Source organism: Rossellomorea yichunensis (assembly GCF_032337515.1).
In the GTDB taxonomy this organism is placed as follows: Bacteria; Bacillota; Bacilli; order Bacillales; family Bacillaceae_B; genus Rossellomorea; species Rossellomorea yichunensis.
Genome location: NZ_JAVYAD010000001.1, coordinates 1 through 46619, shown reverse-complemented (window position 1 = coordinate 46619; position 46619 = coordinate 1). Strand labels below are relative to the sequence as shown.

The following is a 46619-nucleotide window of genomic DNA, read 5'->3' as shown; positions in this document are numbered from 1 at the left end:
TGTCCTTGACTTATGACCTCGAGGGACTAGCCGCCGGAGCTGGACATACCGAAAAGCGGAATCGTTTGGCGTCAGTAAAATTTAAATAACCCTCCACCTATAAAGATGAAGGGTCTTTCATACGATCCAAAGGAAACACAATCTGAAAACTCGTCCCCTTGCCAACTCTACTTTCAACTGTAATGACGCCTCTCATCGCTTCAATGATGCGATAGGATACCATAAGCCCAAGACCAGTCCCTTTTTCCTTCGTAGAAAAATAAGGTTCTCCGAGTCTTGCCTGTTGTTCAGAGGTCATCCCGATTCCAGTATCAGTGATGGTTATGCTTACGTCCCCTTTCTGAACCTTCGAAAGTATCGAAAGGGTACCTCCTTTTGGCATGGATTCGATCGCATTTTTCATGATGTTGAGAAATGCTTGCTGAAAACTCCTTGTATTGCCGACAATGGTGGCGTCCATGATACTTTTATGTACGTCAACCGATTGCTGGTTGCTCAGGGGCTCTACCATATCAACAAGCTTATTGAGTTGTTCGGAAATTGAGATGTCCTCTACTTGATCAGGGTCCGGCTTGGCAAATGTGAGATAGTCATTGATGATATCTTCTGCCCGGTTCAATTCTGATGATGCGATGGCTAAGTACTGCTCTTTTTTTCCGACTGGAAGATTTTCTTGATTGAGCAATCTTAGAAATCCTTTTATAACCGTTAACGGATTCTTCACTTCGTGTGAAATGCTGGCTGCCAGTTGAGCGAGTACTTCCATTTTCTCTATTTTTACGAGTGCGTGTTTGATTTGAATCTGTTTAAGCAATGTTTCACATATATATGTCAAAATGAGCATTCCCACTGATGGGAGTAAGATGAAATTAATGAGATAGCTTTCATCAATTACAAACACTGTCATGGCATTCGCAATAAGTGCCGCTACGATGGAATGAATGGTAAAGAGAATCACTGAAAATATAATCTTCTTACGGCTCGTTAACCGGTCAAAATGGAACCACTTCATCCCGACCACCGTCAAGAGATAGATCACCACATAAATAACAAATGCTACTAAACTCCAACTATATATCATAGTCCTGGATACCAATAAAACAACTAAAAGTGCGAGCCCTGTGTATGGTCCTCCATACATGATCCCGAGTACAAAAGGAATCATCCGTAAATCATGTACACAGTATGGATTATGATAGATCGGGGAAAGCATGCACAGGATAATGGCAAAACTTAAAGAAACAAGGGTTGCTAACCTTGTATACCAACCATGTATCATCTTCTTTTCAATAAGGAAAAAAATTAAAAAAATACTCAAAATGATATAAAAGAAATTGTTAATAACATCCTGATTAAAGATAATCATACTTACCCTTTGACCTTTCACAGATATTGTCTACTTTATAGAAATTCTACCATACTACTGCAAAAATCGTCACAAATATATTTGTAATCGTGCATTTACATACGAAACCCCTCCTGTACATGTACAGGAGGGTCATCAATTTACAAAGTTTTCAATTGTTCTCCAAGGTATTTTGCCAACTCAAGCATCCCGTATTGTCCGTACTTCGCCTCGGCATCCTTGTTGTAATTTGTATTGGTGTTCACATCATACGTGTAGATGGTGCCTTCTTTGTCTTGAATAAATTCAATCCCGGCTACATCAATCCGGTTTTCTTTTAAAAATGCTTCGTAAGACGAAAGGATGCCATGGGAAAAGTTTTCCCTGATTTGGAATTTAGGCTTTTCCTCCTGCTCCCCCACTGGGCAGAATAAATCATCGACCTGGCAGACATCGGCGGGACATAATTCAAATCCTTTTGACGTATCCACCTTCACAGCATACATGAATGTGCCGCCGATGAATTCACAGCGTGTGATCGAAGCGTCCGGTGCTTCAATGTATTCCTGGATTAGCGTCGTGCCATCCAGCGGTTCTTCAAATGCATCACTGTAGACATAGTTTTTCAGTGCGTCCAGTGAATGAAACAACTGAACACCCAATCCTTTTCCTGCTCGGTTATGCTTGGTGATGAATGATGGTTTGTTGAGCTTTTGTGCGGCTTCTATGATCTGCTCTTTTCCAACAGCTGCAATGGTTTTCGGTGTCTTGATGCCGGCAGCGTTCAAGGCCATATACTGATTCACTTTACTCACTTCCAACCGGAGGGCACGACTCCCGTTCAGTACCTTTCTTTCATATCTCTCCAACCATGAAAGAACGCTTTCCATTAACTCAGGTGCAAAACGATGGTTTCTGGTATGGGAAGATGCACTGATCCGATTATAGAAAACTCCTTCAGGCGGCTCATATGATAACTCGATGAGTCCTTGATCGAGGAACCATTCCTCATAAGGTAAGTGAAGCTCGTCGAGACGAGCCGTTAAATGATTGGTCCATTCACTATTTTCATGAATAATATGAATTTTTTTCAAGATCATTACCCCATTTGTTCGTAGGATTTTTCAAAAATGGTCGTACAACACAAAGTAATCCTACTATAAAAGTAGGATTTAGGTCAATGATCATGAATTTATCTTGGCTTTCTGTCGGTTCTCATCTGAATTTTCATACCACTTTTGGTGAGCTGATCGATTGTTTTCGGGAAATCATCGCTAGGGGAAGGGCTATGATCGTCCTTCAAGATATCCCTGATTTCCTGTAATACTTCAAGGTTAGTCGTTTGCTTCACCTTATATTGCTGCTCTCCGCCTTTCAAGCGGTTGACCACCTTTATCATCAAAAAAATGCTCATGGCCACAAGAAGAAAGTCTACAAGTGCTTGTAGGAACTTTCCCAATTCAATCACCTCTGCTCTAATTCGAAGGTGCAGGCCTTCTAAGTTAATGCCGCCAAATAACATTCCGATTGCCGGCATCATCATGTCTTGAACGAGAGACTCCACAATCTTGCCAAACGCTGAACCAATGATGACTGCAATCGCTAAATCAATTACATTCCCCCTTGAAATGAATTGTTTAAATTCAGACCACATGATGAACTCACCTACCGCTTCATTACTCTTAACATATGGCAGAAACGAGTGAGTTATGAAGACAAGGGCAAAAAAGCTACATAAGATATTTCCCTACAATGGCAAGCAACACAATAATAGCGACTACCCCCATTAGGATGATCAACATTTTTTCATCTTTATTCCCTAACATTCTTTTCGCCTCCTCTATCTCATAAGGAACTTACACGGTACCTCTTTCAAATAATTTTGTTTCCAATATCACGGGACGAGGGTCCGTATTTTCAAGAAATAGTTTAAACGATTCTTCTCCCACTTTTCGTATCGGAACTTCAAAGGATGTAATGTTCAGGGCATCGGCAATAGGATGATTATCAAAGCTTAAGATAGCCAAATCACCGGGTATCCTGATCCCTCTTTTCCCAGCCTCTGTCACCATGCCGGCTGAAACCTGATCACTCGTTACGATAAGGGCTGAAGGTTTTTCTTTCAGCTGTTCCCATGCCTTCACCACGTCTCTTCCATCTTCCAGGTGATAGCAGTCATTGAAGATCCACTCTTCACGCACAGGATTGCCCGCAGCTTCTGAGCTATCGTAATACCCCCGGATTCTCTCTTCACTATTCGTCCCAAACATTCGATGCAGGCATAGACCTATCCGGGAGTGACCTTTTGAATAAAGATGCTCGAGACCATTCCTGATTCCTTGATAGTGATCGATATATATTTTCTTACACGAGTGACCGTACACATTCTCACAGAAAACAACATTGGCATTTTCCATGAACGGAGTGAGAACATCGAGGGAATTTGACCGTGAAGTTAAGATCAATCCGTCCACTTCCTTCATTTGCAGACGATGAAAGGCATCAAGTTCGGCTCCCTTGTCATAATTCGTTTGAAAAAGTTGAAGATGATATCCATGCTTTAACGCTTCCCCTGCAATACCTTGAAGAATTTCTCCGAAGTAAGGAAGATTCAAATACGGCAAAACAACTCCTATGCTATAGGTCTTGCCTTTTGATAAATGGACAGCATTTGCGTTTTTTATATAATTTAATTGCTCGACGGCCTCGAGAACTTTCCGACGTTTTTCTTCTTTCACATAAGGGTGTTGATTTAATACCCTTGAGACTGTTGAAACGGATACTCCCGCAAGCTTGGCGATACTGCGAATATTTGTCATCCCCATACCCCTCATCAAATATTATGAATGGCACACTTGTCCATTTTGAGCAAAACTATTAATAAACGCTTGCTATGAAACGCGTTTCACACTTTAGAGTTAATCATGCAAGGGGTCTACCCCTAAAACATGATAAGGAGGCTATTCTATGCTCGGTATTTTATTCTTACCCGTTCTGTGTATCATCATCATCGGAGGAAGCTACGCCGCATTAAAGCCCATCCATTTCTATACTCCCCACGATCCACAGGATCCATTTGAGCACATATACAACCATGACCTCAACTAATTCAAGTGCCTGCCTTCATTGAAGCAGGCTTTTACTTTACCCATTTCACTGCCCAACCCTGGACGGCCTCCATCACGGGCTCCAATTCTCTTCCCTTTTTCGTCAGGCTATAAAGGACTTTGACCGGCTTTTCGTCGAGAACTTCCCGGTACACGATGCCGTTTTCCTCCAGTTCCTTTAATCTGTCAGTTAACACCTTTTGACTGATATTCGGTATTTCTGAATTTATATCTTTAAAACGGCACGTTCCTTCAAATAATACCTTTATGATCATCCCGATCCAGCGCTTGCCTAATAGTTCGAAGGCAGCGGCATATTTCGGGCAGAGTTTTGTTTCCATATAAGTTTTCACATCCTAAATCGTTATCACTTGACGCATACTAAAACGTCGGTTATATTGTTCATATTGCTTATACACTTACAAAAAGTAAGTAACATACAATTATATACCATATTATAACACCTATTTAAACATCAAGGAGGCTTTATCATGGATAATTTCTTTCAAGTCGTCGATGAACGGCGCTCAACGAAAGTATATGATCCTCAAGTGGAGATCCCTCGTGAGGAATTAGTCAGCCTGCTCGAAACAGCGGGAAAAGCACCATCTGCCTGGAATCTTCAACAGTGGAAATTCCTGGTATTCGATCATAAAGAAGTTCAAGAACGTTTACTTCCGATTGCATATCATCAACAACAGGTACATGATGCTTCTGCAGTCGTGGCTATACTTGGTGACCTGGAAGCAAATAAAAATGTCGACCCTGTCTTTGATCCTGCCATTGAAAAAGGTGAAATGACGGCGGAAATCAAAGAGGTATTGAAGAAACAAATTGACGGTGCATACAGCCGTGATGAATATCCAAGAGACGCCGCTTTCAGTAACGCTTCCTTAGCCGCTATGCAATTCATGCTTGCTGCAAAAGCGAAAGGCTGGGATACTTGCCCAATCGGCGGTTTCAATCCGGCAGCTCTCGTTTCCGACTTCAATGTGTCGGACCGTTATATCCCGATTATGTTGATTACAATCGGAAAACCACTTCAAGAAGCACGAAAATCAGATCGTTTAGATATCCGCAACTTAATTGATTGGGCGGAATAAACCTATGAAAAAGCCGCATCCTTAGAGGATGCGGCTTTTTCGTCTGCTAAAAGAGTACGCTCTTTTCAATCTGTTTCATTTCAAAGAAGTAGCCTTTTTTATCCATGAGCTCATCAAAACTTCCTGCTTCTATAACCTTCCCTTGATCCATGACGACGATTTGATCCATGTTTTCAAGACCAATTAAACGATGACAGATCAGAATCAACGTGTCCCCACCGGCCACTTTATAAAGATGGTCAAAGATCTCTTTCTCCGTCAACGCATCAACCGAAGACGTCGGTTCATCCAGCATCCATAAGGGTGAGCCCTTCAATAGTGTCCTTGCAATGGCCAATCGCTGCTTTTCTCCTCCAGAAAGATTCTCTCCTTTTTCCAGTACAGTGTCTTCCAACGAAAAGTGGTTCAGCTTCACTTTATCTAATGCCGATTCCATTTCCCCGTCTGTCAATCCGTCACGCACCAGCATAAGATTATCCCTTAAAGTGCCGTAGAAGAAATGATTTTCTTGAAGAACCACATTGGCATGCTCCCACAACGACTCTTTATCGAAATCTTTAATTGAAGCATCATTGACGAAAATCGATCCTTGATCCGTTGAGTAAAAGTTTAATAACAATTGAAGCAATGTTGATTTCCCTGATCCCGACGGGCCTACAATCGCTGTTTTCGAACCTGCAGGCAGCTCAAGATCCACACCATCCAATGCTTTTCTTTCCTCTCCCCCGAAGGAAAAGCTTACATCCTTCAGGTGAAAGGACGGAGCTTCCCCGCCAAGTTTCCCGCCAAATGAAGGTCCGTCCCTCTCGATGCTCTCTTCTGGAATGACTGAAGAAAGCCTGGCTGCCGCTCTGCGGGAATCTTCATAGTGTGTAGGGAGAATTGCCATGGGTGTGGCGTTTTCGAATACGGTTAATGAGATCATGACAAGCATAGCAAGGTATATTCCGTCCAGTTGACCTGATCCCACCGAATAGGCCCCTACAGCTAAAACGATCCATGAAATAAGAAGCGAAACCAGGATATTGGTTGAATGACTAAAGAGGGAATGGATACCCTCACGTTCCTCTTCACTCACATAGCCTGTTGATGCATGAACAAGACTTCTCTCTTTATCCTCCAGTCTCTGATAGATCTTCAGGTCTCTGAATCCATATAGAAATTCCGTTACTTCAGTAGACAACTCCCCCCGTCTTTCTCTTAAAGTCACTTCAATCTTCCTCTGTTTAAGAGCAAAATAGGCAGGGACGACGAATCCCGTCAGCAGAAGGCCCACGAGAAGAATCAATGCAACGGATACAGAATAAAACATCGTAAACAAAATCGTACTTAAGAACACCATCACCAGAATGACAGGGGGATAAAAGACCCTAAGAAAGAAATTCTGGAGGCTCTCTACGTCCCCGACAATTCTTGAGAGAAGATCACCGCTTCTGTATCGACCGAAAATTCCCGGCGCTAACGGTTCGATTGCTTCATAAATCGAGACTCGTAAATTAGCCAGAATCGTGAATGTTGCTCGATGGGAAAAATAACGTTCCGCGTAGCGGCTAAGCGCCTTTGTAAAACCGAATAGCTTCAAGAGTGCAATCATCACCGTCAGTGCGTATAGAGGTACTTCCAAAGCTGCTTTAGAAATTAAATAACCACTGGAAGCAAATAAACCGACAGAGGTCATTCCAGCCAGGAAGCCAAAAAGAATAGAATACACTATATCCTTCTTTTCCTTCATCATCAGCTTTACGACAAATCCTAACTCTTTCATCATGTATTCACCCCTTGCTGTGCTGTCACCATCTCATGATAGCGTGAAGAGGACTTCATTAACTCCTCATGATTTCCTATACCCGATAATTTCCCATTTTCCAAAAACAGAATTTGATCTGCTTCACGAATTGTATGCAAGCGGTGAGCCACTGTAATCACCGTTGAATCTTTGGATAATTCCTGAATGGAGGCTTGAAGGATTCCCTCGGTTTTAAGATCCAATCCTGTTGTCGGTTCGTCGAAGAGAATAATAGAAGGTTTTTTGAGAAAAGCCCTGGCTATGGCAATACGCTGCTTTTCTCCTCCTGAAAGCCCTCTCCCCGCTTCACCGATCGGTGTGTCAAACCCTTTATCGAGACCTGCAATCATTTGTGAGATTCCTGCTTTTTCAGCAGCGTATTCAATCTCTTCCCGGGTCACGCCTTCTCTTCCTCCAACTGCAATATTCTCTGAGATTGTGCCTGAGAATAAATACGGATTCTGTGAAATATAACTCAGTTGATCAAACCAGTCGCTTTCCCTATATTCACTTCTTGAATATCCATCGATCACGATGTCTCCTTCAGAGGGATCAAGAAGTCCTGCTAAAAGATGAAGAAGAGTTGTTTTGCCTGCTCCGCTGTGACCGACGATCGCCACTTGGCTGCCGGGAGGAAAGACCGCCGAAATGGATTGAAGAACAAATCCCTTATCCCCGTAGGAAAAACCGACAGTACGTAATTCCATTGTGGCAGGAGTTCCAAACGATTCGAGTTCCTTCTCTCCCCAATGCACAGGTCGATCTTTTTCTTCAAGCTCCTCCATGACTTTTTTCGCGGCCCCCATACTTCCTCGGCCAGTATGAAAGGCCTGCCCAAGCTCTTTTAGTGATAGATAGAATTCCGGGGCAAGCACAAGAACGAAGAAAGCGGTAAAGAATGAAATGCTTTCAAAGACGACTAATCTGAGCCCTACTTCAAGAGCAATCAGTCCAATACTTAACATGGAAATAAACTCTAGCATCAAGGAAGATAAGAATGCGGTCTTGAGCACTTCCATCGTGGCTTCACGAAAGTCAAGACTGGCAGAACGGATCCCTTCTTTCTGTTGTTTCCCTCTTCCAAGAAGCTTCAAGGTAGTCAATCCTTGCAGTGTGTCAAGAAATCGTCCGGAAAAAGCCGTCAGCTTATCCATTTGCTTCTCGGATTTATTTTTTGTCATCACTCCGATAATCGCCATAAACAGAGGAATGAACGGGGCCGTTATGACCATGATCAGTCCCGTATAAATATGCTCAGTAAAAATGGTGATTAACAGTATTAACGGAACGATGGTCGTTTGAATTCTTTGGTGAACGTACTGACTGTAATACCCATCCAGCCCATCGACAGCATCCATCATCGTACTGACTTTTTGTCCAGACTGCCCTTGTATGGACGCTTGCAGTGGATTTTTTGCCCACTTATTCAAGAGCCGCTTTCTCAAGTCGCTCTTTACCTTCGAAGCCATCCTGATTCCTGTTCGTCCATTCACATACGTGAGGGCTGCTCTCCCCACTAAAATAAGCAGCAATGCACCCAGCATTGGAAAAATGTCTTGAAATCCCGCTCCCTCTATAAACATTTTATTTACAATGCTAACCAGCAAGTAAGCTTGTCCAATCACTACTCCCCCCATCAATAGGGATGTTCCGTAAAGAGTCATCATGGATGATTTCTGCTGCTTAGCCAATTTATTTAGTTCTTTCATACCTCTTCTCAACTCCAAGGTTAAAAGTTAGTGAAACATTTCACAAATTGATAACTCTATTATAGTAGACTTGTTCTCTTTATGCATCTTTTAGGATTGACCTTTTTGTGACAATTCCAGAACCCAGTTAGTTTTGAATACGGCGTGGATGGTATAGTTTTTTATTTATCTCCTAACGAATCCAGCCGAAATCACCAGTAATCCGACCATTTTACAATAATTGCAAAACCTGCACAAACTATATTCCAATCAATAAAAATAGAGAGGCACATCGCTAAGCGAATGTCCTCTCTATTTTTATGGGTCCTGTTATATTTTCAATAAATCCTTCGTCACACGCTGGATAATCTCCGGCAATACTGAGAAGGTGTAAGGTTTATACACTCTCTCTGTCCACTGATGGCCATCCTTTCCGTACACACCGATATTAATAGAAGGGATGTTCAGCTTTCTGATCATATCGATGGGAACTGGATACAACTGATTGATCAGCGGCATGTTCTTTTTGAATACGTCAATATCCTCGTCTTCTTCATGAAGAGAGAGAAAACTTCCATCTGCCAGATACGGGAAAAACCGTTTAATGACAAATTCTTCGCCGGTTTCTTTGGCTATATCGTTTAAGCATTTCCCTAACGCCTCTCTCACCCTCTTGCCATACTCATTTTCTTCATTCACAAAGTTATGAGGTAAAAATGGCGGTGCGAAGAAAATGATCACTCTTGGCGTTCGATCGGGATCCAGATGCTGCAGTGCTTCCACCATGGCATACGCAATCGTCCTTCTGTCATCTCCCTCCATATCATAAAAGACCTTTTTCATGACAGGATCCGGATCAATGCCTCTTTCCTTCAGCCAGAAGATATACTCCCGTAACGTCAGAACTTCCACTTCCCATGAAAACTCCCTTTCCGGGAAACCATGATAGCTCCGGTATTGCTCAAACTGTCTTTTACTGCGTTCTTCCAAATCACTTACTGCCTTTAATGCTGTCTTCTTCATATCGTAGAGGACTTCCCGGGCAGTTCTCTCATATACAAAATAGTTAAAGTATAGAGAAGCGCTCAAAGGGGTTTGAACATTATACGTATGTTTGTCATCTTTGAAATACAGGCAAGATGGAGGCAGGGTGAATTCACCTGGTATATCCTCCAGGTAATCTAAGTTCTGATTGATTTCAAGATTGATCTTGGAAGCAATCACAGTAGGATCGATGGATGTCAGCACATCCCCTACATGCGCTTCTCTTCCATATATATAAAAGCTTGGCAGGAGTTTTCCTGCAGCACCCGTGTAAATATATCGTTTACAGTCTCCATCATAGATAGGAGAAATGAAATCGGTATTGATAGCTGCCAAATAGTCAAAGCCCTCTTTTTTCAAACGATAGAGTTCGCTTAAAGCTGCAATCATTCCGGCATGTTCACTTTCTTCATCACCATTAAATAGGAAGAGTAAATGTCCATCTGGTGTTCCCTGTCCCGTATAGTACAAGAGATTCGCCATGTGTACGGCAATTCCGCTCTGCATATCCAATGCCCCTCTTCCAAACAGCCAGTTTCCAGAGAGGGCATCTTCTCTCACCTTTTCCTCTCCTTCATAGTCCATAAAGAACTTCTGAAGAAAGTCGGGATCATGAGCCATATCCTGCAGTGCACCATAATCATCGGTTCCTACCGTATCATAGTGGGCATGGAATAATACAGTTTTCGAAGACGCTCCTTTCACGAGGGCAAACACGTTTTTCCTTCCTGTCGGATCGTTCGGGACTTCTTGGAGCCAGACTCGATCAGGATGCTTTTGAAAATAAGGAAATGAAGAAATCATTTTATATATATACTGGGCTTTTTCACTTTCGCCAATTGTCCCATTATAGCTTTTCAGAGCGACTAAAGATCGTGTGATGAATTCAATCTGCTCGGAGATTGATTTGTTTTTTAATTGTGTATACACGTTAGTACCGCTCCTTTCCTTGAGAAATGTCAGCTTATGCGTGGTTAATCGTTTACTTACTGGGCATTATAGAGACTGATTCTTCTATAATTGATAACATCTTATCGAAAATGAAAGGGGTTTGGAAGGGGTTTCAGGATTATTTCTTAAAAAAATTTCATATCTTTCTATTGAAATTCGATCTATTACCGAATATTATAGAAGTTGCGCGTTTTTAATGTTCGTTTTTATTGGAGGTATTACGATGTTTAAATTAAAGGAACATGGCACTAATCCCAAAACTGAAATACTGGCAGGTATTACAACATTTCTAACAATGGTTTACATTGTCGTTGTCAATCCCATTATTTTAGCCGACGCAGGTGTGCCATTTGATCAAGTCTTCTTAGCAACCATTATTTCAGCCGTAGCCGGCACGTTATGGATGGCCTTGTTCGCAAATTATCCAATTGCCATCGCACCAGGGATGGGATTGAATGCTTACTTTACTTACTCTGTAGTAGGGGCGAATGATGACATTTCTTATATCGTTGCATTCTCTGCCGTTTTTGTAGCAGGTATCATCTTTATCATTCTTTCATTAACACCATTCAGAAAAAAATTGATCGAAGCCATTCCCCAAAATCTAAAGCACGGCATCACCGCAGGAATCGGTTTGTTCATTGCCTTTATTGGATTACGACTGACAGGACTTATCCAAGCTCATCCAACGAATTTAGTACAGCTGGGGGATCTTCATTCATCTTCAGCGATCCTAGCGTTAATCGGATTGGCTGTTACCCTTATCCTCATGGTCTTACGTGTCCATGGAGCGTTATTTATCGGAATGATAGTCACTGGACTCGTCGCATTCTTCACAGGAGAATTATCATTTAAAGAAGGGTTTGTGGCCCTTCCACATCTTCCAGAAGGACTTATCGTAGCAAATCCTCTTACAGCATTTGCCGATGTCTTTCAATACGGGTTATATGCCGTTGTGTTCTCATTCTTACTTGTAACTATCTTTGACACAACAGGAACGATGATCGGGGTGGCCCAACAAGCAGGGCTTATGAAAGGCAACACGATGCCAAGAGCACGTGAAGCCTTACTTGCGGATTCCATTGCAACAACTGTAGGGGCGATGTTTGGGACAAGTCCTACGTCCGCTTATATTGAATCTTCAGCCGGTGTTTCCGCTGGAGGAAGAACAGGATTAACAACATTAACGGTTTCTATCCTGTTCATTGCCGCTGCATTCTTCGGTCCACTTGTAAGTGCCGTATCAGGAATTTCAGCCATTACAGCTCCTGCCCTAATCATCGTAGGAAGCTTAATGATGGGGAGCATTTCTCATATTAAATGGGATCAATTAGATGAAGCCTTCCCTGCTTTTTTAATCATTCTTAGCATGCCGTTAACATCAAGCATCGCAACAGGGATAGCACTGGGATTCATTTCTTACCCATTATTAAAAGTCGTAAAAGGGCAATGGAAGCAGGTACATCCACTCGTCTATATCTTTGCCGTCCTGTTCTTCTATCAGCTGGCATTCCTGCCTCATTGACCCGATATAGATACTTGAAAGACCGTTCATAATGAACGGTCTTTTTGTGGTGCAAATTCAGCTGGTTGTGTCCATATTCTCTTGACGCTTATTAGAACTTTGTCATCAAAAGTTAAACAATATATATCTGGCATTTCAAGCTTTCTCCAAAACCTGATATCATATTGAGGATCAAAGTAACTCATGATCAAAACCATAATATTACCGTGTGTTCCAATCACGACGTTTTTCCCATTATATTCTTCAATGATCTTAAATATCCCTTGTACGCCTCTTTTTTGAGCGGTGAGATTCGACTCTCCGCCTTCCAAGGAAAAAGCAGGATCCTCCCACACCAATGAGATTGCCTCTTCAAAGTTTTGAACAGGTTTTCCAGAGAGAGTTCGTTCTCTCAATTCTTCATATAAATTGATTCCCTGCCCAATATGGCGGGCTGTCCCTTCAACGGTTTCCACCGCCCTTTTATATGGACTGGAACATACTGCATCAATCTTTTCCTTCTTTAATAATTCCGTTACATGCTCAGCATCCACCTTACCTTTGTCTGATAAGGGTCTGGTTAATTCCTCGGGGGTGTATTTCGAGTGAGCATGCCTCACCAGATACAGTTGAGTTATTGCCAACTTCATTCACTCCTTCTTACTTTCCAACCACAAAAAAAAGAGCTGTCATGCAGAACAGCTACTCTTATTTCCACACGACGTCCAATTGACTAGCATAAAATGTTATCGCCTTTTTATAAGGTTCGATGGTGGATTCTTGTGACGATTCTCCAATACACGTCAGCAGCAGCTCCATTGCTTTACTATGTTCGTTCAAATTATAGAGGGTCATGGAATAAAAGACCGTCAACGCTTTATTTTCAGGAAATCGTCCTATTCCTTTCTCGAACACGGATTTGCTTTTTTCATACTCTCCCAATGTCCGATATGTACTCCCTAATCCAAGGTAGGCGCCCTGTAATTCTTTATCATCCAGTCCCAATTGAATCGAACTTTCGTAATAAGGAACAGCTTCGCTTTCGAGTCCCATTGCGTCATGGCTCCATGCACATTGGTAATGCAGAAAACCATTATCTGGTTCTTCCCCAATCAATCGCTTCCACCTTTCAATGGAAGCTGCGTATTCTCCCGATTCTCTCAATTCAATGGCTTCTTCTATTTTTCTACTCATTTTAAAGTCTCCCATTTACTCGGGAATGAACTCCATCAACCAGGAATCATGATGTTCGCCTTCATGAAGCTCATGCTCCCGCAGTATTCTTGATTTACTATATCCACATTTCTCATAGCAACGGATCGCTCTGGTGTTCCAAGTCATGGGATCCACCACGAGTCGGTGGACACCCTCCTTCTTGAGCAAGTACTCTACTACAGCTCGAATGAGTTTCGTCCCTATTCCCCTGTTCCAATATGTCGCTTCTCCGATGAATTGATCCGTACCGTAAATCACTTCATCTAAATTCGTGTAACCATATCGTATCATTGTTTCTTCATCTAGCTGATAATACTGAAGATAACCGATTTCAATTCCCTCGTACTCAACCAGACAACCTAAGACGTCCCTCTCTGCCAGGAACTTCTCCTCCACCATCTGAAGAGTGAATGGGCAGTCCCTCCCTTCATAAAACTCCAGCACCACGGGATCCTGCAACCACCTTGCCAACGTGTATTTATCCCCCTCCTCTAACCGACGGATATATAAATCCCCACTCCTGACATTCATACAGACACCTCCCATACCTCTCCTCTTCCTTTATACATTCATCACACATCAGAAAAAACCCTTTTTTTATTTGTGGGAAGGAACTGGGACCATTTCTCTGTATGACAATTTTGTGAATTTATTCACAAATATGTATGTTATGCTATATTTCAGAGTAGAATATCAATGTGTTTCATGTTATCATTTCATTGTGAACCATTTCACAATATCTCAATTCATATACTTAAGGCTTTATTACTTTCTTTTTATCTGGCCATTGTTAGATTCATGTGACCAATTTTTTCACAAATATTTAGTGGATAGGTGATGACGTATGACAATCAAATGCACAAACAAAGTAGCTTTAATCGGTACAGGATTTGTAGGCTCAAGTTATGCCTTTGCTCTTCTGAATCAAGGAATCGCACATGAGCTCGTGATGATTGATTTGAATAAGGAGAAAGCTGATGGAGATGCACGTGATTTAAACCATGGTCTTGCATTCGCTTCCCCTATGAAAATATCTGCAGGAGATTACAGTGATTGTAGGGACGCTGACTTGGTCGTGATTACGGCAGGAGCGAACCAGCAGCCGGGTGAAACCCGTCTGGACCTGGTGGAAAAGAATGTGAAGATCTTTAAATCCATTGTAGACTCTGTCATGAATAGTGGATTCAACGGCATTTTCCTTGTGGCGACGAACCCTGTCGACATCTTAACGTATGCAACTTGGAAGTTTTCCGGTCTTCCGAAAGAAAGAGTCATCGGATCAGGAACGATCCTCGATACAGCAAGACTTCGCTACTTAGTCGGAGAGCATTTTGATATTGATACACGTAATATTCACGCCTATATTATGGGAGAACACGGTGACACGGAGTTTCCCGTTTGGAGCCACACGACTGTAGGTGCAAGTCATTTAAGTGAGTTGATTGATCTCCACCAGGATGACGTGCAGAAACAGCTCGATGATATATTCGTCAATGTAAGAGATGCAGCCTATCACATCATTGAACGGAAAGGCGCAACCTATTACGGCATTGCCATGGGTCTTGCCAGGATTACCAAAGCTATCTTTAACAATGAAAATAGCATTTTAACCGTTTCTGCCCTCCTTGAAGGTGAATATGATCAGGAAGACATATACATCGGTGTCCCTGCCATCATTAATGGTGAAGGTATCAGAAAAGTCGTCGAGCTTCCGTTAAATGACAAAGAAAGAACTCAGTTCGCTCACTCAGCAGAGACGCTAAAAAATGTGATGAAAAAAGCGATGGATTCTTGATTTACTCCCTTCGTTAAAATGAATAGACACGCACGCCCATTGGACCTCCTCATATGATAAAGAGAATTCTTTATGAGGAGGTTCTTCTATGTATGATCACAGACAACTATTCCCTGGTTTTCCTGGGGGAGGCAGCGGGTTCCCCGGCTTTCCTGGTGGAGGTCAAGGATCTGGTGGTGGCTTTCCAGGTTTTCCTGGGGGAGGACAAGGCGCACCAAGCTCACCACCACCTGCAGGAGGGCAAGGCGGACAAAATCAACCACCACCCGGACCACCACCGAACTTCCAACCACAAAAAACGGTGATGCAAGGAACACAAGGTGGACCAAGTGTCTTTGCAGTAGACCCGGGTGCCATCAGAAGATGTTTATTCCGTTACACGTATATTTGGTTACGAAGAGATGCTTTCTGGTTTTATCCTGTCTTTGTTGGGCGCCGTTCCATTGCCGGGTGGAGATGGATCGGATTCACATGGGTATACTTCGGCATCGATTTAGATAAAATTGAATCCTTTACTTGCGTGTAGGTTTGCTCATGTATTCATATCCTTACTATAGAACCGGCAACACCAATGGCACGATTACTGTAACTGGTGAGCATACACTTTATGTGGATCCCGATCAAGCCATTGTCTCTATCGGTGTTGTCACTAAAGATGAAGAACTTGAAGCGGCACAAAACCAGAACCAACAACAATCCACTCAAGTCTTACAATCACTATTAAATAACGGTGTGTCAAAAAAAGATATCCAAACCTCCACCTATCAAGTATTCCCACAATACAATTATGAGGACGGGAAACAAATTTTTACAGGATATGAGGTTCGCCAAGTATTTCGCGTAACTATAAATGATATTGAAAAAGTGGGTACGATTATGGATGATGCCATAAAAAGCGGAGCGAATCGGGTAGAAAACATTCAATTTGTCAATTCAAATCCTATTGAATCCTATCAGTTAGCCCTTACTTCCGCATATCAAAAGGCATACCAAAAAGCACTCACATTATCGAACCAATCGGGGCAGCAGCTCAACCCCCAGCCAAAGTCCATCACAGAGCAATCAAGCCCAATGGTCACCCCTTTTGTAACAACTGGATTTGTGAAAGCCGCTGAAGAAAGTACAACCGTGCAACCAGGACAAATCGGCGTCACAGCCATCTTGACAGTAGAATACCAAACCCGATAAATAACAAACTGCCAAAGTAAACAAATACTTTGGCAGTTTGAATAAAGTAGAGAGGGACGGACCTTCAGAATAACGTAAAATAAATGCTTTCCAATTTACTCTCCCAGAGACTTCGATTTACGACCGCATGCTTCCATAGCCGTTAAAACGGCTCCTTTAAAATTATTCTTCTCCAGAGCTGATACCGCTTCAATCGTTGCTCCTCCTGGTGAGCAAACGGCATCCTTCAGTTCTCCTGGGTGAGTGCCCGTTTCGAGAACCATTTTTGCTGCTCCAAGTACAGCCTGGGATGCGAGCTGGTAAGCCTGCTTTCGTGGAATACCTTGCAGAACCGCTCCATCAGCCAGTGCTTCTATGAACATAAACACATACGCGGGAGAAGATCCGCTTACTGCTGGAATGGCATCCATCAGGCTTTCCTCTACCATTTCAGCCTTTCCGAAGCTTTCTAAAATCGCTTGTACATCTGCAAGGTCTTCTTCCGTTACTTCATTATTTACACAATAGGCCGTCATACCTTCTCCTACAAGAGACGGGGTATTTGGCATAGTCCGGACAATTTTCATTGATTCAGAAAGCTGACTCTCCATCCAATCAATGGTGATACCCGCTGCAATGGTAATGATGATGGCATCCTCTTTCAGGGAATCCTTTATCGATTCGATAATGCTCCGATATTGGTCTGGTTTCACTGATAAAAACACAATATCCGAAAAGGCTGCTACACTTATATTATCACTGGTAACCCCCACTCCAAATTCCCCTGCTACTTTATCCAGCGTCTCCTGAGTTCTGGCGCTCGCTTTAACCGAATGTTCATCCACCAAACCGGATTTCAATATACCGCCCATAATCGCTTGTGCCATATTTCCGCATCCTATAAATCCAATGGTTTTATCCATTTCTTCACCTCATCAGTTTGTTTGTAAACAGTCTTTAGCATCATACCAAATTTATCTCCTCATATAAAATAAACGTCATTAAAAAAGGCCCGAAGGAGAAATCCTTCAAACCTTTCCATCATTCCACCAGCTTCCCGCAATGGGGACAAAGAGATTTTTGATAATCCTTTGGAATCTTCCTGTGACAATGATTGCAAGTTTTCATATACTGAGGCTGATCAAATAAATCCTCAGACATCCCATATCCACTCTTAAAGGTCGTCCTCATAAGACGGACTAACAATCCGATGATCACACCTGCAATAAGCAGTGCCCAAATCATTTTACCCTCGCTTTTTCAAAAATTTCACCGTAGTCCAGGTCGACGATTGGTTCATCATGGAGCAATCTGTCCCTGATCTGTGAAAGAAGCGACTCCTCGACCTCGGATAAATTCTCAAGGTCCCATTTTTTATGGAAAACAGAATACAGTGTTAAATCTCTGAGCAAAAGGAAATGGGGGATTCGTTCTACCCACTCTTCTTCTAATTCACACTCCGTCAAATATCCTTTTAAAAATGAAACGAGAAACTTACCGCCAAATTGGTTGCGGATATCCAAGTTCTCATTCCTAAACTTCCACCACACGGAATAGTAAAGAGGGATGGCAACGTCACTTATAAAAAAGAACTGTGTACTATCGTCAAAGTCAAACACATGAAGATCACCCTCATGGTAAAAAAAATTCCCTGGATGGATGTCTGAGTGAATGAGCCCAAAAGTGTCTTTGGTTTCCACAAAGCTTCTAATTTCCTCCATGTTTCTTTGACCAGCATCAAGGATGTACCTGTCTTCCTCAGATAAATATTTCTTATAGTCCAGCACATCGTCCTGATCCCAGCGAAGACGGTGGATGCCATCCTCCCCATATGCCTTTGTTACCCTGTGCATATGTCCTGTCATTTTCCCCCATTTATAAAATAGTTCTTCATTGAATAACGGATCATTCACTTTCACAGGACTTCCTGGAGCTTTATCAAACAAACACACATAGAAATACGATTTTCTTGCCTGGATGACTTCTACGAGCTTTCCTTTATCAGAATGATTGACTAATGATACATTAACTCCGTGCTTATGTAAGTAGTTAATCCATTTCAGTTCAGCTTCCACTTCTCTTTCTGACCGATGAGAACTGTGAGTGAGGCGGAGGATATAGGGAATGTTTTCCTTATGCACCTCATACACATAGTTTTCAAAGTCTCCTAGTTTCTTAGCTTGAGCAGTATTACAGCCAAATCGTAAGGCAGCTTCAGCCAATAGTTCCTCTGTAAAAAGTTCTTCTATCCACTCTTCCATCGTACCTTCTCCTACTCTATTTCAGAATTGATTTCCTATCTCGAAAGGGCCACTCTGTAAGGGAACAGCTCTGCTGTCATGATTCCTTCTTTTACCGCAGGATCTTCCTTCATGAACGCTTTAGCCTTTTCTGCATCTTCCGCTTCAAAAATCACGATTCCAAAAGCATTTTCTTCTTCATTCAATGTTCTGCCGGCAAGGATTACCACTCCTGCTTCAGTGAATTCTTTTAGCCTCTGGAAGTGATATTGAACAATGTCTTCATCCGCTGTCATCCAGTTTTCTTCTTTATGTAAACGCGGGATAAGCTTTAATACATAGATAAATTCCATCTGAATCGAACCTCCTTCTATATTTATATATACTACCTTGTACGTCAGGATTCCTTTATCTTGACATACAAAAATAGCTGCTGAGTCTGCTCAACAGCTTTCATAATAATGAAATCAATTCTTCATTAACCATGCATTCATCGTCCGTATGATTTCATCTTGCTGGTCCCTTGGGGAAATATTTGCTTCAAGATCTCCTTTTTGCTTCCCGTACATTCCGAAGCCTGCATGGTTTCCCCCTTCGATTTGGTGGAAAACCGTTGCATGCGGCAATATTTTTTTACTTTCTTCAATATCATCCTTTGTAGTAAGCCCATCGTTCTCTGCAAAAATACTTAGAAAAGGAACATCGCTTTCAGAAAAATCAGTTGAGTTTGTTGGATAAGAGGCGAGGAAAATCACCCCTTTTATCTCATCTTGGTGATCATAGGCGTATTTAGCAGCCGCTACTCCACCCAATGAGTGACCTGACACATACCAATCAAGCTCCTCATCAAAACTGTTTATGATTTTTTCAGATTCACCTATACCAAAAAAAGCGATATGAAAGGGCATCCTTGGAATGACGACTGTGTACCCCTTCTCAGAAAGTGACTTCCCTAAATACCCATAAGCCTCGACTTCCACCTTTGCTCCTGGATATAGAATAAGTCCCTTGCTGTTAGATTTCTCGGGGTTAAAAATAAGCCAGTCTTTTTTTTCTTCAATTAATGGATCCTCTTCGATTTTGATTGTTTTTATTAATTCTTCTGTAGCTGAATACGTTTGTTCTGACCAGAAGTAAAATCCAATGCCACCTATTAGGACAACTGCAAGAAGAACAATGGCAGTCCATTTGAGTATCTTTTTCACAGGGATCACCTTTTTTACTTTTAGTATACTCTACCCTACAGCTCTTTTCTTTTATGAATGCTCAGTTAAAAAAATGAGGATACGCGTGAATATCAGATGTTTTCACGATATGGATTTCTTTTCTTACATTGATAGAGGCATAGAATACCTCATGGATTGCCGTGAATCCTTCTCTTCTCAATTCATCCCGAACCCATTTTTCCTCCACGTTTAATTTATCTAAAACGCCCGTATGCAATACACCATCTACTATAAGAGGAAATGCAAGGCTCGTCCGCTTCATCACTCCTGCATCCTCCACTGTAACCGTTTGTCTTGGGGGAATCTTATGAATCGATAAACTCCCATTCGATTCAATGATTCCAATTTCCACATCTTGCAATGAGAATACTTCTTTCTCCCGGAGAAGCATCAGGATATTATCAATCGTATAACCGGTTTTTTTTAAGTCTTCTTTTAGAACCTGACCATTTTCAATGACCACCGTAGGTTCAAATGAAAGCAGTTTACCCACTTTTCGTGAAGAGGTTTTCATTTTGGTCAAGATCTTTTGTAGTATACCGATTAAAATCATTGCGACGATGGTATGGATATGTTTGATGTCAGGATCTGCAATATCCGCTCCTACAACAGAGCCAAACACGAGGACCACTAAAAAATCAAATACCGGCAACTCCCCGATGGAACGTTTCCCCATATATAATGTGACAAAAATCATAAATGGAAGTATTGTAAAAATTCTTAATGCAACGATACCCAAGTCTTTAAAATCAACCATGAACTATTCAAATCCTTTTTGAGTCTGATAGGGATAGTTTCCCCTATCCCAGAACAAACATGAAGGTTGTTTGCTTATAAATAAAAAGAACCAACCGAATAGGCTGGTTCTTTTACTCATTTATCTTCTGAAATGTAATTTCCTTTTCGCTCATCAAATATTGCAAAGCTGTCCGGAATGTGAGGAAGCTTTTAATCCCTTTAAGCTCTCTCACTCCTGAATTGATCATCACTTGAGTAAGGGCAGGTGTAAATCCGACAAATAGGGTTTCGATTCCCATTAATCCAATTGCCTTCGCCATGTTATGGATATAAGTGCCGAAAATGTCCATTTCACCGATTTCTTTCTCTGATATGGCTGAGAAATCTACAATGATTGTGTTGATATCTCCACCGTACGAGACGTCTAATATCTTGGAAATGATCCTTTCAAAACGTTCCGGGCTAAGTCTGCCGGTTATGGGGATCAAGATGGTTTCAGGGACGATGGAGGGGATAATAGGTGCTGAAATATCCATAATCAGCTGTTCTGATTGACTCAGGTGTTCTTTTAATTCTTTAATTTCATTCTTTAGTTGTTGAATTTGTTGCTTTTCATCTGTCATGATAAACCTCACCGCTTATAGAATGTTTTTTAAAGTACCTCTCTATATTCTAGCACTATGCAAACAGAATAACCTAATATTTTCATATGTAAGTAGATAAGTAGTTGACAGTGAAAAACCAGCCTCATCGGCTGGTTTTTCTCAAGCGAAAGCTTTTTCCTGCTCATTGTGGAAGAAACTTTTCATGGCATGGAATACATCGGCTTTTTGTTTGAGAATGTAATAACGGAAATCGTCGTTTTTAATATTTTTGTAGGCTGACATCAAGGTGGAGTGGCGGTTATATTGGTTCACTTCCCCGTAACCGAACATGCTGGATACTTTCATTAATTCTTCTACAAGCTTCACGCATCGTACGTTATCAGACGTCAGGTTATCCCCATCAGAGAAATGGAACGGATAAATATTATAGCGGGTCGGAGCGTACTTTCCATCGATTAATTCCAGCGCTTTGCGATAAGCAGATGAACAGATGGTACCTCCGCTTTCTCCTTTCGAGAAGAAGTGTTCTTCTGATACCACTTTGGCTTCAGTATGATGTGCGATGAATTCAATTTCTACGGTTTCATATTTTGTTCTCAAAAAACGTGTCATCCAGAAGAAAAAGCTTCTTGCCATATATTTCTCCCATACCCCCATGGATCCACTCGTATCCATCATAGCCAATACGACCGCTTTGGATTCAGGCTTTAATACTTCATTCCACGTTCTGAACTTCAAGTCTTCGGTATATATCGGATGAAAGCTTGGTGCTCCTTTCATGGCATTCCTCTTAAAGGCAGACATCATCGTCTTCTTTTTATCTATATTCCCCATTAGGCCTGTTTTACGGATATCGTTGAATTCAATGTGCTCGACGGTTTGAACATCTTGCTCCTTCTTCTTCAGGTTCGGAAGTTCCAATTGGCTAAATAAGGCTTCTTCAATCTCAAGCATCGACACTTCTGCTTCATAGTAATCTTCACCGGCTTTATCTCCGGCCCCTTGACCTTTTCCAGGACCCTGTTGCTGCGGTGAGCCGTCTCTTGCAATGACGTCTCCTACCTGACTTTCACCGTCACCTTGCCCGACGTGCTTATTCTTATCATAGTTATAACGAATTTTATATTCATCTAAAGAACGAATCGGGATCTTGACGACGTCTCGACCATTTGACATGACAATGTTTTCTTCTGTAATCAAATCAGGTAAGTTGTTTCGAATCGCATCCTGTACTTTCTCTTGATGTCTTTGTTGATCATCGTGACCTTTGCGGTGGAGGGCCCAATCTTCCTTGGAAATGACAAACTGATGATTATCCATTTGACTCAAATTATTCCCCTCCTTAAAGTTTTTTCACATTTCTTCATTCTCCTGCATACACTATGTTGACTGTCTAAACTGCATATATCCCATGAAGTGAAACGGGGATTACTCTATCCTATGCAGAAGTATTGATAAATTTACAAATAATTTCGACAATTAAACGTTCTTTTAAGGTTGGACGAGCCTATTTTTCTGACATGTTATATAATGTCCGTGAATGTCCGATTTCCTCAAAAAAAATAACCAGGCAGAATCACCTGATTAAGCTTCTTCTTCATATTGAGCCGGGTCTGATACTCGATTGTGTATCTTTAATTCGCCACTGGAACGTAATTTTTCCATCTGCTTCCCTAGCTTAATGACTTCCTCCATATTGGAGGCCATACTTCCGTTAAGAGGTTCTGCTTCTTCTCGACGATGAGGTTTAGAAGGCATCCTCTCCACCCACTTTCATTTAAGATAATGGGCCCAGCTCTCTATCTATAGACTATTATATTCTGAGTTTTCTGTCAACTATCCCTTGTCTTTTTCTTTATATTGAACAGGATCCGGCTGCTTTTTGTCCTCTTTCAGCTCTTCATTCGTTCTTAGCTTGTCCATTTGCTTTCCCAGCTGCTCCATTTCTTCCATATCAGATGCCATGGACCCATTTTCAGGTTCATAGTTTTTATCCAGTTCATGTTTGTTTTTGCTCATAACTTTCACCTCTTGGCTACTACTTTTCCCCTTACAAGAAAAAATAAACCACATAGAAAATCGGGAGGTGTATTTAGCATCTCCCGATTTCATTTCTATTAACGATTCAACAGGCTGCCCACATAGCGGAGTAATTCATTTGCGGATGTTGAGTTGTAGCCATGTTCATCGATGAGGCGGGCAACCACTTCGTTGACTTTCTTCAGCTGCTGTTCGTCTGGCGTTTTCGATGATGTCGTGATTTTCACGACGTCCTTCAAGTCAGCGAATAGCTTCTTCTGAATGGCTTCTCTCAAGCGATCATGTGAATTGTAGTCAAATCGCTTTCCTTTACGGGCATATGCAGAGATACGGATAAGGATTTCTTCACGGAATGCTTTCTTCGCATTTTCTGAAATACCGATTTGTTCTTCAATGGAACGCATCAGCTTTTCATCCGGATTGATTTCTTCACCGGTTAATGGGTCATGAAGCTTCGCCTTATTGCAGTAAGCTTCAACGTTATCAAGATAGTTATCCATAAGCGTTTTCGCAGACTCTTCATATGAATACACGAATGCTTTCTGAACTTCTTTCTTAGCGATGTCATCATATTCCTTACGGGCGAGGGAAATAAAGTTCAAATACTTATCACGAAGTTCATTCGTAATTGATGGATGTTGATCCAGTCCTTCTTTCAAAGCCCGAAGAACGTCTAAAGCGTTAATGGTTGGGATTTCTTTTCGAATGATCGTAGACGAGATCCGGTTAATGACATAACGCGGATCGATTCCGCTCATTCCTTCATCCTGATATTCCTTCTTCATTTCATCCACATCTGCGGAGTTAAATCCTTCAACATTTTCTCCGTCGTACAAGCGCATTTTCTTGATTAAATCAATATCACCGCGCTTTGGTTCTTTCATTCGGGTCAAAATGGTGAACATCGCCGCAACCCGTAACGTATGAGGTGCCACGTGGACGTTAGACACATCACTTTCGTTGATCATTTTCTCATATATTTTCTCTTCCTGGGTGACCTTCAGGTTATAAGGAACAGGCATGACGATAATACGTGAGTGTAAGGCTTCATTCTTTTTATTTGCAATGAAGGATCGATACTCAGTTTCATTCGTATGGGCGACAATTAGCTCATCAGCCGAAATCAATGCAAACCGACCTGCCTTGAAGTTTCCTTCCTGAGTAAGGGATAATAAGTGCCATAAGAACTTTTCATCACACTTCAGCATTTCCTGGAATTCCATCAATCCACGGTTTGCTTTATTTAACTCACCATCAAATCGGTAAGCACGTGGATCTGATTCAGAACCAAATTCAGCAATCGTGGAGAAGTCGATACTTCCTGTTAAATCGGCAATATCCTGTGACTTTGGATCTGATGGACTGAACGTACCGATTCCGACACGTTTATCTTCAGAGAAAAAGACTCTTTCGACCTGAACGTCTTCTATGCGGCCATGATATTCCTTCTCCAAGCGCATAGTATTTAACGGAGAGAGATTTCCTTCAATGCGAATGCCATATTCGTTGTAAAAATCTTCACGCAAATGTTGAGGAATCAGATGCAATGGATCTTCGTGCATCGGGCAGCCTTTGATTGAAAAGACGCCTCCTCTTTCAGTCCGGGAATATTGTTCCAGCCCGCGTTTCAGCATGGAAACAAGGGTTGATTTCCCTCCACTGACTGGCCCCATCAGTAACAAGATTCTCTTTCTGACATCCAATCGCTTCGCAGCAGGATGAAAGTATTCTTCAACGAGTCTTTCCAGCGCCTCTTCTAAGCCAAATAATTGATTGCTGAAGAATTTATACTTTCTTTTCCCCTCGACCTCTTCAACTCCGGCATCCTTAATCATATTAAAGACTCTTGAATGAGCGGATTGCCCAACCCAAGGCTTCTCTTTCAGCAGGTCTAAATACTGAGCAAACGTCCCTTCCCATTTCAGTTTCTCTTCTTCTTCTCGATAATGTTCGATTTTTTTTAAAATATCCATAAGGACCTCCCCCTGTCGCTTAATGAGAGACGATTAATATACTCTATGCGCTTGTTCACCTGAACATGTTAACAAGATATATTTATTACAGACAAAGGTTCAGTATTCACTATAAACAGCAGAATGAGACTTTCGAAAAATAATGGTTTCATTATCAATCAGCCAAGCTCTCACAGATCAACAAAAAATTAAACGATTTCATTCACATCAAATAAAAAATAGGCTATACTAAAGACAGACTGTGGAATAAGTGAAACTGGGAGGTTACCAAACATGGGTACTATAATGATTATAGGTGTATCTTTAGCGTTCTTAGTAGCGATTTTCACTGCTGGATATAATGATAAACCCGGCTCCAACTAATTCATAAACTAAAAAAACTGGCCTTGGCCAGTTTTTTTAGTTATTGCGCCATATTAAATTAAGACCAATCACCACAACTGTCCCGACGATCAAACCATTACTCATTACAATTTGAAGCGAACTCGGAAGATCTTCGAAAAGATCCGGAGATTGAAAGAAGAGACTTGTGCCGCCCAAAAGTGAAATACTAATGATTGATAACTCCCTTTGATTCAACTTATTAGAAGTAATCTTTTTTAATGAAATGATAAACATATTCACAATTGTCGAAAGCAGTGCTGCACTCGCGACGGCTACAGGCAAAGTGGACACTACATGCACCACTTGTGGCATGAAGGATATAAGTAATAAACTGCCTGCTGCTATAAGAAATGGAAGACCGTTTCTTTGTTTCGTCGTTTGTACGAAACCTGATGTAACCGGCAAGGGCACAATAGCAAGAGCAGAAAAAATGGACGATAACCAATGATTGATTCCTCCGATGACAAAGCCTCTTCTTATACTGTCTTGTTTATTGATTTTCTTTCCATCAAATACCTCATACATCGAATCAATGGCTGCAATATTGTTTAGAATCAGCGTAAAAGAAAACAGAATAGTCGCAGTGATGATATTACCATTGATTGCAGGTGGTCCCCATGAAAAGAGTTCTGGGAAAGCTACGCCACTAAGATCCCTCTGTCCAATAGGGTTGGAAGCACCACCGAACAGGGCGAACACACCCCAGCCAGCAATGATACCGATTAAGAGTGAAAACTGCTTTCCCCATCCTTTTGCTTTAATTGACAGAATCACAATAAAGACAAAAACGAAAATGGCAAGCATCGTCAGTTCCCAATCAACGCTTCCTTCTTCTTGTACGATCATCCCTTTAAAAAAGATGCCACTAAGCTGAATAGCTAGAAGAAACAAAAAAACACCTGAAACTAAAGGTGGAAATACTCTTTCGTAAAATGATTTGTTTTTCACTAATCCCATGAGGATCAGTATACATCCTGCTAAAGCAAGTGAGCCCATACCAAGTGATAGTGATTCTTCAACCGACAGGCCAATTTGCTTAGAAAAGCCAGCCAAAATAACAAAGACACTTACCCAGGATCCAGCCGGTCCTTCAATAATCGGAAGGGAATGTCCAATTACTTTCTGAAGAATGGAGCCGAGAGCAACCAGGAAAAGCGTTCTTTGCATTAACCCTGATATCTCGGTCTCACTTAATCCAAACACACTACCAATTACAATCGGAAGAGCAATCGACGTTCCGATCAAAAACATGAGCCATTGAAAGCTTTGCAGGGTTATTCTTACGGACTGCCCTTTGTATTTCATGATACTTTAACCGCTCCGGCTTTAAGCAGCATCTTCTCAATTTCAACAAAACCTCTTTCCCTGGCATGCTCAATTGGTGATTTTCCTTCCTGATCAGGTATCGTTACATCGGCACCATACTCGATTAATGTGGCAATAATCTCTTGATGCACCTTTCCTCCATCACTCAATACAATGGCTTCCATCAAGGCTGTCCAGCCAAGGTCATTTACATGATTGATATCGACGTTTGTTTTTTCCAATAGAAGTTTGACGGTCTCACCGTGGCCTTTTTCCGCAGCTGGAATAAGCGCGGTTCCGCCATATCGATTTACTAAAGCAGGATCTGCTCCTGCTTCGATCGTGAGAAGCAGAATGTCATTCATTCCTTCTGCACCAGCATACAGAAAGGGATTGTTTTTTAATTCATCCTTTAAATGAATATCAGCTCCCTTATCAATAAGCAAACGAACCATATCCGGGTTATTTTGATACGTCGCAAGCATTACAGGCGTCCTACCGAGGGCATCCTGTTGATTAATATCGGCACCTTCATCAATTAACGTTTCGACTTCTTCAATATATCCTTCTTTTATATAGGTGAAAATCACTTCTTTTTCCTCCTCTTGAGCATTGAACGAACATCCCGCCAGAGTGCTGATAAAGATAGCCATGAGCATTTTCTTCATTTTCACTCCCCCTAACAACTTTTAGGATATCACGTCTTGATATATATGAATAATATCTATTAAATTGTATTATTATATATTTATTGTATAAGAGAGGTGATTTCTATGCTGGACCTTAAACAACTGCGCTACTTCATGACAATTGTGGAAGAAAAAACAATACTTGCTGCAGCAAAACGACTACATATGTCTCAGCCACCCCTAAGTCAGCAGCTGCGCACGATGGAAGAGAATCTCGGTGTGAGCCTGTTTTACCGGAAAGGGAGAAAACTGGTGATTACAGAGGCTGGTAAAGCCCTTTATCAGCACGCTTATCAGATGATCAAGCTGCTGGAGGCTGCAGAGGCAGAAGTGAAAGAAATTGGCTCAGGAGAAAAAGGCAAACTGAGGATTGGTGTAAATACATTATCTGACATTGATTTGCCACATATTTTAGCAAAGTATGAAAAGAAATACCCGAACATCACCTATAATATTCATCAAAATGAATCCTCACAGCTCATTCATCTTTTAGAATTACGGGAGATTGATGCTGCACTGATCCGAATGCCTTTTTCAGCAGACAATATGGTGAAGGTGGTCCTCCAAGATGAGCCATTTTACTACATTACGAGTGTTCCGACTTCAAGTATTGACACGATTACATTAGAGGATATTGTTCATCAGCCATTAATCCTTCCCAGTACACAAAGCTTGGGCTTGTACGAAATGATTGTCCAGTCATTTATTTCAATCGGGTTGACTCCAAATGTAAAGGCAGAATGTTCGGATACAGTCCTCCTTGCCAACCTTGTAGAACAAGGATTCGCTTCCTCCATCGTTCCCCATAGTGCTTTGCAAGTATTTAAGCATAAAGAGGTTCAACTGGTGGAAATTGAGAACATGAACAACGCAAGCTACGGAATCGTATGGAAAAAAGACTTCTATCTGCCTAAGACAACGAGGGAGTTTATCCGGTTAGTCACAGAACACTTTCAAATTGAGCTTTTGGAGATGGATTAGGAAAAAGCCCGAAAGGATTTGATCCTTTCGGGCTTTTTCTAAGTTTCTTTATCTGGACTATAGAGATCTACCTTTTATTGAATCCCTTCTTCTCTATAAATTCCTTCATATACAGGCGCTTCTTCCCTGAAAGCATGTTGGCCATCTGCTCCGTCCATCGATCCGATCGTTTGCCGGCCGTTCGTGCCTGATAATAGGAAGAGATGGTTTCGTCATAACGATCAAGTTCCTCTTTCATGGACCCTTCATCACGTTGGTATGAATCCTCATGATAAATGGCTTCCAATGGCAACCTCGGCTTCACATCAGAACTGCCTTCAGGTAAACCGACTGCCAGCCCGAATAAAGGAATGACCCGATCAGGAAGCTCCAGCAGTTCACTCACTGATTCCAGATCATTTCGGATTCCTCCAATATAGCAAATGCCCAATCCCATCGATTCTGCGGCAATGGACGCATTTTGAGCCGCTAGTGAAGCGTCAATTAAAGCTACCATGAACTTCTCCGTGCTTTCAAGTGTTGGGATGACATCTGCATTTTCCCATTCTCCTATTTTCTCGTGGCGGTACAAATCGGCACAGAATACAAAGAAATGACCGTTTTCCTCTACATATGATTGTGGACCGGCAAGTTCCGCCAACTTCTTCTTTTTAGCACGATCCTTCACTCCGATGATTGTATATGCTTGAATATAACTCGACGTACTCGCAGCCTGGGCACTCGAGACAATTGTCCGGATTTGCTCCTCTGTTAATGGCTCATTCTTGAAATGACGAATGGATCGATGCTTAAGAATCGTTTCAATGGTTTCGTTCATTATGTACCCTCTCCTTCACATTCTTTCCCTTAGTATAAGCCAAATAAAAAAAGGAATGAAAATCATATGATTCTCATTCCTCGTTTTTTATAACAGACCCGGATAATTTCTTTGTCTTAATGCTTCATAGATCAGAATCGCCGCTGTATTGGAAAGGTTCAATGAACGGACGTTTTCGTTCATAGGTATGCGCAGGGCACGATCCAAATTATTTTGGATGATGTCATCCGGCAGTCCGGATGTTTCCCTGCCAAAAATGAAGAAGTAATCCTTCTCTTCCACACTGTAATCAAAGTCAGTGTGAGGGATCTTTCCGTATTTTGTTAAATAGAAAAATTCTCCGCCGTCATTTTTCTCGAAGAACTCTTCAATTGAATCATAGTATACAATGTTTACAAACTGCCAATAATCAAGGCCTGCCCGCTTTAACATTTTATCATCTGTTGAGAACCCGAGTGGACGAATCAAGTGCAGAGTTGTATCCGTTGCTGCACACGTTCTCGCAATATTCCCTGTATTAGCAGGGATTTCTGGTTGATATAATACAACATGTACTCCCATGTTACTGTCACCTCATTCATAAAACTCTAAGTGACATTATACCATTTCCTCCCCATAGAACAAGACTTAGCCGTCATCTACTATTGTAAAAAATCTATATTTGATATTAGGTGTATACGCAGTCGAGTCCTCATATTTCCAATATCGCATTCTACTGTTGAATGTATGGGCATTCACGAGAGGTTCTCCTGCAGCATCTTTACCCGTCACGATCGTAGTATGGTCAAAACGCCCATCCCCTTCGAAGTCATAGCAGATGACATCCCCAAGCTTCAACTCTTTTGAGTCATTCACCTGTTTCCCCCTTAACCCGACCGTAGAATTCGGAATATACCATCTCATGGAATTCGCCACCGTCCAGCTATAACTCCAGTTCTGATTTCTCATCCACCAGCCCTTCCCCTTCGCCGGATATCCCCGCATGGGAGCATCCCCGGCATGGAGGCACTGTGAAATATAGTTCGTGCAATCATTCTCAAACTTCTTAAACGCAGGGTTATAGCTGTTCCACCATCGTTCAGCATATTGCACCGCACTCAGCCGATCATATTGATACGCCACTCTAGCCTCTTTCCCGTCGAAGGTGGAACTCTCTTCACGTACGACATTCTCTTCAAAGTGAATTGGAATCTCGCTGTCTTCATAGATCTTATCCCTATAAAAGGATGCATGTCTATTCTCTACTTCCTCTTCTAGATAAAGAAGATCACCTTGCTTAATAAGATATTTATAATGAACATCATATAAAATGTTTTGTGTTTCATTTCGCTGAGGTGTCATGCTTTGGATTTTCCCTGCTGCATCCACCTTTACAATTTCCGCATTCCGCTGAAGACAAGATTCCTTCTTTCTTTTCACTTTGTCACTGTGATAGTCTGACTGACTACGAGTTGTATATTCATCAATCACATGTTGGACCTTTTCCATTAATAGCTTTCTGATCATTGTCTTCCCTCCTCCCTAATTGTTATGCAGGGAAGGGACTGTTCAAAACAAAAAAGGATAAACTCAGGTGATAATGAGAGTTTATCCTTTTAGATTATTTGGTTATAAGGTTAAGACCTTTTTGAATTTCGTTTAGTACTTCCTCATCCGTTTCAACCGATTGCTGCGCGAGTAATGCAACTTCTGCTTCTACCCCGCCTATTTTGCCGAGGGCCCAGGCCGAGGTACCGCGAATGACAGGCCGCACATCTTTTTTCATCACATCAATCAGATCGTCAATGGCTGTTGTATCCTTATAATGGGCGAGTGCGATGATCGCGTTTCGCTGAATCGGCTTCTTCCCTCTCCATGAACCGGATACATGACCGTATTTTTCTTTAAACTCACGGTTACTGATTGTTAAAAGCGGCTTTAATAGCGGCTTTGCAATTTCTGGATCCGGCTCCATCTCTTCGTGAAAATGAAAGTCCATCCCTTTATTTTCAGGACATACCGTTTGGCAGGTGTCACATCCATATAGACGGTTCCCAAGCTTTACCCGGTACTCATCCGCAAGAAAGCCCTTCGTCTGCGTCAAAAAGGCAATGCATTTCTGAGCATCCAGCTGACCGCCTTCTATAAGAGCTCCCGTAGGGCAGACATCCACGCATTTATTGCATGTACCACATTGGTCCTCCATCGGTGTATCAGGAGCAAACGGAAGGTTTGTCACCATTTCCCCGAGATACACATAGGATCCGAACTCGGGCGTGATAATCGAGCAGTTCTTTCCGCTCCAGCCAATGCCTGCCCGCTCTGCCACAGCACGATCCACAAGTTCACCAGTATCCACCATTGATTTAAAACGTGCTTGTGGAACTCTTGATACGATATATTCTTCCAACTTTGAAAGACGATCCCGAAGCACATGGTGATAATCCGTCCCCCATGATGCCCGGCAAAAGATCCCACGTCTTTCTCCCCGTTTGCTTTGTGGAGCATTCTTCATCTTTGAAGGATAGGCAAGGGCAATGGCAATAATCGATTTGGGACTCTCGAAGATTAATGAAGGATCGACCCGTTTCTCAATGTCTTTCTCTTCAAAACCGGATTGATACCCTAGCATTTCCTGACGAAGAAGCCTGTTCTTCATTTCCGAAAACGCACCTGCTGTCGTAAAGCCAATTTTATCAATCCCGATTTCCTTACTATAATCAATGATATCCTGTTTTAACTGATCCATATCCATTGCCCGTTCCTCCTTCCATCTATTAATATATTTACGGCTACTTACGTGAAATGGCAACGTGTATTATGATAAACTATTTTAAAACAAATGTGGAGGGAAAATAAGTGGAAATCACCATCGATTCACCTATAACGTCCAAAATCCCTGATTTCAAAGTGGGATTCATTCAATACCATCATATCGAAGTCGGCGCTTCTCCTCAAATGCTGAAAGGCAGACTTCAATTGTTCCAGGAATCCATCTTCTTTGACCTTCACGATAAAAATGTGACGGAAATAGAAGGAATTGCCGCGTGGCGGGACATCTTCAAGAAAACAGGAAAGGACCCGAATCGCTACCGTCATTCTGCCGAAGCCCTCTTTCGCCGGGTTAAAAAACAGAATTATCTGAGCACGATTAACTCAAGTATCGATCTCAACAACTTCTTCTCCCTTCAATACGAAGTGCCCATCGGCATTTACGACAGGGCTCAACTTAAGGGAGACAACATAGAGATAAAAGTGGGGGAACCAGGACAAACCTATACAGGACTAAACGGCCGGGAAAATTCCCTGGAAAACCTAATCGTTGCCTGTGACGGGGACGGACCTTTCGGAAGTCCATTCGTTGACTCAGACCGTGCACCCGTCGGCGAAGAAACCAACAATGCCGTTCAGATCATCTTTCTGAAGCCTTCCCTTTCTATAGAAGAAAGCGGCAAACTCACGAAATCGTTAATGGATATGTTCATCGGGATTCATGGCGGGGAAGGATCCTTTGAAGTGGTAGGTGGATAGAAGTTTGAGCAGGATCCCTGGTTGGTGGGATCCTGTTTTTTATTGAGAATCTTGTACGAGAACCCCTAGCTAATCTCAAGAGACCTCAGTAATTTCACATTAAATGTAAACCAATTACCTCTTATTTGAGACTAACACAATCACGGCACTACCCCACAAAAAAAGAGAGCCCAATGGACTCCCTCCTTATAAACCCTACACCCACCACATATCCGATGGCTGCTCTTCAATCAAGATCGACTTCAAATTCTTCACGGCGCGTCCGAAGCCTTCTTCTATCGACATGATCGGATCCTCATGCTCGATGCTTACCACATAATCATATCCGAAAGTGCGCAGTGCACTTATCATATCCGACCACTCCTGCAGACTGTGTCCACAACCCACTGAACGGAATGACCACGCTCTCGTTTGGATGCTTCCGTATGGCTGCATATCCGTCAGACCGTACATATTGACGTTGTCTTGGTCGATATACGTATCTTTCGCATGGAAATGATGTATCGCATTTTCCTTACCTAGTATTTTAATCGCGGCAACCGGATCGATTCCTTGCCACCACAGGTGACTGGGATCCAGGTTGGCACCGATCGCGTCACATGTTTCTTCACGAAGCTTCAATAACGTATACGGAGTATGAACAAGGAAACCTCCGTGTAGCTCTAAACCGATTTTTACGTTATGATCCTCTGCAAGCTTCCCTATCTCTTTCCAATATGGGATCAATTTTTCTTCCCATTGCCATTTGAGAATATCCCCATATTCATTCGGCCAAGGGGATACTGGCCAGTTCGGATGCTTTGCTCCTTCATGGTCACCTGCTGTTCCAGAAAAACAGTTAACAACCGGTACATTCATCAAGCTTGCGAGCTTTATCGTTTTCTGAAGTGCCACATGGGATTCTTCCGCAAATGCTGCATCTGGAGAGATGGGATTTCCGTGACAGCTGAAGGCACTGATTTCCAAGCCTCTTGATGTTACTTTCTCTAAGTATTCGCTTCTCTTTTCTTCGCTTTCTAAAAGGGCGTCCAGGTCACAGTGAGCATTTCCAGGATATCCCCCCGTGCCGATTTCGACTGCGTGAAGCCCGGATTCTTTTACATAATCAAGCATTTCGTCAAGATTTTTTTGTGAAAATAATACAGTAAATACGCCTAGTTTCATTTGTGCTTCCTCCTATTTCAATCGGATGCTTTGTCCGGTTTCACTGCTTTTGTAGATGGCATCAATGATTTGAGACACTTGCATAGCTTCCTGGGGCTTCACAACCAGCTCCTCTAAACCCAGACAGCTATTGATAAAGTTCCGGGCTTGTGGAAGACTGGGATCATCTTCACCGGGAACCCAATCCGCTTCACTATTCAGAAGCATGCCATGTTTCATTTGGTTCATCTGGAACGGGAATAGATCGATTCCCCCCGTTTCCCCTGAGATGCTCATGCTTTCTTCATCACTCTTGACGTTTGCCGACCAAGACGTTTCGAAGAGCATGGATGCACCGTTATCGAACTTGATATAAGCCGTAACATGGTCGTCGACTTCGAACTTCTCTTTATCAAAATCTCCCCACTGATTCACTTGATCTGGCATTCTACTAAGCTTGTTATAGGTCGTCCCTGTTACTTCAACAGGTGCAGGGTTCCCAAGGAGCCATAGGGATAGATCCAGAAAGTGACATCCGTAGTCGATCAAGCTGCCACCACCTTGCAGCTCCTTGTTGGTAAACACTCCCCAGCCAGGGACTTTGCGGCGGCGGATCGCTCTTGCCCTTGCGACCATTGGTTCTCCAATTTCATCTTCCATGATCACTCGCTTCGCAGCACGTGAGTCCTTCATAAACCGATAATGATAAGCGATAGCCAGAATCTTCCCTGACTGTTCCGCTGCTTCGATCATCATTTCACATTCTTCAGGAGTCATGGCCATCGGTTTCTCACAAAACACATGGAGACCCGCTTTGAGCGCGGCAATCGTAATTTCCGCATGAAATTTATTCGGAGTACAAATTGTCACAGCATCCACATGCCCGAACATGTCCCGATAATCACTGAACACGTTCGGAATATTAAAGGTTTCTGCCACGGTTTGAGCAGTGACAGGATTAATATCACTGATTGCTTCAATGGATGCAGAATCTGATAGTTTAATAAATGTAGGGATGTGACGCGTTTGGGCAATGCCCCCAACGCCGATCACTCCCATCCGAAGTTTGGTCATCGATGCATTCACCTCTATAGCTTTACGATTCGTTTTGTTTCACTTGATTCCAGAGCAGACAAAACAACCTCAAGAGATTTCTTTCCTTCTTCTCCCGGTACAGGAGGCTCTGCATTATGAAGGATACTGTGAACAAATTGATCGATCACACGGGAGTTCGTCTGGCCGCCATCGTCATTTGTTTGAATGCCGCCAAGCTCATACTTCACTACTTCCCCGGTTACATTTTGAACAATTAGGGAGTTGACTGGATCATCCTCTAAGCGGAGAATCGCTTTTTCTCCATAAATGATCGTAGAGTTGTCTTCTTTAGATACATAAGACCAGCTTGCTGCAAGTGTACCGATTGTACCGCTTTCAGTTTTCAATACACAAACAGCCGTATCATCCACATCTGCATTTTCCTTTGCACTAGTTTCAACAAAGGCACCGACTTCGGCAAATTCTTCCCCTAAGATGTAACGAAGAAGATCGGTTTTATGAACACCAAGGTCCCCCATGGCACCGATGAACGCTTCGTCCTTTTTGAAGAACCAGCTGTCTTTCCCGTCAGCACTCCAGCCTTCAGGTCCACCGTGTCCAAATGCAGAACGGAAGCTGTAGATTTTACCTACTTCACCACTTTCAATCAGCTGCTTCGCTTTTTGGTGAGAAGGGACAAAACGCTGGTTATGAGCGATCATCAATTTTTTACCGTTTTTAGCAGCGGCATCAATCATGCTCTGAGCTTCTTCACTTGAAGTGGCCATCGGCTTTTCACATAATACATGCTTTCCTGCGTTCAGAGCATCGATGGAAATCGGTGCATGCAGGTAGTTCGGTGTACACACACTCACAGCTTCCACTTCAGCGTTCGCCAATAGTTCTTTATGATTGGTATACGCTTTTGCTCCGACTGCATCTGCCATCTTCCATGCCCGTTCTTCCACGATGTCACACACCGCTACCACTTCTACGTTTTCATTGTTTGCATATTCCGGCAGATGACGATGCTGTGCGATGCTTCCACACCCGATTACCCCGATTTTTAATTTACTCATGATTTTTCCTCCTCTTGTTTTTTAGTTAGATCCTTTGATTTCTTCTAAAGGCTGTGCGTTTCCATAAACAGGTCTTGCATGATCTACAGGGGATGCCCAATTCACTGCATTGACGATGACCTTCTGAACGTCTTCATTGTAATAGGTTGGATACGTTTCATGGCCTGGACGGAAGTAAAATACTTTTCCGTTGCCACGCTGATACGTACACCCGCTTCTAAACACTTCCCCACCTTCGAACCAGCTCACCATCACAAGCTGATCAGGAGTCGGAATGTCAAAATGCTCTCCATACATTTCTTCCTTTTCAAGTTCGATGTATTCACCCAGGCCGGATGTAATCGGATGACTTGGGTCGACTATCCAGATGCGTTCTTTCTCATCAGCTTCCCGCCATTTCAGGTCACAGGAAGTACCCATCAATGTTTTGAAGATTTTAGAGAAATGACCTGAATGAAGGACGATTAATCCCATTCCATCAAGGACACGCTGTTTCACTCTTTCAACTACTTCGTCTTTCACTTCATCATGGGCGATATGTCCCCACCAAACCAATACGTCTGTACCATCTAATACTTCCTTTGTTAGTCCGTGGTCACCCTCATCTAATGTAGCCGTTTTCACATTGAATGATGCTTCTCCCAGGAAGGAGGCAATGGCACCATGAATCCCTTCAGGGTACACCTCTCTCACTTTCGGATTCTTCTGCTCATGACGATTTTCATTCCATACTGTAACGTTCAACATTGTAAAACCTCCAAGTTAAGTGTTTGATTGTAAATGCCGGTATTCATTTGGTGTCATACCGACATGCTTTTTAAATACTTTACTGAAATACTTCTCATTCCCAAACCCTACACCATAGGCAACTTCATAGATTTTCAAATAAGGGTTTTCAAGCAGTTTCTTTGCTTTTTCCATCCGGATATTCGTAACGTAATCCGTGATGGTAGATCCATGATCCTGTTTGAACTTACGTGAAATATATTCCCTGCTTAAGTAAAAACGATCGGCAATGTCCTGTAGATTGATGTCTTCTTGATAGTGCTGCTGAAGATATTCTTCAATCTGCTGCATATTGTTCTTTTCCCGCTGATACTTTGCCTTTAAAAGGGTTTGAATTAATTCACTGAACTCTTTCGCCTTTTCCTCTTTAAATTTCCTGAACGAAAACGAGCCGTCCTCATTCCAATAATCCTGACCCCGATAGAATGGTTCTGGATGCTGAATCTCATACTCTTTCAACCAATTATTCCGTAATAACTCAAACTGATTTTCCCACATCTGGAGCTGCTCAAGTGACAGTGCATGCTCCGTTCCCATCTGTGAAAATATCCTCTCTAACTGGGACTGTACCTGATCACCGCTGCCTGAACGAATTGCCCATTTCAACTCATTGGAGTGATCCAATAGGTGCAGCAGGGGTCTCGGCTTCATATCTTTATGGGTGACGATTTTTTTTTGATCAAGCAGGGAATGCTTAAGATAAACTTGTAAAGCAGATTCATACGCTTCATTTATTTTCTTAGACTTCTGCCCAAGTGCAATGATCGTAAAGAGTTTACTATATTGATAGATCAATGAGTAGATTTCCTCTAACAGATACGTCACACTTTTATCATTCCAGAAGAGTATCACAAGCTCTTCTTCTTTGTTCCCATTCCGGAAGCAAACGCCATCATTCTGCTTTCGCAGCAATTCATTGCAAATATTGCTAAGCGTAAAAAAGGCAAGGTCCCGGTCTCCTTGAAAGAGTTTCTCCACGATCGGTTTGATGGGGATGAGGGCAACGGTCTTTGCAAGCTTTGTAATGGTAATCCCAAACTCCTGTTCAACCTTATCTACCATCTCTGTGGTAATGCTTTCCTTGGCACAGAGACTTGAAAATAACCGATCCCAATAGAGGGGCTTTACCTCATTCATCACTCGATTTTCCTCGACTTGGGATTTTCTTGATTGAGCCTGTTCATTCCATTCTTTTACCGCTTTATCCAGTGTATCATTTAGCACATCCGGTTCAATCGGCTTCAGAATATAATCAAAGCTTTTATAAAAGATCGCGTTTCTCATATACTCGAAATCATCATACCCGCTTACAACGAAGGTTTTACTATTAAGGTCAGAGCCATGAAGCCATTTTAGAAGGGTGATGCCATCCCGCTTCGGCATCCTCATATCAGTGAAAATGATTTCCGGCCGGTGCTCTGTGATCAATTCGATGGCTTGGTCTCCATCTTCCGCCTCCAGAATGGTGTGGATTCCATGCTTGGCCCATTCCGCTAATAAAAGTAACCCCTCACGCACATGCTTTTCGTCGTCAATGATGATTGCCTTCATTTGCTTCACCTTCCATTCTTATTGGCAGCCTCATGGTGACCATAAAGCCTCCCTCATCATGATTTTCAAGCTGTAAAGTGGCCTGGTGGTCATAGTAGAGCTTTAAACGGACATACACATTCTTCAGTCCGATATTGGTCTCATCCCCCGTTTTATTCCAGGCATCTGCCTTGAAATGTTCCCCTATTTCCCTAAGTCTGCTTTCGGTTACTCCGACTCCATTATCACGGACAATCATCACCAGTTCTCCCTTATCCTGAAAGCAGGATAACCAGATGCGTCCCACCCCGTCCCGGATATCAAAGCCGTGTTTAAAGTAGTTTTCAATGAGAGGCTGAAGGATCATCTTCGGTACCTGGATCTCCCTCACCGCTTCTTCTACATCTACACTGTAATCCAGATTTTCACCGAAACGCTCTTTTTGTAAAAGAAGATAGGCGTTCGTGTAATTGATTTCCTTGCTTAATGGAACCACATCCTCCTCCATGTTCATCCCGTACCTCATTATTTTGGAAAGGTGGGTGATCAGGGAGTAGATTTGGGGAACCTTGTTCTTCAAAGCAATCGTTCCAATGGATTGCAGGGCATTATACAGAAAATGTGGATTGATTTGAGACTGGAGGACCTTTAATTGATTCGTCTTGTTCTCGAGCTCCAGTTTGTACTCACGATTGATCAGATGATTGATCCGTTCGATCATCTGATGAAACCGGAAGCCGAGGATCCCGATTTCATCAGAACCGAACGATTCAGACTGTACCTTCATATTCCCTTTTTCAACCTGCTGGATATTTTTAAGCAGAATCCTTATTGGTGATGTAATTTTAAACGATACAAATAGCGTAGCCAGGACCACTAGGGATAATCCGAGTACTCCGAATAAAATATTAATCTTTGCCACACTAAATGCGCTTTCATAAAGATTCACGTAAGGAACCCGTTTCACTAACAACCAACCACCGGCCGAAGCGGGAAGCTGGTCGTACATCATCACCCCGTTGAAGGAGTCCTCTTTCCACTCGAGTGTCCCTGAAATATCTTTTGATTCCATTATCCTCTTAATCCACTTCTGGTTGTTGCCATCGTCCGACACATCCCGGTCCGAACTATAAATCATTTCCCCTTCGGAAGAAAGAAGGTAGAATTCTTCTGACTTAGCGTTATACAGGTTTCTACTCAAATCGATGATCTTGTCAGGCGAAACCTCCAATGAAATATACGCAAGCACTTCATCACCGGGAACGTTTCGGAATGCCCGGTGAATCGTGACAATATCCTTCGACCGGTTGATATTCTTTTCTTCCTGACTATGTGTTGGTTCAATATACATGTTATAAGGGCTGCGCTCTGCATTTCTGAAGGATTTCCATTGCGAATCCCTTACCTTATTGGAAAAAACAACGGTAGAGCGCTTTGTTGCCGAGATTACGCGGTCACCATCTGCGAAGGAAATACGTACCCCGTTAATTGTATCACCCGTGTAGAGAATCGTTTGCACAACATTCTTTACAATGCCGATCGTCAAGTAATTATTCTCTTGACTGGGTGATCTCATGAAGTTAATAAAATCAGGATTATTATAGAGTGATAGAGTTAACCCGTTGAGTTCATTAATATAGCTCTCCAGATTCACCTTTCCCTGATAAAGAAGATTGCTGCTCTCCTCCACCACCTGCTCCTCTATGGAATCCTTTGTATACAAATATGTAATGATAATCGAACTGCCAAACGGCACAATCGTCGTAATCATCAACAACACAATCAACTTATTCCGGATGCTGGTCTTTAACATGAGGGACGGACCTCCCAGGTCTCACTTATACACTAGTATAAAGTGTTTTTCCCCGCTCTTGGAAGTGTTTTTTCGAAATATTCCTATTAAACTTATAAAATAGAAAGCATGCCCTAAGTAGACATGCTTTCTATTATTCGATTTACTTCAAGTTATCCCATGTTTGCTGGAATCGCTCAAGTACAGTATCATAATCAATTTTCCCTGCGGCATATTCCTGGATTGTTGCAGCGAATTCCTTATTCGCTCCATCCGGCCATTTGAACCAAGTCCAAGGAATCGTCTTCTCTTCTTTAGAGTAGTCAAGGATAGACTGACCTAAGTCTCCAAGACCATTTGGCTCGATGTTATCGAACGCAGGGATGAACGCAAACTCTTCCGTGATATAACGCTTACCAGTTTCAGATGAAACCATCCACTCCAAGAAGGTTTTCGCTTCTTCAAGATGCTCGGAGTTCTTGTTTAATACCCAGTTATTCGGTACACCTACAGGAAGGCGATCAGCACTATCATCATTGCTGATAGAAATTGGAAGGAAGCCCATGTTGATCTCAGGATTGATCTCAGTGATCATGTTCTCAGTCCAGTTCCCTTGTTGCAGCATCGCAGTTTCACCAGAAGCAAATAGCGTTACTTGTGTATTATAATCCGTCGTTAATGGATTATCATTTGCATACTTAAGCTCAGCATCTAAAACTTCTTTGAATTGCTTGAACTTTTCGTTTCCTACAATTTTCTCAGAACCATCATAAAGTCCGGCGATGAACGCATCCGGATCTTCCTGCTGAGCAAACGGAATGTTAAGTAAATGTTGACCAATTACCCACCACTCGCCGTAACCCGCTGAGAAAGGTGTGATTTTCTTCGCTTCAAGCTTCTTCGCAGCGTCTTTTAATTCATCAATCGTTGCAGGCGGCTCCGTAATCCCTGCTTCTTCAAATAGATCTTTATTATATACAAATCCGTAGCCTTCAAGGTTAACCGGCATACCATAAAGCTTGCCATCTTCATCCGTCATCGGAACTTTACCGATTGGAAGAACATGTTCAACCCATGGCTCACCAGAAAGATCCGCTAACTTTTCTTTCCAAAGCTCTAACTCTTTAAAACCACCGTTGTTGAAAATGTCCGGCTCTTCACCAGAAGCAAATTTCGCTTTCAATGCTGCACCGTAATCGGCCCCTCCACCAACTGTTTCAAGCTTAATCTTAATATTTGGATGCTCAGCTTCGAACTCATTAATCATTTCTTGAAGCTGATCGGCAATTTCAACCTTGAACTGGAAGAAATTAAGGGTTACTACATCGTCACCTGATCCAGACTCTCCACCTGATTTGCTTGTAGTGTCTTTAGAAGAACAGCCAGCAATAATTCCAAATACTAAAACCAAAGACATACAAAGTAAAAGTATACGTTTCATAAAATGGATTGACCTCCCTGATATAAATTATTTTATATAAATTTCTGTATCAATGATAGACCATCTCGACAGAAACTTTATATCTACTTGATTGACCCTGAAGCAATACCTTTAATGATATGCTTCTGTAAAAATAAGAAGAAAATGATGATCGGTGTAATGCCAAGCACCAATGCTGCAAGACCCATATCCCATTGCTTCGTATACTGAGCGAAGAACGAGCTTGCTGCAAGTGGAATCGTGCGCAGTTCCGCATCCTGTAATACAAGAAGGGGAAGCAGATAGTCATTCCAAATCCATAAAGTGTTCAGAATGATCACGGTCACTGTTATCGGCTTAAGTAATGGGAATACAATCCTCCAGAACACACCAAACTGACTGCAGCCATCAATCATCGCGGATTCTTCAATCTCAATCGGAACGGTTTTTACAAATCCATGATATAAGAAAAGAGAAAGTGGTACGCCAAATCCGAAGTACATGATGATCAAACCTGGAATGCTATTCGTAAGTCCCAACGTCCCCCCTACTTTCATAAGAGGAATCATCACCGTCTGGAACGGAATGACCATGGCTGAAACAAAGATGACAAACAAGATTTTGCTGAACTTTCCTGGCGTACGTACCATCTTCCACGCCGCCATGGAGCTGATAATTACTAATCCAATGTTGCTGAAAACGGTGATGACCAATGAGTTCCAAAATGCACGGGGGAAGTTGATGATTTCCCACACTTTCGCATAGTTAGAGAAAACAAATTCCTTTGGCCACGCCGCCGCATCGATCAAAATCGCTGCAAACGGCTTAACTGAGTTGATCAGTACGAAGTAGAAAGGAATAAGGAAAATGAGCCCTATGACAATACCGATAATCTCTAATACAAACGTTCTTTTCGTATAGCGATTGCCCATTACGCCTGAACCTCCTTCTTCTTCGTCACCATCACCTGAATCGTCGTAAACACAGCCACTACCACAAAGAACAGGATCGATTTCGCTGTTCCCAGGCCATAACGGTTATTCTGGAACGCTTCTTGATAAATATTGATCGCAACAGATTGTGTAGAATTGAAAGGTCCCCCACCTGTTAACGAGATGTTCAAATCGAATATCTTAAAGGCCATTGAAATCGTTAAGAAGAAACAAATCGTGAACGCCGGTAGAATCAACGGAATGATAATTTTCGTCAACAACGTCCAGTTTGATGCTCCATCTATCCTCGCTGCTTCCAAAAGTGAATTATCCACCCCTTGCAATGCCGCAACATAGATGACCATCATATAACCACTGATCTGCCATGCAAACACAATGACAATCCCCCAGAATGCCGTCGTCTCATCACCAAGCCAGGGCATTTTAAAGAATCCTATATCCGTCATATTCCCGAGAGATGCAAACCCTTTAACAAAAATGAACTGCCAGATGAACCCGAGTAGCAATCCACCGATCACGTTCGGAATAAAAAACACTGTCCGTAAAATATTACGGGTTTTCAATGCCGCATTTAACAGTAACGCAAATCCAAAACCTATTAAGTTACTAATAAACACAGCCGCAAACATAAACTTCGTCGTAAACATAAAAGAATTAAAGAACGTCTTATCATCCGTAAAGATCTTAATATAATTCTCAAACCCAACCCACTCAACAACCGAGCTGACACCATTCCATGAAGTAAACGAATAATACACACCCATCAAGAACGGAAGAATCTGAATCACTAAGAAAAATAAAAGTGCCGGTCCAACAAAGGCAGCATACGTCAGCAAGCTCTTATACTTAAACTTCTTCTTCGTCACTGCTTTCATTTGTACGTCTGGGCTTACTGGTCCAGTCTGAATCTTTGGTTCCACCCGTATCACCACCCCTAATTATGTAATCGCTTTCTTACATTATAATGGCAGCGCTTTCTTAAAAAGGGGAACTCAATTGACAAAGAAGGTGCAAAATTTTGACTAGATGGGTTTGGTTAGAGTGTGGTCTGGGTAAATGAAAAGGTTGTTTTCTTTGTGGTTCGGTGAGGTGCACGTAGGGTGAAATGCGTTTTTGAAAATAAAATGCTGGAATTGAAAATAAAAGTAGAGTTTTTGAAAATAAAATCGTGGAATTGAAAATAAATGGTCCAGTTTTGAAAATATATTGGTATTATTCGAAAGTAAATAGAGCGCAGTCGATCAGATAAGCGTCAATAACGTTGAAAACGATGCTAAATAGATGACTTTTCATAAATAAACAATAAAAAAAGACTCCCTCTAATGAGAAAGTCTATCGTATGTAAGTTGGAGCGGGTGAAGGGAATCGAACCCTCATCATCAGCTTGGAAGGCTGAGGTTTTACCACTAAACTACACCCGCGAATGGTACCGGTGGCCGGGATCGAACCGGCACTCCAGAGGAACACGATTTTGAGTCCCAATGATATATACATAACTAATAACTATAAGAGCAACAACTATTGTCGCGTTTACCTTTTTTAGTAGTTTACACGATTCCTTTTAATTATGCCTTGGGTCTCCATAATCGTCAAGTAACAGATCTAGATAATTGCTGCTTATTAAATTTCGCCTGTCCTTTTTGCTTATACTTATTTATTAATTTATATTCCCACACCCTTGCATCTTCCATTTTCTCAAACTCTCCTACGAACTTATATTCAATTTTACCTTCCTTCATAAGTTCCCTATGTTCCATGTTTCTTCTATTAGTATACCTTCTTGCCCTATACCAAAGACCACTTCCTACATATACGACTTCTTCATTGTGCCAATGCTCATACACAACGTACTTATTTGTTTCTCTAAGCTTACCTGGTTCAAGTTCATATTCCTTACCAAGTTGTATTACCTTTTGAAATGAAATGCCATATTTCTTAGCAACATCTTGGTTCGTCATTTTATTAGCAAAATGTAGCTTAAGTTCATCTTTTGTTGGAAACACTGATATCACCTCAACCCTCTTTTATCTAGAAAGTTGAGTTTGTAAATTAACGAACAAAAAAACACAGAGGTGAATTAATTGAAAACAGCTAGCGAGATTATTGATGATGTTAGAAACATGGAAAGCGCAGAGCGTTGGAAACTTGTAAGAGATGTGAATAACTTTACAAATAGTCCTAATAAAGAAACAGCAGACATAATAATGGAATTGTTGGACGAGATATCGGGGTTAAAAAAGGATATAGAATACTTATCTGGAAAAGTTGGACTACATGAAATGTACTTCAATCGAAATAAATAAAAATAACAAGAGAAAATCAATATGTTATGTAAAAAAAGTAGGGACCATAAATGGTCCCAGTTTCCTTACCTTTTTCTATTTTTTTGACGAGATTTTTTTGATATTTTCTTTTTGTTTTTAATTTTACTAAAACGTTTGTTGTTCTTAGTTTGAACATTAGAGGCATATTCTTCTGTAGATGATGGAAAGTAATCTTGCTTACCTCTAGGTATAATACCTTGATTGAGATACATAAACTTACGGGTTTGATAAACAATTTCAGCAAGTCCAATACACGACCTCATTAATTGAAAACATTCAAGCACAAACTCTGATAAGAATAAACTTTCAGAGGTTCCCTTTTTTAAATCGCCAGAAGGATAGTAAATTAACTCTTGCGTAATAACATTATAAGTATAACTTCTATGACCTATTGCATTTCGTAATCTATTATCAACTTTGGAAACAAAAATTTTATCAAAGCTTTCATCACCATTAATAAATTCTAATTTTTTTCCTTTACTACGCATTTTTATAAAATCTTCTATGGTTTGAATTTCTTTAATAACATCTTCTTTCATTTTTTGATAATCTGCTCGATGTTTTATATTATTATAGGCAACGACTAAATTTAAAATATCACCTATATCCTCAAAAGTATCAATGTAAAAATCCTTAATATCTTCAAAATCCACAGTTGTTAACCCTAAAGTCTCTATTGATGTTTCTTTTTCATTTTTTTCTGTATAATAATCTAATCCATAAATAGGAATAAACATGTGGAATTTTTCAATGAATTTGTTGATAATACCGAATAGTTTATGTTCATAATTATCTAAATGATTTTCAAAGTGTCGAGCCAATAGTAATAGTTGATTTTTTTCGGTTATACTCTTGAACTCTTTAAAAATATGGTTAGTGATTTCATAAAAATAATTGTCCGCAAAATTATTAGTGAATTTTATATTTAAAAAATGAACCGCTCGCAATAATTCAAGCTTGTTATCTGCAGGGAAATGTGTTTTATCCAATAATTTATGTATTTCTTTGGGTAAGTAAGCATGATTGCCATCATACCATAGTTCATTTATTCTTTTTACAATTGGCCAATCATTTTCAATTTTATGTAAAAAGTGAATTGTGCGTCGTTTGAATTCTCCGATATTATCTCCCATAGAAAATATACCATTCTTAAAAAAAGGAGAGAGATATGTTTCGTCATTCTCATTATATGGGCGAATTTTTTCAGTCAAAAGTTCTCCGGATACTTCAATTAAAAAATCGGGTTTTCCATTGTGTATTAAATGAGTGAATACAGCCACAGGATTGTACCACGCTTGCCATGTTTTTGTTCCACTAATGACAAGTTTTTGTTCCATCCCTGCC

The 46619-nt window shown here is 41.6% G+C and carries 48 protein-coding genes and 1 tRNA gene; 9 read left to right on the top strand and 40 right to left on the bottom strand.

Annotation, left to right across the window (positions count from 1 at the left end):
• Window positions 1-97: 97 nt before the first annotated feature.
• From RSX31_RS00245 to RSX31_RS00230, 4 genes are all read right to left on the bottom strand, one after another.
• Window positions 98-1279 (bottom strand): HAMP domain-containing sensor histidine kinase, encoded by a 1182-nt coding sequence (locus RSX31_RS00245; protein WP_315632713.1) that lies wholly within the window; start codon window positions 1277-1279, stop codon window positions 98-100.
• A 227-nt stretch (window positions 1280-1506) separates the two neighbouring features.
• Entirely contained in the window at window positions 1507-2439 is a 933-nt protein-coding gene (locus RSX31_RS00240; protein ID WP_315632712.1) for an ATP-grasp domain-containing protein, read from the bottom strand.
• Window positions 2440-2537: 98 nt separating this feature from the next.
• Window positions 2538-2999, bottom strand: coding sequence for a large conductance mechanosensitive channel protein MscL (mscL, locus tag RSX31_RS00235; protein WP_148993253.1), 462 nt, complete (start codon window positions 2997-2999; stop codon window positions 2538-2540).
• 202 nt (window positions 3000-3201) lie between these two features.
• Entirely contained in the window at window positions 3202-4164 is a 963-nt protein-coding gene (locus RSX31_RS00230; RefSeq protein WP_187443318.1) for a LacI family DNA-binding transcriptional regulator, read from the bottom strand.
• Window positions 4165-4312: 148 nt separating this feature from the next.
• Here RSX31_RS00230 and RSX31_RS00225 point away from each other — a divergent pair, with 148 nt between their 5' ends.
• On the top strand, window positions 4313-4453 hold the full coding sequence (locus RSX31_RS00225) for a hypothetical protein (protein WP_187443317.1): 141 nt from the start codon (window positions 4313-4315) through the stop codon (window positions 4451-4453).
• A gap of 31 nt (window positions 4454-4484) precedes the next feature.
• Here the strand turns inward: RSX31_RS00225 and RSX31_RS00220 are convergent, their stop codons facing one another.
• Entirely contained in the window at window positions 4485-4793 is a 309-nt protein-coding gene (locus tag RSX31_RS00220; RefSeq protein WP_148968261.1) for a winged helix-turn-helix transcriptional regulator, read from the bottom strand.
• 150 nt (window positions 4794-4943) lie between these two features.
• Between RSX31_RS00220 and RSX31_RS00215 the strand changes: the two genes are divergently transcribed.
• On the top strand, window positions 4944-5555 hold the full coding sequence (locus RSX31_RS00215) for a nitroreductase family protein (protein ID WP_148968260.1): 612 nt from the start codon (window positions 4944-4946) through the stop codon (window positions 5553-5555).
• Between the two features lie 46 nt (window positions 5556-5601).
• Here RSX31_RS00215 and cydC read toward each other — a convergent pair whose 3' ends face one another.
• From cydC to RSX31_RS00200, 3 genes are all read right to left on the bottom strand, one after another.
• On the bottom strand, window positions 5602-7320 hold the full coding sequence (gene cydC / locus RSX31_RS00210) for a thiol reductant ABC exporter subunit CydC (RefSeq protein WP_282138226.1): 1719 nt from the start codon (window positions 7318-7320) through the stop codon (window positions 5602-5604).
• The gene (cydD, locus tag RSX31_RS00205; RefSeq protein ID WP_315632711.1) at window positions 7320-9050 is read right to left on the bottom strand and encodes a thiol reductant ABC exporter subunit CydD; all 1731 of its coding nucleotides are present in this window, start codon (window positions 9048-9050) and stop codon (window positions 7320-7322) included. Before cydD ends, cydC begins: the two co-directional genes overlap by 1 nt.
• Before the next feature lie 309 nt (window positions 9051-9359).
• A complete protein-coding gene (locus tag RSX31_RS00200) occupies window positions 9360-11003 on the bottom strand; it encodes a M20/M25/M40 family metallo-hydrolase (RefSeq protein WP_148993250.1) in 1644 nt (547 codons plus the stop codon).
• A gap of 244 nt (window positions 11004-11247) precedes the next feature.
• On the opposite strand from RSX31_RS00200, the gene RSX31_RS00195 reads away from it, so the two are divergent.
• Window positions 11248-12549, top strand: a complete 1302-nt coding sequence (locus RSX31_RS00195; protein ID WP_148968257.1) for an NCS2 family permease — start codon at window positions 11248-11250, stop codon at window positions 12547-12549.
• Window positions 12550-12575: 26 nt separating this feature from the next.
• Here RSX31_RS00195 and RSX31_RS00190 read toward each other — a convergent pair whose 3' ends face one another.
• The 3 genes from RSX31_RS00190 to RSX31_RS00180 all read right to left on the bottom strand — a co-directional run bounded on the left by RSX31_RS00190 (window position 12576) and on the right by RSX31_RS00180 (window position 14274).
• The gene (locus RSX31_RS00190; RefSeq protein WP_148968793.1) at window positions 12576-13166 is read right to left on the bottom strand and encodes a histidine phosphatase family protein; all 591 of its coding nucleotides are present in this window, start codon (window positions 13164-13166) and stop codon (window positions 12576-12578) included.
• Between the two features lie 70 nt (window positions 13167-13236).
• Window positions 13237-13722 carry a tetratricopeptide repeat protein gene (locus tag RSX31_RS00185; RefSeq protein WP_148968256.1) on the bottom strand — a complete coding sequence of 162 codons (486 nt, stop codon included), beginning with the start codon at window positions 13720-13722 and terminating at the stop codon, window positions 13237-13239.
• A gap of 15 nt (window positions 13723-13737) precedes the next feature.
• Window positions 13738-14274 carry a GNAT family N-acetyltransferase gene (locus RSX31_RS00180; protein WP_148968255.1) on the bottom strand — a complete coding sequence of 179 codons (537 nt, stop codon included), beginning with the start codon at window positions 14272-14274 and terminating at the stop codon, window positions 13738-13740.
• Window positions 14275-14587: 313 nt separating this feature from the next.
• On the opposite strand from RSX31_RS00180, the gene RSX31_RS00175 reads away from it, so the two are divergent.
• The 3 genes from RSX31_RS00175 (at window position 14588) to RSX31_RS00165 (ending at window position 16726) form a co-directional block, all read left to right on the top strand.
• Window positions 14588-15538: an L-lactate dehydrogenase gene (locus tag RSX31_RS00175; RefSeq protein ID WP_148968254.1), complete on the top strand. Its 951-nt coding sequence runs from the start codon at window positions 14588-14590 to the stop codon at window positions 15536-15538.
• Window positions 15539-15626: 88 nt separating this feature from the next.
• A complete protein-coding gene (locus tag RSX31_RS00170; protein ID WP_148968253.1) occupies window positions 15627-16064 on the top strand; it encodes a hypothetical protein in 438 nt (145 codons plus the stop codon).
• Between the two features lie 8 nt (window positions 16065-16072).
• On the top strand, window positions 16073-16726 hold the full coding sequence (locus RSX31_RS00165; protein WP_315632710.1) for an SIMPL domain-containing protein: 654 nt from the start codon (window positions 16073-16075) through the stop codon (window positions 16724-16726).
• Between the two features lie 95 nt (window positions 16727-16821).
• Here RSX31_RS00165 and proC read toward each other — a convergent pair whose 3' ends face one another.
• From proC to RSX31_RS00100, 13 genes are all read right to left on the bottom strand, one after another.
• Complete coding sequence (gene proC, locus RSX31_RS00160) at window positions 16822-17628, bottom strand: pyrroline-5-carboxylate reductase (RefSeq protein ID WP_148993248.1); 807 nt, start codon at window positions 17626-17628, stop codon at window positions 16822-16824.
• Window positions 17629-17746: 118 nt separating this feature from the next.
• The gene (locus RSX31_RS00155) at window positions 17747-17950 is read right to left on the bottom strand and encodes a hypothetical protein (protein ID WP_148968250.1); all 204 of its coding nucleotides are present in this window, start codon (window positions 17948-17950) and stop codon (window positions 17747-17749) included.
• The gene (locus RSX31_RS00150) at window positions 17947-18966 is read right to left on the bottom strand and encodes a phosphotransferase enzyme family protein (protein ID WP_315632709.1); all 1020 of its coding nucleotides are present in this window, start codon (window positions 18964-18966) and stop codon (window positions 17947-17949) included. The genes RSX31_RS00155 and RSX31_RS00150 overlap by 4 nt, the downstream gene beginning before the upstream one ends.
• A gap of 35 nt (window positions 18967-19001) precedes the next feature.
• Window positions 19002-19298, bottom strand: coding sequence for a YciI family protein (locus tag RSX31_RS00145; protein WP_262371574.1), 297 nt, complete (start codon window positions 19296-19298; stop codon window positions 19002-19004).
• A gap of 114 nt (window positions 19299-19412) precedes the next feature.
• Window positions 19413-20150, bottom strand: a complete 738-nt coding sequence (locus RSX31_RS00140) for an alpha/beta hydrolase (RefSeq protein ID WP_315632708.1) — start codon at window positions 20148-20150, stop codon at window positions 19413-19415.
• 61 nt (window positions 20151-20211) lie between these two features.
• Window positions 20212-20928 (bottom strand): DUF421 domain-containing protein, encoded by a 717-nt coding sequence (locus tag RSX31_RS00135; RefSeq protein WP_148968246.1) that lies wholly within the window; start codon window positions 20926-20928, stop codon window positions 20212-20214.
• A 112-nt stretch (window positions 20929-21040) separates the two neighbouring features.
• Window positions 21041-21532, bottom strand: coding sequence for an STAS domain-containing protein (locus tag RSX31_RS00130; RefSeq protein ID WP_148968244.1), 492 nt, complete (start codon window positions 21530-21532; stop codon window positions 21041-21043).
• 141 nt (window positions 21533-21673) lie between these two features.
• Complete coding sequence (gene yhbH, locus RSX31_RS00125) at window positions 21674-22834, bottom strand: sporulation protein YhbH (protein ID WP_397540970.1); 1161 nt, start codon at window positions 22832-22834, stop codon at window positions 21674-21676.
• A 264-nt stretch (window positions 22835-23098) separates the two neighbouring features.
• Window positions 23099-23272 carry a hypothetical protein gene (locus tag RSX31_RS00120; protein ID WP_148968243.1) on the bottom strand — a complete coding sequence of 58 codons (174 nt, stop codon included), beginning with the start codon at window positions 23270-23272 and terminating at the stop codon, window positions 23099-23101.
• A 78-nt stretch (window positions 23273-23350) separates the two neighbouring features.
• On the bottom strand, window positions 23351-23533 hold the full coding sequence (locus RSX31_RS00115) for a hypothetical protein (RefSeq protein WP_148968242.1): 183 nt from the start codon (window positions 23531-23533) through the stop codon (window positions 23351-23353).
• A gap of 98 nt (window positions 23534-23631) precedes the next feature.
• Window positions 23632-25527 (bottom strand): PrkA family serine protein kinase, encoded by a 1896-nt coding sequence (locus tag RSX31_RS00110; protein WP_148968241.1) that lies wholly within the window; start codon window positions 25525-25527, stop codon window positions 23632-23634.
• 399 nt (window positions 25528-25926) lie between these two features.
• Window positions 25927-27216 carry a purine/pyrimidine permease gene (locus RSX31_RS00105; RefSeq protein ID WP_148993244.1) on the bottom strand — a complete coding sequence of 430 codons (1290 nt, stop codon included), beginning with the start codon at window positions 27214-27216 and terminating at the stop codon, window positions 25927-25929.
• Window positions 27213-27890, bottom strand: coding sequence for an ankyrin repeat domain-containing protein (locus tag RSX31_RS00100; protein WP_397540995.1), 678 nt, complete (start codon window positions 27888-27890; stop codon window positions 27213-27215). The genes RSX31_RS00105 and RSX31_RS00100 overlap by 4 nt, the downstream gene beginning before the upstream one ends.
• A 99-nt stretch (window positions 27891-27989) precedes the next feature.
• Between RSX31_RS00100 and RSX31_RS00095 the strand changes: the two genes are divergently transcribed.
• Window positions 27990-28886, top strand: a complete 897-nt coding sequence (locus tag RSX31_RS00095; RefSeq protein ID WP_262371573.1) for a LysR family transcriptional regulator — start codon at window positions 27990-27992, stop codon at window positions 28884-28886.
• 67 nt (window positions 28887-28953) lie between these two features.
• On the opposite strand, the gene nfsA is transcribed toward RSX31_RS00095, so the two are convergent.
• From nfsA to queG, 4 genes are all read right to left on the bottom strand, one after another.
• On the bottom strand, window positions 28954-29703 hold the full coding sequence (gene nfsA, locus RSX31_RS00090; protein ID WP_148993242.1) for an oxygen-insensitive NADPH nitroreductase: 750 nt from the start codon (window positions 29701-29703) through the stop codon (window positions 28954-28956).
• 87 nt (window positions 29704-29790) lie between these two features.
• Complete coding sequence (gene trmL, locus RSX31_RS00085) at window positions 29791-30264, bottom strand: tRNA (uridine(34)/cytosine(34)/5-carboxymethylaminomethyluridine(34)-2'-O)-methyltransferase TrmL (RefSeq protein WP_113971500.1); 474 nt, start codon at window positions 30262-30264, stop codon at window positions 29791-29793.
• 66 nt (window positions 30265-30330) lie between these two features.
• The gene (locus tag RSX31_RS00080; RefSeq protein ID WP_148993241.1) at window positions 30331-31209 is read right to left on the bottom strand and encodes an amidase domain-containing protein; all 879 of its coding nucleotides are present in this window, start codon (window positions 31207-31209) and stop codon (window positions 30331-30333) included.
• Between the two features lie 94 nt (window positions 31210-31303).
• Window positions 31304-32437, bottom strand: a complete 1134-nt coding sequence (queG, locus tag RSX31_RS00075; protein WP_315632698.1) for a tRNA epoxyqueuosine(34) reductase QueG — start codon at window positions 32435-32437, stop codon at window positions 31304-31306.
• Between the two features lie 104 nt (window positions 32438-32541).
• On the opposite strand from queG, the gene RSX31_RS00070 reads away from it, so the two are divergent.
• A complete protein-coding gene (locus RSX31_RS00070) occupies window positions 32542-33213 on the top strand; it encodes a B3/B4 domain-containing protein (RefSeq protein ID WP_315632696.1) in 672 nt (223 codons plus the stop codon).
• A gap of 195 nt (window positions 33214-33408) precedes the next feature.
• On the opposite strand, the gene RSX31_RS00065 is transcribed toward RSX31_RS00070, so the two are convergent.
• The 11 genes from RSX31_RS00065 to RSX31_RS00015 all read right to left on the bottom strand — a co-directional run bounded on the left by RSX31_RS00065 (window position 33409) and on the right by RSX31_RS00015 (window position 44954).
• The gene (locus RSX31_RS00065; RefSeq protein ID WP_315632695.1) at window positions 33409-34377 is read right to left on the bottom strand and encodes a sugar phosphate isomerase/epimerase family protein; all 969 of its coding nucleotides are present in this window, start codon (window positions 34375-34377) and stop codon (window positions 33409-33411) included.
• A gap of 12 nt (window positions 34378-34389) precedes the next feature.
• A complete protein-coding gene (locus RSX31_RS00060) occupies window positions 34390-35430 on the bottom strand; it encodes a Gfo/Idh/MocA family protein (RefSeq protein WP_148993238.1) in 1041 nt (346 codons plus the stop codon).
• Window positions 35431-35444: 14 nt separating this feature from the next.
• Window positions 35445-36470 carry a Gfo/Idh/MocA family protein gene (locus tag RSX31_RS00055; protein WP_315632694.1) on the bottom strand — a complete coding sequence of 342 codons (1026 nt, stop codon included), beginning with the start codon at window positions 36468-36470 and terminating at the stop codon, window positions 35445-35447.
• A gap of 21 nt (window positions 36471-36491) precedes the next feature.
• On the bottom strand, window positions 36492-37217 hold the full coding sequence (locus tag RSX31_RS00050) for a ThuA domain-containing protein (protein ID WP_148993236.1): 726 nt from the start codon (window positions 37215-37217) through the stop codon (window positions 36492-36494).
• Between the two features lie 15 nt (window positions 37218-37232).
• A complete protein-coding gene (locus RSX31_RS00045) occupies window positions 37233-38807 on the bottom strand; it encodes a response regulator transcription factor (RefSeq protein WP_315632691.1) in 1575 nt (524 codons plus the stop codon).
• On the bottom strand, window positions 38788-40599 hold the full coding sequence (locus RSX31_RS00040; protein WP_315632690.1) for a sensor histidine kinase: 1812 nt from the start codon (window positions 40597-40599) through the stop codon (window positions 38788-38790). Before RSX31_RS00040 ends, RSX31_RS00045 begins: the two co-directional genes overlap by 20 nt.
• Window positions 40600-40741: 142 nt before the next feature.
• Window positions 40742-42019, bottom strand: a complete 1278-nt coding sequence (locus RSX31_RS00035; RefSeq protein ID WP_148968228.1) for an ABC transporter substrate-binding protein — start codon at window positions 42017-42019, stop codon at window positions 40742-40744.
• Between the two features lie 83 nt (window positions 42020-42102).
• Window positions 42103-42930, bottom strand: a complete 828-nt coding sequence (locus RSX31_RS00030; RefSeq protein WP_148968227.1) for a carbohydrate ABC transporter permease — start codon at window positions 42928-42930, stop codon at window positions 42103-42105.
• Window positions 42930-43871 carry a carbohydrate ABC transporter permease gene (locus RSX31_RS00025; RefSeq protein WP_148968226.1) on the bottom strand — a complete coding sequence of 314 codons (942 nt, stop codon included), beginning with the start codon at window positions 43869-43871 and terminating at the stop codon, window positions 42930-42932. Before RSX31_RS00025 ends, RSX31_RS00030 begins: the two co-directional genes overlap by 1 nt.
• A gap of 427 nt (window positions 43872-44298) precedes the next feature.
• A tRNA-Gly gene (locus RSX31_RS00020) sits at window positions 44299-44372 on the bottom strand.
• Between the two features lie 168 nt (window positions 44373-44540).
• Window positions 44541-44954: a hypothetical protein gene (locus tag RSX31_RS00015; protein WP_315632687.1), complete on the bottom strand. Its 414-nt coding sequence runs from the start codon at window positions 44952-44954 to the stop codon at window positions 44541-44543.
• Between the two features lie 78 nt (window positions 44955-45032).
• On the opposite strand from RSX31_RS00015, the gene RSX31_RS00010 reads away from it, so the two are divergent.
• On the top strand, window positions 45033-45254 hold the full coding sequence (locus RSX31_RS00010; protein WP_315632685.1) for a hypothetical protein: 222 nt from the start codon (window positions 45033-45035) through the stop codon (window positions 45252-45254).
• Window positions 45255-45319: 65 nt separating this feature from the next.
• On the opposite strand, the gene RSX31_RS00005 is transcribed toward RSX31_RS00010, so the two are convergent.
• Window positions 45320-46612, bottom strand: coding sequence for a metal-binding protein (locus RSX31_RS00005; protein WP_397548070.1), 1293 nt, complete (start codon window positions 46610-46612; stop codon window positions 45320-45322).
• Window positions 46613-46619 lie beyond the last annotated feature (7 nt).

What these genes read in the sequence shown, in the direction of transcription:
- RSX31_RS00245 (WP_315632713.1), bottom strand. Translation starts at nt 1,279, where the DNA reads ATGATACATGGTTGGTATACAAGGTTAGCAACCCTTGTTTCTTTAAGT.
- mscL (WP_148993253.1), bottom strand. Translation starts at nt 2,999, where the DNA reads ATGTGGTCTGAATTTAAACAATTCATTTCAAGGGGGAATGTAATTGAT.
- RSX31_RS00230 (WP_187443318.1), bottom strand. Translation starts at nt 4,164, where the DNA reads ATGACAAATATTCGCAGTATCGCCAAGCTTGCGGGAGTATCCGTTTCA.
- RSX31_RS00225 (WP_187443317.1), top strand. Translation starts at nt 4,313, where the DNA reads ATGCTCGGTATTTTATTCTTACCCGTTCTGTGTATCATCATCATCGGA.
- RSX31_RS00220 (WP_148968261.1), bottom strand. Translation starts at nt 4,793, where the DNA reads ATGGAAACAAAACTCTGCCCGAAATATGCCGCTGCCTTCGAACTATTA.
- RSX31_RS00215 (WP_148968260.1), top strand. Translation starts at nt 4,944, where the DNA reads ATGGATAATTTCTTTCAAGTCGTCGATGAACGGCGCTCAACGAAAGTA.
- cydC (WP_282138226.1), bottom strand. Translation starts at nt 7,320, where the DNA reads ATGAAAGAGTTAGGATTTGTCGTAAAGCTGATGATGAAGGAAAAGAAG.
- cydD (WP_315632711.1), bottom strand. Translation starts at nt 9,050, where the DNA reads ATGAAAGAACTAAATAAATTGGCTAAGCAGCAGAAATCATCCATGATG.
- RSX31_RS00195 (WP_148968257.1), top strand. Translation starts at nt 11,248, where the DNA reads ATGTTTAAATTAAAGGAACATGGCACTAATCCCAAAACTGAAATACTG.
- RSX31_RS00185 (WP_148968256.1), bottom strand. Translation starts at nt 13,722, where the DNA reads ATGAGTAGAAAAATAGAAGAAGCCATTGAATTGAGAGAATCGGGAGAA.
- RSX31_RS00180 (WP_148968255.1), bottom strand. Translation starts at nt 14,274, where the DNA reads ATGAATGTCAGGAGTGGGGATTTATATATCCGTCGGTTAGAGGAGGGG.
- RSX31_RS00175 (WP_148968254.1), top strand. Translation starts at nt 14,588, where the DNA reads ATGACAATCAAATGCACAAACAAAGTAGCTTTAATCGGTACAGGATTT.
- RSX31_RS00170 (WP_148968253.1), top strand. Translation starts at nt 15,627, where the DNA reads ATGTATGATCACAGACAACTATTCCCTGGTTTTCCTGGGGGAGGCAGC.
- RSX31_RS00165 (WP_315632710.1), top strand. Translation starts at nt 16,073, where the DNA reads ATGTATTCATATCCTTACTATAGAACCGGCAACACCAATGGCACGATT.
- proC (WP_148993248.1), bottom strand. Translation starts at nt 17,628, where the DNA reads ATGGATAAAACCATTGGATTTATAGGATGCGGAAATATGGCACAAGCG.
- RSX31_RS00155 (WP_148968250.1), bottom strand. Translation starts at nt 17,950, where the DNA reads ATGATTTGGGCACTGCTTATTGCAGGTGTGATCATCGGATTGTTAGTC.
- RSX31_RS00150 (WP_315632709.1), bottom strand. Translation starts at nt 18,966, where the DNA reads ATGGAAGAGTGGATAGAAGAACTTTTTACAGAGGAACTATTGGCTGAA.
- RSX31_RS00145 (WP_262371574.1), bottom strand. Translation starts at nt 19,298, where the DNA reads ATGGAATTTATCTATGTATTAAAGCTTATCCCGCGTTTACATAAAGAA.
- RSX31_RS00135 (WP_148968246.1), bottom strand. Translation starts at nt 20,928, where the DNA reads ATGGTTGATTTTAAAGACTTGGGTATCGTTGCATTAAGAATTTTTACA.
- RSX31_RS00130 (WP_148968244.1), bottom strand. Translation starts at nt 21,532, where the DNA reads ATGACAGATGAAAAGCAACAAATTCAACAACTAAAGAATGAAATTAAA.
- yhbH (WP_397540970.1), bottom strand. Translation starts at nt 22,834, where the DNA reads ATGGATAATCATCAGTTTGTCATTTCCAAGGAAGATTGGGCCCTCCAC.
- RSX31_RS00120 (WP_148968243.1), bottom strand. Translation starts at nt 23,272, where the DNA reads ATGCCTTCTAAACCTCATCGTCGAGAAGAAGCAGAACCTCTTAACGGA.
- RSX31_RS00115 (WP_148968242.1), bottom strand. Translation starts at nt 23,533, where the DNA reads ATGAGCAAAAACAAACATGAACTGGATAAAAACTATGAACCTGAAAAT.
- RSX31_RS00110 (WP_148968241.1), bottom strand. Translation starts at nt 25,527, where the DNA reads ATGGATATTTTAAAAAAAATCGAACATTATCGAGAAGAAGAAGAGAAA.
- RSX31_RS00105 (WP_148993244.1), bottom strand. Translation starts at nt 27,216, where the DNA reads ATGAAATACAAAGGGCAGTCCGTAAGAATAACCCTGCAAAGCTTTCAA.
- RSX31_RS00095 (WP_262371573.1), top strand. Translation starts at nt 27,990, where the DNA reads ATGCTGGACCTTAAACAACTGCGCTACTTCATGACAATTGTGGAAGAA.
- nfsA (WP_148993242.1), bottom strand. Translation starts at nt 29,703, where the DNA reads ATGAACGAAACCATTGAAACGATTCTTAAGCATCGATCCATTCGTCAT.
- trmL (WP_113971500.1), bottom strand. Translation starts at nt 30,264, where the DNA reads ATGGGAGTACATGTTGTATTATATCAACCAGAAATCCCTGCTAATACA.
- RSX31_RS00080 (WP_148993241.1), bottom strand. Translation starts at nt 31,209, where the DNA reads ATGATCAGAAAGCTATTAATGGAAAAGGTCCAACATGTGATTGATGAA.
- queG (WP_315632698.1), bottom strand. Translation starts at nt 32,437, where the DNA reads ATGGATATGGATCAGTTAAAACAGGATATCATTGATTATAGTAAGGAA.
- RSX31_RS00065 (WP_315632695.1), bottom strand. Translation starts at nt 34,377, where the DNA reads ATGAAACTAGGCGTATTTACTGTATTATTTTCACAAAAAAATCTTGAC.
- RSX31_RS00060 (WP_148993238.1), bottom strand. Translation starts at nt 35,430, where the DNA reads ATGACCAAACTTCGGATGGGAGTGATCGGCGTTGGGGGCATTGCCCAA.
- RSX31_RS00055 (WP_315632694.1), bottom strand. Translation starts at nt 36,470, where the DNA reads ATGAGTAAATTAAAAATCGGGGTAATCGGGTGTGGAAGCATCGCACAG.
- RSX31_RS00050 (WP_148993236.1), bottom strand. Translation starts at nt 37,217, where the DNA reads ATGTTGAACGTTACAGTATGGAATGAAAATCGTCATGAGCAGAAGAAT.
- RSX31_RS00045 (WP_315632691.1), bottom strand. Translation starts at nt 38,807, where the DNA reads ATGAAGGCAATCATCATTGACGACGAAAAGCATGTGCGTGAGGGGTTA.
- RSX31_RS00040 (WP_315632690.1), bottom strand. Translation starts at nt 40,599, where the DNA reads ATGTTAAAGACCAGCATCCGGAATAAGTTGATTGTGTTGTTGATGATT.
- RSX31_RS00035 (WP_148968228.1), bottom strand. Translation starts at nt 42,019, where the DNA reads ATGAAACGTATACTTTTACTTTGTATGTCTTTGGTTTTAGTATTTGGA.
- RSX31_RS00030 (WP_148968227.1), bottom strand. Translation starts at nt 42,930, where the DNA reads ATGGGCAATCGCTATACGAAAAGAACGTTTGTATTAGAGATTATCGGT.
- RSX31_RS00005 (WP_397548070.1), bottom strand. Translation starts at nt 46,612, where the DNA reads ATGGAACAAAAACTTGTCATTAGTGGAACAAAAACATGGCAAGCGTGG.